A 57,671-nucleotide genomic window follows, 5' to 3' on the forward strand; every position below is an offset into this window, starting at 1 on the left:
TTTTAAGTTCTCGATTGAGATTAAATAGAATAAGTGATTAAAAAGTGGCGCTAATGTAGGACAAAATATCAGCTGAGACGAATGAAATTAATTAGGGGTTTATGAGGTGGCACCCCTAAAAAAACTAATGAATCCATGACTCAGTAAAGGGATAAATTACAAATGTTGTATTACTACAGAGAATGAAAATACTAAATGATATTAGTAATAATTTTGTAAAGAAAACGTTGTTGAATTCACCTGTTTTTAGGCAGTAATATACTACTAGTAGCACGAACATCGCGATTAACATGCATTTTAAAAAAATGGTGATGTAAATTTGTTACATTTTGATACAAACGTTCTATTATTTTGAATGCTGAAAAAAATTATCTTCTAGGTTTGAATCCCATTTTTATCTTATATAAACAATGCTTTACGTTGTTTTTTTAAAGTTAATGAAATGTAGTCTTTGAATTAATTTTTCATAACTGATCTGAGTCAATGTTTTCGGTTTGTGAACGTCTATACTGCACCCATGAAAGCTTTTTAATAAGTATGTAGAAAATAAGATTTAAGTTTTCAGCCTTATCTTCCTTCAGCAGCCTTAATAAAGAGTTTTTAATAATTTTTTAATTTTAGGAGATTCATTATGCCTGTAACTAATTTGGCGGAACTTGATGCTCTCGTTGCTCGTGTTAAAGCGGCTCAAGCAGAATTTGCTACTTACTCTCAAGAGCAAGTAGACAAAATATTCCGTGCAGCATCTCTTGCTGCAAACCAAGCTCGTATTCCTCTAGCACAACAAGCTGTTGCGGAATCTGGCATGGGTATTGTGGAAGATAAGGTAATCAAAAACCACTTCGCATCTGAGTACATCTACAACAAATACAAAGATGAGAAAACATGTGGGATTCTTGAAGAAGATGACAACATGGGAACTATGACTATTGCTGAGCCTGTAGGTATTATCTGTGGTATTGTTCCAACAACTAACCCTACTTCAACTGCGATCTTTAAGTCATTAATCTCACTTAAAACTCGTAACGGTATTATTTTCTCGCCACACCCACGTGCGAAAAACTCTACAAATGATGCTGCTAAACTGGTTTTAGAAGCTGCTATTGCAGCGGGTGCTCCAAAAGACATTATTGGTTGGATTGATCAACCTTCAGTTGAACTATCAAATGCCTTAATGAAACATGACGATATCGCTCTTATCCTTGCTACTGGTGGCCCAGGCATGGTTAAAGCTGCATACTCATCAGGTAAGCCAGCTATTGGTGTTGGTGCGGGTAACGTACCTGTTGTGATTGATGAAACTGCAGACGTAAAACGTGCAGTAGCATCAGTTCTTATGTCTAAAACATTTGATAACGGTGTTGTATGTGCTTCAGAGCAGGCTGTTATCGTTGTTAAAGATGTTTACCAAGAAGTAAAAGAACGTTTCGCTTCACACAAAGGCTATGTTCTAAGCAAAGCTGAAGCAGATAAAGTACGCAAAGTTCTATTGATTGATGGCGCTCTAAACGCAAAAATCGTTGGTCAACCTGCAGTTGCTATTGCAGAAATGGCAGGCGTTACTGTTCCTGCAGACACTAAAGTTCTAATTGGTGAAGGTCTAAACGGAAAAGTTCACACTGACGATGCTTTCGCTCACGAAAAACTTTCTCCAACTTTAGGTATGTTCTGTGCAGATGATTTTGAAGATGCAGTAGAGCAGGCTGTTCACATGGTTGAGATCGGTGGTATCGGTCATACTTCAGGTCTATACACTAACCAAGATGTGAATGCAGATCGTATTCGCTACTTTGGTGACAAACTAAAAACAGCTCGTATTCTAATCAATATCCCAACAACTCACGGTGGTATTGGTGACCTATATAACTTCAACGTTGCACCTTCTCTAACATTAGGTTGTGGCTCTTGGGGTGGTAACTCAATTTCTGAGAACGTAGGACCTAAACACCTAATCAACAAGAAAATTGTTGCTAAGAGAGCTGAGAACATGTTGTGGCATAAACTTCCAAAATCAATCTACTTCCGCCGTGGTAGCTTGCCAGTTGCTCTAGGCGATTTAGCTGGTAAAAAACGTGCATTCCTAGTGACTGACCGTTTCCTATTTAACAATGGTTATGCAGAAGATATTGAACGCTTGCTTAAAGAGCAGGGTATCGAAGTTCAGACTTTCTTCGAAGTAGAAGCTGACCCAACATTATCAATCGTTAAACGTGGTGCAGCTCAAATGCAAGCATTCCAGCCTGATGTTATCCTTGCTCTAGGTGGTGGTTCACCAATGGATGCAGCGAAAATCATGTGGGTAATGTACGAGCACCCAGAAACTCACTTTGAAGAACTAGCAATGCGCTTTATGGATATCCGTAAACGTATTTACAAGTTCCCTAAAATGGGTGAAAAAGCAGAATTAGTATGTATTACTACTACTTCTGGTACTGGTTCTGAAGTGACTCCATTCGCGGTTGTGACTGATGACGAAACTGGTGCGAAATATCCTCTAGCGGATTACGAGCTAACTCCAAATATGGCTATCATCGATGCTAACCTAGTGATGAATATGCCTAAGTCTCTAACTGCGTTCGGTGGTTATGATGCGGTTACTCACGCTGTAGAAGCTTATGTGTCAGTTCTAGCGAACGAATACTCAGATGGTCAAGCTTTACAAGCGCTTAAAATTCTAAAAGCGTACTTACCATCAAGCTATGTAAATGGTGCTAAAGACCCAATCGCTCGTGAAAAAGTTCACAATGCTGCGACTATCGCTGGTATTGCGTTTGCGAACTCTTTCTTGGGTGTATGTCACTCAATCGCACACAAAATCGGTAATGCTTTCCACATTCCTCACGGTTTAGCGAATGCTCTATTACTGACTAATGTTATCCGCTATAACGCGAATGATAACCCAACTAAACAAACTGCATTCTCTCAGTATGACCGTCCTCAAGCTCGTCGTCGTTATGCTGAAATTGCAGAATCACTAGGACTAGCAAAACCAACTGACCGTACATCTCAAAAAATTGAGAATCTGTTGAACTGGTTGGAAGCGCTAAAAGTTGAGTTAGATATTCCTCTATCAATTCGTGATGCAGGCGTAGCTGAAGCTGACTTCCTAGCGAAGATTGACCAAATTGCAGTAGATGCGTTTGATGACCAATGTACTGGTGCAAACCCACGTTACCCACTAATCAGCGAAATAAAAGAAGTTCTGTTAGCTTCTTACTACGGTAAACCTTTCGTTGAAGGTGAAAACGTTGAAGGTACAACTGTTATCAAGAAAAAAGCGGATCAGGAAGCGGATAAAGTCGTTACTCCTAAAGCAAAAAAAGCAAAAGCTGATGCTTAATTTGACTCCATTAAGTTAATGCTTAGTGATAAGCCCCAACGAAAGTTGGGGCTTTTTTATTTCTTTTAATTCGAGTTAGGTTTAATCTGGTTTAACATTAGGTTATCCATAACTTATTGATTTTGTTTTATTGTCATCTTGATGTCGGGGTGGTGTCGTGTTCTCTGGTGGTGTTTTTAAGTAAGTTTGAACAATACACAGTAAAAAGGAGTGGTTGTGATGATAAGAAAATTTAGACTGCAAAGAGGTTGGTCTCAGGAACAGTTAGCGGAGTTTTCCGGACTGAGTATTCGGACAATCCAACGATTGGAAAGAGGACAAACTGCGAGTCTTGAATCTTTGAAATCGCTTGCCGCTGCATTTGATGTTCAACTATCAGACTTACAGGGTACAGAAACTATGAACGTGAATGAAAAAGAGCTAGCACAAGAAAACGCAGCCATCGAAAAGGTGAGAGAAATAAAAAGCTTTTATACCAACCTACTAACGTATGTTGTAGTTATCGCAATGCTGTTTATTATCAACATAGCGACTGATCCTGATTATTTATGGGCCTTTTGGCCAGCACTAGGTTGGGGCATTGGTATTATTTCGCATGCGTTAAGTACGTTTGAGGTTTTCAATTTGTTTAGTGCCAATTGGGAACGAAAACAGGTAGAAAAACGCTTAGGAAGAAAGCTATAAAAAAAGCCGCCAGAGCGGCTTTTTCATAGACATAGATTGATAATTTAGCCTGCTAAGGCATCGGTTGCGACTTTATAAATAGGATCTTCGTCTGCATTCACTTCTATCAAGCTGCCAGCTTTCTTGAGTAAGGCATGGCAGTCTGTACTTAGATGGCGTAAGTGTAACGTTTTGCCTAGCGCAGCATAGCGCTCAGCCAACGTTTCAATCGCATCAATTGCTGAGTGATCAGCCACTCGTGATAGCCCAAAGTCGATAATGACATCATTTGGATCGTTTTCGGCATCAAACAACTCCAAAAAGTGACTGGTTGAGCCAAAGAAAACAGGACCACGAACTAGATAGACCTTCTGACCATTTTCTGTGGTTTCGGTTTTTGCTGAAATATGCTTAGCATGATCCCACGCAAACATAAGCGCTGAAGCAATAACGCCAACAAACACGGCAATCGCCAAATCAGTAAAGACGGTAACGATAGTAACCAACAGAATGACAAAGAAGTCTTTACGAGGTACTTTTCTTGCGAGTTTGAACGTCGCCCATTCGAATGTTCCTATTACCACCATAAACATAACGCCGACTAGGGCTGCTAAAGGAATCATCTCAATCAAGGAGGACGTGAATAGTATGAATACCAACAGCATCACAGCAGCTACAACGCCAGACAAACGTCCTCTACCGCCTGAGTTTACATTAATCATCGATTGGCCAATCATGGCACAGCCGCCCATAGCTCCAAACATAGAACATGTGATATTGGCAAGGCCCTGACCCATACACTCTCGGTTTGATTGACCACGAGAGTTAGTCATTTCGTCAAGAACGGTCAATGTTAATAGTGACTCGATAAGACCAATTGCGGCAAGAATGACTGCGTAAGGCAGGATTATTTTTAATGTTTCTAGGTTAAAAGGCACGCTAGGAATAGAGAATGTAGGTAAATCACCCGCGAGTGTCGCGGAATCGTTGCCTGCCATTGTACGTAGGAAGTCTACAACTGTGCGTGTATCTAGATTGAATACTTGGACAATTAGGGTAACAGTTACTATCGCCGCAAGAGAAGAGGGAACAGCTTTAGTAAACTTAGGTAGAAAGTGGATAATTGCCATCGTCAGGGCGACTAAGCCAAGCATTAAGAACATTTCGCCCTTTGGTAACCAGGCAAGCGTACCTTCAAGTGTTGGCGCTTTAAACTGCCCCAACTGAGCAAGGAAGATAACGATAGCTAAGCCATTCACAAACCCAATCATTACAGGGTGCGGAACCATACGGATAAATTTACCTAGCTTGAACACACCTGCTAATATCTGAAAAATACCGGCAAAGAAGATCGTTGCAAACAGGTATTCAACACCATGAGTAGCAACAAGACTGACCATTACAACGGCCATTGCGCCAGTTGCGCCGGATATCATCCCTGGTCGACCACCAAATAGAGAAGTGATTAAACCAACGATAAAGGCTGCGTATAGGCCCACCATGGGATCTACACCAGCTACGAAGGCAAAGGCGACCGCTTCCGGAACCAGTGCTAAGGCAACAGTGAGTCCTGATAGGACATCATTCTTCACAGACATTTTTGAGTTTTCGATCATGACTATAATAAGCTCAAGTATTGGGGATTAATTTGAATTGAAAGCAGAACAATACTGGCTACAGGCAAAAATGGTTTAAGTAAAAGGTGTAGTGTATTGGTCGATTTTCAGTCAGAAACGCGAATGCTACCGAATTCCGTGATGAAGTTCAACTAAACAAAAAAATAGCCCCTATTTTAGGGGCTATTAAATTTAGGCTAACTAATTGAATTAAAACAAGCTTGGTTTAGTCATTTGAGCCTGAGCTTGACTTGTGGCTGCTTGCCCTCCCGCACTACGACCTTCATATCGAACGTCTTTCTGTGGTGCGGCGTTGATAATAATCTCTTTGACTTCATCAACAGCAGGTGCTTTCGTCATTGGTGAGGTAGCATGGCCTTTAGCAGTAATAGGTGTTTCAGCGTCTTTGCTATCTAATGGTGCTGTGCTGTCCATCTGATCTGCTTCGTCAGTAACGACAACAGCTTCTTCCACAACAGGAGTTGTTGGTACGGCCTCTATTGCTTCTTCAACTTTTGGCTGTTCTTTTGGAGCATTTGCTACTTCTACTGTAGTCTCAACTACAACTGCTTGACTAGGGATAATTATTTTACCCATTGCCATCTCAGGGCGTGAAACACCACCAACTGCAGGAGATAGTGATACTACCTCAGTCGCATTGACCTCAGGTTTAATCTCAGGCTTAGGCTGCTCGTTGTACTTTTTAGGTAAATCATAACGAGGCATTACTTTACCCATAGCCATCTCAGGAGAAGCTACCCCTCCTTTTCTTAAACGGAATGGGTTAGGTCTACGATCACGTCCACGTCTACGTCTTTGTCCATTGGCTCTCAAGTGGCGTGGTGAGCGGCGAGAACGACGTTGTTGAGGCTTATCTTCAGAAGCCTTATCATCCTGCTCATTACCACTTTCAACGTTTACTTGAGCCGGAGATGGATTATCAACTGACTGAGACGGAGTGATAACGTTTTGTTTAAAATCGTTATTCTCAGTAATATTCTCTTCCGCAACTGAGTCGGTTTCAAGTGCATCATCGTGATTCACTCGAACCTGCTTAGTTAGCTTTCTACGCTCGCGACGTTGCTTAACAGTCTTAGTACGTTGATTTGTTTCTGTAGACTGTTCTGTTGCTGACGATTGCTCTTCTCTTGCTTCTGTCGCTAACTTCTGTCCTTGTTCTGCAAGCTCATTGTTACGAGGGTTATCATTTTTATTACGACGGTCCTGTCTATTGTTCTTGCGTTGTTTAGGTTTACGCTCTTCCTGAGATTTATTTGCTGTATTAGCGTTATTAAGCTCTTTGTCGGAAGGTGCAGGGGCTTTCTCGGCAGGCTTAGTGTTACGACGGTTACTATTTTCGCCTGGTTTCCGCTTACGCTGATCTGGCTTTCCTTGACGACGTTTGTTATTACGCTGATTTGAGCGATTATCGTCTTGTTGTTTATTTTCTGTTTCCTGCTCTTTAGGCGCTTTGCTTGTATCGTCTGAAGAATCCGAGAAAATACTGCCTAGTGCTTTGAAGAAGCGAGAAACTAAACTAGGTTTGCTCTCTTCAACAGACTCAACTTTTTCCGCTTTTACTGGCGCTGGTTGAGGCGCTGATGTTGGTGATGAGAAGCCCTTAAGAACGGGTTCTTCAAGTCGACGAGGTTTGTAGTCTGCTTCTTTTTCTTCCAGCTCAGCTTCGCGCATTGCTTCTAGCTTTTTAGGAATCAAGTAAGACAACAAATCTTGCTCTTCACCTTCACGAATACGGATAACGTCGAAATGCGGAGTTTCCATATCTGAGTTTGGTACGATAGTGATCTTCACTTCCTGAATACGTTCAATATGATTAATTGAGCGTCTTTTTTCATTCAGTAGATAAGATGCTATTGGCACAGGTACAACTGCAAGGACTTGCGATGTGTTATCTTTTAATGCTTCTTCTTCAACTAGACGAAGAACAGACAATGCCAGAGATTCATTATCACGAACCACACCAGTACCAGAACAGCGTGGACAAATATGATGGCTTGCTTCTGCAAGAGATGGACTCAGACGTTGTCTGGACATCTCTAAAAGACCAAAGCGAGAAATACGGCCAATTTGTACTCGAGCTCTGTCAACACGAACGGCTTCACGAAGACGATTTTCCACTTCTCTCTGGTGACGCACAGGAGTCATATCGATGAAGTCGATAACAACCAAACCACCCAAGTCACGTAAACGCAATTGTCGGGCAATTTCATCGGCCGCTTCGAGGTTGGTGTTGAGTGCTGTTTCTTCTATATCTCCGCCTTTTGTTGCACGGGCAGAGTTAATATCAATTGAGGTTAGCGCTTCAGTAGGGTCTATAACAATAGAACCGCCTGATGGTAGTCTAACTTCACGTTGAAATGCTGACTCGATCTGACTTTCGATCTGATAGTGGCTAAACAGAGGAACTTCGCCATCGTATTTTTTGACACGAGAAACAAAGTCAGGACGAACAAGTTTGATGTGCTCTAAAGCACGTTCGTAGATAGTATTACTATCGATAAGAATTTCGCCAATATCGCGGCGTAGATAGTCACGAATGGCACGTACGATGACGTTACTTTCCTGGTGGATCAAGAAAGGTGCTGGGTTTGAATCAGAAGCTTGCTTGATAGCGCTCCAGTGGTTCAAAAGAACATTTAAGTCCCACTCAAGCTCTTCAGCACTTTTACCAACACCAGCTGTACGTACAATCAGTCCCATTCCCTGAGGGAGGACTAATGTACTCAAAGCCTCCTTTAATTCGGTTCTTTCATCACCTTCGATTCGGCGAGAAATACCGCCAGCACGAGGATTGTTTGGCATTAAAACAAGATAGCTTCCTGCCAATGAAATAAACGTTGTTAAAGCGGCACCTTTGCTGCCACGCTCTTCTTTTTCAACTTGGACAATAACCTCTTGACCTTCACTAAGAACTTCCTTGATGCTTGGACGTCCCTGATAAGTGTATCCGTCTGGAAAGTACTCTTTTGCTACTTCCTTTAGAGGTAGAAAACCATGTCTTTCTGCGCCGTAATCAACAAATGCTGCTTCCAAGCTTGGCTCAACTCTTGTGATTCGACCTTTATAAATATTGGCTTTCTTCGATTCATGCCCGGGGCTTTCGATATCTAGATCGAAAAGACGCTGGCCGTCGACCAACGCAACACGCATCTCTTCTTTTTGAGTTGCGTTTATTAACATTCTTTTCATTTAAAAGTCTCGTTATAGTTCTTTGCTTTTGTTTATTTTTCTTGTCGCTTATATTTTCATGGTGCCTGATCCCATGGCTTTATTTATGCAGCCTCCCGGCTGGAAGGGATGCTCTGAGGGCACGACAGTATTCACAGGTAGACTACAACCTGTGATCCGCTCTTAACGCGGTAATTACTCAACATGAAAGCATGAGTAGAGCAACAAGAAGGTGTGTGTCACTGTTATGTCTTACGCCATTTGCTGCATAACAATACGCCGTTCTACTCACAATTTGCTCAAAAACACAGCGGCTAAGATTAAATCGCCACCAATGCTATTACTGCAGATATGAACTATAGCAGTGGTGCTCAAATTCAGCAATCTGCTTTGCAAAAATATAGTGTTCATTGTCGTTGAATTGGAGGGATATTAACACCTAATTAATTGTTTTATTATCATTCATCGATTCCTTAGTTAAGTGCCAACTATAAAATATCAGCGAATATCTATCATTCAGTGACGGACAATGCGAAAATAGTGTTTTTAGTCAGTTGAACGATGTCTGATTTTTGACGTGTTAACGTGACAAACGTAATTCTTCCTAATTTATGTACACAATACCTCATGAGTGAAATAAAAACCCAAGTTCAGTTTGTTGAAATAGATGACGATATGGCCGGCCAGCGCATTGATAATTTTTTGCGTAATCGCCTGAAGTCGATTCCCAAAAGCGTTGTCTATCGTATCCTTCGTAAAGGTGAGGTACGAGTGAATAAAAAGAGGGTTAAAGCTGAATATAAAATAGCAGCCGGAGATGTCGTTCGTATTCCTCCAGTGACAATCGCAGAGTCTTCACAAAATGAGTCAGCCCCTGTAAGCGCTAAGCTTGCAAAGGTCGCAGAGTTACAGGACTGTATCCTGTTTGAAGATGATCATATGTTGGTGCTGAATAAGCCTTCAGGAACGGCGGTTCATGGCGGTAGCGGTCTTAAATTCGGTGCAATTGAAGGGTTAAGAGCGCTAAGACCGGAAGCGCGTTTCCTTGAATTAGTACATCGAATTGATAGAGACACATCCGGTATTCTTTTGATTGCAAAAAAGCGTTCTGCGTTACGCCATTTACAGGCTCAGTTTCGCGAAAAAACCGTACAGAAATACTACTTTGCGTTAGTGATGGGGAGCTGGAAGAAAAGTTGTGTCAAGATAAATGCGCCTCTGCAGAAAAACGAAGTGAACAGCATTGTTAGAGTGAACCCAAATGGAAAACCCTCTGAAACTCGTTTTAAAATAATGGAAGCGTTTGCTGATGCCACATTGATCCAAGCAAGTCCTATTACGGGTAGAACTCACCAAATACGGGTACATACCCAGTATGCTGGTCATCCAATCGCATGGGATGATCGCTATGGCGATCGACGGTTTGATGCCTACACTGCAAAGTTTGGCTTAAACAGACTTTTTCTTCACGCTGCACACATTCGATTCACCCATCCAGGCAGCGAAGAGTGGATGGAAATAGAAGCGCCAATGGATGATATCCTCGAATCAACGCTTCGAGGAATGAGAAAGTCCAAATCTTAATGTTTAAGATAAAACCTGAATACCCTCGTTGGCCAAAAAGTCGATTAATTTAATTAACGGCAATCCTATAAGGGTATTTGGGTCATCGCCTTCCATTCTCTTAAATAGCGAAACTCCCAGCCCTTCGCTTTTAAAACTTCCAGCACAAGAGAAAGGTTGTTCTTTATCGACGTAGGCTTCTATTTGTTGGGCTGAGAGAAGCCGAAAGTGGACAGTGTATGATTCTACCGAACTTTGGATATTACCTGTAACACTGTTATACAAAGCGAGTCCTGTAAGAAAAGTAATAGAACGACCATTCTGAGCATTGAGTTGCTCTATTGCCTTGTCGCGCGAGTGCGGTTTGCCTATGATTTTGCTATCGACCACACACACTTGATCCGATCCGATAATCAAACTTGGTGTATCGCTGTGACAGGATTTCGCTTTCGTGATCGCTAGGCGTTCAACCAGCGCGAGTGGCGATTCATTTGCTAAAGGTGTCTCATCACAATTCGGTGCTTCAGTAATAAAAGCGATGGAGAGCTTTTCCAATATCTCTCGGCGAAAAGGGGAGGTTGACGCGAGAACAAGTTGAGGATTTTTCATTTTTTCTTGAATAGTTGTAGCTAATTCCATTTAGGTTATACGATAATATTGTCAGCTTCATAGTTTTTAAGCCATGAAAGGAAAAAAGTTTAACTTTTTGTCCTTTTTCTTTGACTAAATTTGATTTGGAAGATAATATTCGCGCCCTATGCAAAAGGTAAAAATACCGCGGACGGTTGATCCGTTAAAAGCCGCTCAGAAAAAACTAGATTATGATGGTATCATCCAAATCAGTCTTTTTAAGCGTTTAATGGAATCAGTCGCAGGCGTTAAACGCGACGCAGAAGTCTCATTGTCATTTGAGATTGATGAACAAAAACTCATTGTTATCTCTGGTAAAGCTAACATTGAAGTGGATTTAGTCTGTCAGCGTTGTAATGAGGTGTTTGCACATACGTGTGAAGTTGACTTCACTTATACTCCTGTGGTGGGAAGTAATAGTGAAGAACAGATCCCAGAAGAGTACGATTTGGTAGATCGGAATGAGTATGGAGAAATCGACCTTATTCAACTTGTTGAAGATGAGTTCATCATAAACTTGCCTCAAGTAGCAATGCACGATGATGCGGATTGTAGCGTTAATTCGGATAATATGGTGTTTGGTGACCTTCCCGACGAAGTCGAGGAGACAAAGCCAAATCCATTTGATGTTTTAAAGAGCCTAAAGAATCAGTCAGATTCTTAAGCATTAACACATAAATAGGAGTAGGGTCCATGGCCGTACAACAAAACCGTAAAACACGTTCTAAGCGTGGTATGCGTCGTTCACATGATGCGCTAACAACTGCAGCTCTTTCTGTAGATGCGACTTCAGGTGAAACTCATCTACGTCACAACGTGACTGCTGACGGTTATTACCGTGGCAAAAAGGTTATCAACAAGTAAGGTTGACCTTTGCATAATTTAACCGTTGCACTTGATGCAATGGGCGGGGATTTTGGTCCTCGCGTCACAGTGCCTGCCGCCGTGCAGGCACTGTCGCATTTCCCAGAGCTTAAAGTGATTATCACCGGTGATCGGAACGATATCACCCAACAGTTGTCTTTATTAGGTTACTCTGACGATACTCGGTTGAGGATCGAACATAGTGATCAAGTTATCTCTAACTCCGAGAAACCCTCTTTGGCTATTCGTCATCGACTCAAGAGTTCGATGGGGATTGCGATTGATATGGTTGCAAGTGGAGAGGCCCAAGCTTGTGTTAGTGGGGGAAATACCGGTGCTTTAATGGCGTTGTCTTGTTTTCGTCTAAAATTATTACCAGGAATTGATCGCCCAGCGTTAGTCACTGCGTTGCCAACAATGTCTGGTCAGAAAACATGGATGCTTGACTTAGGTGCGAATGTTTCAAGTAATGCAGACTCATTGTTTCAGTTCGCCGTAATGGGTAGTGCTTTAGCGGAACAGCATATTGACCGCCAGCCTCGCATTGCCATACTTAATATTGGTGAAGAAGAAATTAAGGGTAACGATCAGGTAAAACGTTGCGCTGAGATGCTAAAACAGACATCATCGATTGATTTTATTGGAAATGTTGAAGGAAATCAGCTACTAAATGATGTGGCGGATGTCATTGTCTGCGATGGTTTTGTTGGCAATGTGTGTCTGAAGTCTTGCGAAGGGACCGCTCAGCTTTTTATTGATAAGCTAAAAGGAAAAATGTTTGGCTCATCACTAAAAGGTTGGATTGCAAAAAAACTATTTGCTGATCTGTTTACGGAATTAAAAACACTGAACCCCGACCAGTATAATGGCGCAAGTTTGTTAGGATTGCGCGGTATTGTTGTAAAAAGCCATGGAAGAGCTGATGTATCTGCTGTCGTCAATGCGATTGGAGAAGCGGTACATGAAATAAATAGACAAGTACCTAGTCGTATCAGCGATCGGTTAGAAGCGGTTTTACTCGAGAGGCATTATTAGTCTTCATGTTTAGCAAAATTTTAGGAACAGGCAGCTACCTGCCATCTCATGTGCGTACCAACGCTGATTTAGAGAAAATGGTAGAGACGAGTGATGAGTGGATTGTCACGAGGACTGGTATAAAAGAACGACGCATTGCTGCTGATGACGAGTCAGTTGCGACGATGGCATTCTATGCGGCTGAAAAAGCGCTCGAGATGTCTGGTATTGATGCATCTGATATCGACATGATTATTGTTGCTACCACTAGCGGTAGCCATACCTTCCCATCATCAGCTTGTCAGGTTCAGGCCAAGCTTGGTATCAAAGGGTGCCCTGCGTTTGATGTGGCAGCGGCATGTTCTGGATTTATGTTCGGTCTCTCTATTGCTGACCAGCATATCAAATCTGGCATGTGTAAAAATATCTTAGTTATCGGAGCGGATGCCCTGTCTCGGACCTGCGATCCTGAGGACCGTTCTACGATTATCCTATTTGGTGACGGCGCTGGCGCCGTAGTTGTGGGCGCAAGTGAAGAGCCTGGTATCCTGTCGACTCATATATACTCTGATGGCGAACATGGCCCACTACTTAGTTTGGAAGTACCTGAGAACGGTGACGCACCAGATAAGTGGCTTCATATGGCTGGAAATGAAGTATTCAAAGTTGCTGTCACCCAGTTAGCTCGCTTGGTAAAAGATACGCTTGCTGCGAATAATATGGATAAATCGGAGCTAGACTGGCTTGTGCCACATCAGGCAAACCTGCGCATTATATCCGCGACCGCAAAGAAGCTGTCTATGCCAATGGATCAAGTCGTGGTTACACTCGATCGTCACGGTAATACATCTGCTGCGTCAGTTCCAAGTGCACTAGACGAAGCGGTACGTGATGGCCGAGTTCAAAGAGGGCAGACTTTGCTACTTGAAGCGTTCGGTGGTGGATTCACTTGGGGTTCTGCTCTTATCAAATTTTAAAAACTAATTATATTGGCAGGGTGATTAGATAGGTTTACCTTGCATAGTTAATTTCTAAACTAGGAAAATTTATAATGAGCAAATTTGCTATTGTATTTCCAGGGCAAGGTTCTCAATCAGTGGGGATGCTTGCAGAACTGGGTGAACAGTTTAATACAGTAAAAGACACATTTGCAGAGGCATCAAGTGTCCTTGGCTATGATTTGTGGAACTTAGTTCAAAATGGTCCTGTTGAAGATTTGAATGAAACATTCCGTACTCAACCGGCCCTTTTGGCTGCTTCTGTCGCTATTTGGCGAGTATGGCAGGAACAAGGACTAGAACAACCTGCGGTTCTTGCGGGACACAGTCTGGGTGAATATTCAGCATTGGTTTGTGCTGGTGTTATTGATTTTAAACAGGCGATTAAACTCGTTGAGTTGCGTGGTCAGTTAATGCAAAAGGCAGTACCTGCAGGTACTGGTGCGATGTATGCAATTATCGGTCTGGATGATGCAGCTATTGCGGCCGCTTGTGAGCAAGCGGCTGAAGGTCAGGTTGTATCACCGGTAAACTTTAACTCTCCAGGACAAGTTGTGATTGCGGGAAACAAAGAGGCAGTTGAAAGAGCTGGTGCTTTGTGTAAAGAAGCGGGTGCTAAACGTGCGCTTCCATTACCTGTATCGGTACCTTCTCACTGTGCTCTCATGAAGCCAGCTGCAGATAAGTTAGCTGAAGCACTAAAAGAGATTGAATTCAATTCCCCAGCGATTCCCGTTATCAATAACGTAGATGTTATCGCTGAGACATCGCCTGAAAATATTAAAAATGCACTCGTTCGTCAGCTATATAGCCCAGTGCGTTGGACCGAAGGCGTGCAGAAAATGCATGAACAAGGCGTAGAAAAACTTATTGAAGTTGGACCAGGTAAAGTACTCACTGGCCTAGCAAAACGTATCGTAAAAGCACTTGATGCTGCTGCCGTAAATGATTCGGCATCATTTGAAGTAGTCAAGTCATAACAGGAAAGGGAAACATGAGTAATTTCATGAATCTAGAAGGTAAAGTTGCTTTAGTGACTGGCGCGAGTCGTGGTATTGGTCGAGCTATCGCTGAACTCTTGGTTGAGCGTGGTGCGAAAGTTATTGGTACTGCGACAAGTGAAAGTGGTGCTACTGCTATCAGTGAATATTTAGGCTCAAACGGTAAAGGTTTAGCGTTAAATGTCACTGATGTTGAATCTATTGATGCTGTACTTAAGTCAATTAATGACGAATTTGGTGCCATAGATATTTTGGTCAATAATGCTGGGATCACTCGTGATAACCTGCTAATGCGCATGAAAGACGATGAGTGGCTGGATATTCTAGATACTAATTTAACATCGATTTTCCGCCTATCTAAGGCCGTTCTGCGTGGTATGATGAAAAAACGTGCTGGTCGTATCATCAACATTGGTTCTGTTGTTGGTACTATGGGCAATGCAGGACAAGCAAATTACTCAGCAGCTAAGGCTGGAGTAATTGGTTTCACAAAATCAATGGCTCGTGAAGTTGCTTCACGCGGTGTCACAGTAAATACTGTTGCGCCTGGATTTATTGAAACTGATATGACAAAAGCACTGAATGATGACCAAAGAGCTGCTACACTTGCACAAGTTCCAGCTGGTCGCTTGGGTGATCCTCGCGAAATTGCATCAGCAGTCGCATTTTTAGCTTCTCCGGAAGCTGCATATATTACTGGTGAAACGTTACACGTCAACGGTGGTATGTACATGGTATAGTGTTTTTTTGAAAAGATTAAAAAATTTATGTTTTTAACCTTTTCGCTAAAAAAATCACTGAGTGCGCAACTTTTGTGCATGATTTAAGTCAATTATGGTCAGAATTTCGGTTAAAATCGTCAATTTTGTGGTTTGACCAGCGATGACCCTCTTGCAACTTTCCCTAGTTCTAATAAACTACGGAAACATCGCATAGAGCGAAATCTGTAAAGGAAAAGAAAAAATGAGCAACATCGAAGAACGCGTAAAGAAAATCATTGTTGAACAGCTAGGTGTAGACGAAGCTGAAGTTAAAAACGAAGCTTCTTTCGTTGAAGACCTAGGTGCTGATTCTCTAGACACTGTAGAGCTAGTTATGGCTCTTGAAGAAGAATTCGACACTGAGATTCCTGATGAAGAAGCAGAGAAGATCACTACTGTTCAAGCTGCGATCGACTACGTAAATAGCGCTCAGTAATCTATCTCTCCAGGCGGTCTTCTGACCGCCTGAGTTTTTACTTAATCATCATCTACCCCTCTCATAAGAATTGTACAATTCCGGAGAAATGATTGTGTCCAAGCGTCGTGTCGTTGTCACTGGCATGGGAATGTTGTCACCAGTTGGCAACACAGTAGAATCTTCGTGGAAAGCCCTGCTAGAAGGTCAAAGTGGTATCTGTAATATCGAACACTTTGATACCAGTAATTTTTCAACTCGTTTCGCAGGTTTAGTCAAAGACTTTAATTGCGAAGAGTACATGTCAAAAAAAGATGCTCGTAAAATGGATTTGTTTATCCAGTACGGTATCGCAGCTGGCATTCAAGCCCTAGATGATTCTGGTCTTGAGATTACAGAAGAAAATGCACCCCGAGTTGGTGTTGCAATAGGTTCTGGTATTGGTGGTCTGGATCTCATCGAGAAAGGTCATCAAGCATTAGTTGAGAAGGGTCCTCGCAAAGTTAGCCCATTCTTCGTTCCTTCAACTATCGTAAATATGGTTGCGGGTAACTTATCTATTATGCGTGGACTTCGTGGACCAAACATTGCTATTTCAACAGCGTGTACAACTGGTCTGCATAACATTGGTCATGCTGCGCGTATGATCGCCTATGGTGATGCCGATGCAATGGTTGCAGGTGGTGCAGAAAAAGCATCAACTCCATTGGGTATTGCTGGATTCGGTGCTGCCAAAGCGCTGTCGACTCGTAATGATGAACCTCAAAAAGCTTCTCGTCCTTGGGATAAAGACCGTGATGGTTTCGTTCTAGGTGATGGTGCAGGTGTGATCGTTCTTGAAGAGTACGAACATGCAAAAGCGCGTGGCGCAAAAATTTATGCTGAGCTTGTTGGTTTTGGAATGTCTGGCGATGCTTATCACATGACATCTCCAAGTGAAGATGGTTCTGGTGGCGCTCTAGCAATGGAAGCGGCTATGCGTGATGCTAAGGTTGAGGGTACTCAAATTGGCTATGTAAACGCTCACGGAACATCGACTCCAGCAGGTGATATCGCTGAACTAAAAGGTATTAAACGTGCCCTTGGTGAAGCTGGAGCGAAGCAAGTTCTGGTATCTTCGACTAAATCAATGACTGGTCACCTTCTTGGTGCTGCTGGTTCTGTTGAGGCGATTATCACGATAATGTCTTTGGTTGATCAAATGGTTCCACCAACGATAAACCTTGATAATCCTGAAGATGACATCGATGTTGATCTTGTTCCTCATACTGCACGTAAAGTGGAAGGTATGGAATATGCCATCTGTAACTCATTTGGGTTCGGTGGTACAAATGGTTCACTGATCTTCAAGAAAATATAGTTATCTGACAGAGTTGAGACTTGTCTATAAACGGCTTAGTGCGTAGCATTAAGCCGTTTCTTTTTACAGGTATACTGATATGTTTTGGATTAACGGACAATTAGCAGAATCTGTATCGACTTCAGATCGCTCTTTTCAATACGGTGATGGTTGTTTTTCGACAATCTTGACACGTAATGGATATCCGCAATTGTGGGATTACCACCTTAAGCGTTTACAGTCCTCATTAACTCGTTTAGCCATTACGCCACCAGACTGGAAGCAAGTCCTGACATGGATCAGCGATATTGCACTACCTGATGACAAGGCAGGAGTTAAACTGCATATCAGTCGGGGCAAAGGTGGCAGAGGCTACAGCCCTAAAGGTATATCGCAACCCTCAGTTACTCTAAGTCGTTTTCTCTATCCGGAACACTATGGAGATTGGCAGCAGAACGGCATTGATTTGATCGTCTGTGATACCCGTCTCGGTATTAACCCATTACTTGCCGGCATGAAACATAATAATCGCCTCGAGCAGGTTTTGATTAAAAATGAGTTAGAACAAAAGCAGGCGACAGATGGTGTTGTTTTGGATATCTCCGGTCATGTCATAGAAGCGTCTATGGCGAATATTTTCTGGGTCAGCGATGACACTCTTTATACCCCTCAATTACATCAGTCCGGTGTGGCTGGTGTTATGAGGCATAAAATTCTTGAGCTCTCGTCTCAGCATTCTTTACGTGTGGTTGAAAGCAGCTACGTTCTAGATGACTTATTCGCGGCGAAAGAAGTGTTTATCTGTAACGCCCTCCTTGGTATTGCACCTGTTAAAGCAATTGAAAATCAAAAGTTTACCATTGGTAAAACTACAAAATACTTACAAAAACGGGTTTTAACGTGATAAAGAAGTTATTTATTGTAGCATTCGTCGCTGTTGTCATCTTGGTGAGTGCTGGTAAAGCATTTTTAGATTCATCTGTAGAGCAGTTTGTAGGTCAGCCTCTAAAGATTAAAGAGAATCAATTAATCGATGTCAAAAGGGGCTCATCAATGCAGTCGGTGCTTTCCCAGTTAGAGAGTCACCAGTGGATAGAATCGTCATGGGTTGCGCGTTTTCTCCATCACGTTGAGCCATCATTATCCAGAATTAAAGCGGGTACTTATCAATTAGCCGCTGGGGAGTCACTTAAAGCGGCCCTCATCAAGATGGTCGATGGCCAGGAATATCAGTTTTCGATTACTTTTGTCGAAGGAAGTCGATTCTCTGAATGGCGTAAAGCTTTGTCTGACACCTCTGGAATTAAGCACACTCTCGGTAATATGAGTGAGGATGATATCGCCTCAGCTCTTGGAATAGAGCATAAAAAATTGGAAGGGCTGTTTTTAGCTGAAACTTACAATTTTACCTCTGGAACTAAAGATATTGATATTTTACGCAGAGCACATAAAAAGCTCGAGATCATATTAAATAAGGCTTGGGAGAACAGGCAGGAAGGACTCCCTTTGAAAACACCTTATGAAGCATTAACTCTTGCTTCTATCATTGAAAAAGAAACCGCGATAGAGAGTGAGAGAAGGCAGGTCGCCTCCGTTTTTGTTAATCGGTTGAAACGAGGGATGCGATTACAGACTGACCCTACCGTTATTTACGGCATGGGAGATAAATACGATGGCAATATAAGGAAGCGAGATTTATCGACAAGAACGCCTTACAATACTTATGTCATTAATGGCTTGCCACCCACGCCTATTGCAATGCCAGGAACAAAATCTATAGAGGCAGCTCTACAGCCGGATGATACGAAATACCTTTATTTTGTTGCGAGTGGTAAAGGGGGGCATGTGTTTTCGAAAACATTAGTAGAACACAATCGTGCAGTGCGGCGTTATCTTAAACAACTAAAACAGAATTGATACGTAATGAAAGCAAAATTTATTGTCGTTGAAGGACTTGAGGGAGCAGGAAAAAGCACTGCTATTCAGACCGTTGTAAATGTGCTCAAACAGCATGGCATAAAAGACTTAGAGCAGACTAGGGAACCTGGTGGAACGGTACTTGCGGAAAAAATGCGAGAGTTGGTTAAACATGAGCATGAAGGCGAGATTCTTCAGGACACAACAGAGTTACTTCTTATGTATGCTGCTAGAGTACAGTTAGTTGAGACCATAATCAAACCTGCTTTGCAAAATGGCCACTGGGTTGTCGGAGATAGACATGATATGTCATCACAGGCTTACCAAGGTGGTGGTCGAGGTATTGATGCTCATGTAATGCATGCACTGCGAGATATTACACTAAAGGGATTTAAACCTGATTTTACGTTGTACATGGATATTGATCCTAAAATCGGTTTAGAACGAGCAAGAGGCCGTGGAGAATTAGATCGTATTGAAAAGATGGACTTAAGTTTTTTCGAGAGGACAAGAGATGCTTATCTTGCTATCGCCAAGAAAGATGAAAGTGTTGCGATTATCAATGCACAACAACCATTAGAGAACGTAACGAGAGATATCATAGCGGCTCTGACTCACTGGTTGAGCAATCAGCCATAAGGAATACGTCAATGTTACCTTGGTTATTACCTGCGTGGAATCAGTGGCTTAATACGCTAAACAATGATCATCTGTCCTCTTCAACCCTGCTAGTGACTGATAAAGGCTGTGGCGCAGATGTGTTAGTTGAACAAATGGCAAAGGGTCTACTGTGTAAAAATGGCCATGAAGCTTGTGGGTTTTGTCATAGCTGTCAGTTATTTGATGCACAATCGCATCCTGATTATCATGTCATAAAGCCAGAAAAAGTCGGTAAATTGATTACTGTCGATCAGATCAGGGCGGCGAATAAAGTTGCAGTTGAATCATCGCAGCTTGGCGGATTACGTGTCATTTTAGTTTCTCTTGCTGAGCAGCTGAATGAGTCAGCCGCAAACGCTTTATTAAAAACATTGGAAGAGCCAGCGGAAAAATGCTGTTTTATCCTAGTCAGTGAGCAATCGAATCGTGTATTACCGACTATTCGCAGTCGATGTCGCAAAGTCACGGTTACAAATCCTGTTAGAGAAGCCTCTTTAATTTGGTTGTCTGAGAAAGGCTATCCTGATATGCCAGGCTACGTCATAAAAATCAATAATTACTCACCTTTGGACGCTTTGGCGTTTATGCAGCAGGATGAATTGGGTTCTTTTACTTCTCTTGAACAGAGTTTTTGTTCGTTTATTAGCCAGCCAGTTGCTCAGTTATTACCGCTAGTAAACACGATTAAATCTGACGCTATCAAACACTTAACTTGGCTATGGTATTGCTTGAGTGATTCATTAAAAATCCACCAGAACGTGAATATGCCTGACTATACTCCCAGTAGTCAGGAAATTGCCGATAAAGTGTCTTATGCTTTAGTGCATAAACAACTAAAGGCGTTAGTTGAGCTCATTAATCAGCTAACAACGCAGTCCGGATTAAACGATGAATTATTAGTTACCAATTGGTTATTAGATTTTATTGAGGATCCATGTTTATAGACTCCCATTGTCATCTAGACAAATTAGATTATACAGAATTACACAACAGCGTTGCTGATGTAATTCAAAAAGCACGAGACGTGAATGTCGAGCATATTCTATCTGTTGGCGTCACCTTAGATGCTTTTCCTTCAATGATGAAGTTGATTGAACCTTTCGACAATGTTTCTGCTTCATGTGGTATCCATCCACTTGATGTTGAGAGCGCTTTTGCTCTTGATACGTTTCGCCAATATTGTAACTTGCCCAAGGTAGTCGCTGTTGGTGAGACCGGACTTGATTACCATTATCAACCAGAAACCGCTGAATTACAGAGACTACGCTTTGATCAGCAGGTTTCAGTCGCAGTCGATGTTGATAAGCCACTTATCATTCATACCAGAAATGCTCGACAAGACACTCTCGATATCCTGCGTAATGGCCACGCAGAAAAGTGTGGGGGCGTTATCCACTGTTTTACGGAGGATATGACGTTTGCTGAAGCTGCAATGGATTTAGGATTTTATATATCGATCTCTGGAATAGTCACATTTAAACAGGCAACTGAGTTAAAAGAAGTCGTTAAGCAACTGCCGTTAGATAGATTACTGATCGAGACGGATTCACCTTATCTTGCTCCAGTCCCTCACAGAGGCAAACAGAACCAACCGGGATACGTTGTCGAAGTTGCTGCATATATTGCGCAGTTGAAAGGCATCTCTATTCAGCAAGTTGCAGAACAAACAACTAAAAATTTCCGTAAGCTTTTTTTAAAAGAAAAAATATGATCTCTTTTCCTGACATGGATTTTACGTAAGTAAGTTTGTTTGCAAGAGAATGTATTTTGTTAATTTTCTTTTATTTCAATTGGTTATTGGATGAAAGTGGTCTTTGTTAACAAAAATAAAAAAAATATTACATTACTAACATACCTTGGGTTTTATTTTTAAAGAAAAATTAGATTTGTTTTGGGAAAATAAAATAAAAATCAGAGTGTTATGTTTTGTTTGGGCGCTTTTTATCCCCTTTTTCTACTGTGATCTAGATTTAATTTTAGAACTAAAATTTTAATCGCTATAGAAATCTTGAGGGGGGTCAATATATATTTAGAGCCGAAAAATATAATGCCACTTATGGTATTAACCATTTCACGCTAAGTATGACGCTGTGGGGGTGAGCTACTTAGTGCATATAAATAGTAATAATAAAACTTAATCAGGAGCATATAATGAAAGGCTTTTTTAGTAAGCTATCTCAATCAATTATGTTACCTATAGCATTGCTACCTGCTGCAGGTATCATGCTAGGGATCGGCGGTAGTTTTACCAACCCGACAATGGTAACGGCATACGATATTGGTATTCTACAAGACGGCACAGTTCTCAACAGTTTCCTACAAATTATGACTGCTGCAGGTGGTATTGTATTTGCTAACTTGCCAGTTATGTTCGCACTAGCTGTTGCAGTTGGTTTCGCTCGTACTGAAAAAGGTGCAGCGGCTCTAGCAGCTCTTATCTCATTCCTTGTAATGAACGTAGCTATCGCAAAGACGCTACAGGTTGCAGGTATGATTGATGGCGGTACAGTTGTGCTGATGGGCGAACACTACAACGGTGTTTTAGCGAATACTCTAGGTATTACTAATACATTAAGTATGGGTGTGTTTGGTGGTCTCATTGCTGGTGCATTCACTGTAATTCTGCACAACAAATACCATGATGCGAAACTACCTGACTACCTTGGTTTCTTCGGTGGTGCTCGTTTTGTGCCTATCATCAGTGCATTTGCTGCGTTGTTCTACGGTATTGTATTAACCTTTATCTGGCCTTTCTTTGGTGCAGGCTTCGGTGCTATCGGTCACGCTCTTGGTGAATTGACTGCAAGCGGCCACGGTTATGTTGCTTCATTCCTATTTGGTATTATTGAACGTTCACTAATCCCTGTAGGTCTACACCACGTATTCTACCTACCATTGTGGCAGACAGAAATTGGTGGAACGGCAACTATCGCTGGTGAAGTCGTTAAAGGTACACAGAACATCTTCTTTGCTTCTCTAGCAAGCGGTGATTTCTCACACTTTACTTCAACTAACTTCATGACTGGTAAGTTCTCATTCATGATGTTCGGTCTACCTGCTGCTGCGTACGCTATGTACACTCTTGCAGACAAAGAAAATAAAGCGGCTGCTGGTGGTCTGTTATTCTCTGTTGCTCTAACTGCGTTCTTGACAGGTATTACTGAGCCAATTGAATTTACATTCCTATTCCTAGCTCCAGCTCTTTACTACTTCATTCACGTTCCATTGGCTGGTATCTGTTTCATGCTAATGGATATGTTGGGTGTTAAAGTTGGTATGACTTTCTCTGGTGGCTTCATCGATTACTCTCTATTCGGTATTTTGCCGGGTGTGACTGGCGTTGATAACCATTGGTATTACATCATTGCTGTAGGTGTGGTATACGCATTCCTATACTTCTTCCTATTCCGTTGGTACATCGTTAAGTTCGACATTAAAACTCCAGGCCGTAAAGGTAGTGACGTTGCTGTTGTAACTAAGAAAGATTACCATGCAGCAAAAGCAGCTGGCGCAGCTGGTGACAATGCTATTGTTGACCAAATGATTGAAGCACTTGGTGGTGCAGATAACTTGGTGGACGTTGATGCATGTATCACTCGTCTACGTATTACTGTTAAAGATGGTGCCTTGGTTAAAGACAATAACTACTGGACTCAACAACTTGGCGCTAAAGGTCTGGTTAAAGTTGGTGATACTGGTATCCAGGCTATCTACGGTGCACAAGCTGCAACTTACAAAGCACAGATTAACTCACGTCTGGGCCGATAATGGACTTTAAGTTCAAATACCGACGCGCGGGGACATTTATTATTGACCTCGCTGTTGTAAAGATCTTTGCCGAACTCGGCTCAGGTCTTTACCTCGGAGTCATTGCTTATCTTGGCAAGGGCTCCGGAGTTTCTGTATCACTAACGGATTCAGTAGCGTTACCCGTGTTACTGGCTATCTATGTCATGTTACTTTTGGTTTTCATCGGGGTCTATCTCGGTTATCACTGGTTGTGCTTAAAGTTATTAGGTACATCGTTATCCAGATATTTGCTGGGTGTGAAAGTCGTGTCTGATAAAGGAGCGCCTTTATCTCATTCGGCTTACCTAAAAAGGGAATTTGATAAAGTAGTGTGGTGTATTGCGACATTGGGTATATACGCGCTTTACAGTGCGGCTCAATATATGACGTTTTCTCATCCACCGTTACATGATAAGAAAAACCATACTCAGGTAGTTGAATCTTAGACGAATTAGAAACGACAAAATCCCTTCCTTAAGAAGGGATTTTTTGTATCTATATGTCAATTCTTTATTAATATTTCTGTTGATATATTTGAATTAGCTTAACTCCTCACTGACATCCCTGACAGTCCTCTCCCTTAATCTAATCCGCAGAAAGTAAATAAAAACTAGGGAGTGCAAATCCATGAAAATAATTAAAATGGCAGCAGTGGGTGCATGTCTATTATCTGCTTCAGTATTCGCTGAGTCTTCAAATAATATTGATCTCGCAGGTAATAAAGTTGCGGTAGGTATTGGTGCAGACCAAGGTTTAAGTGCAGTTTTTGAATTGAATGACCAATACCGAGTAACGGCAGGTAATGATGGACTTGCGTTTGATTATCTATTTCAGCGTGGCACGTTCAGTAACCCTGATATCCCTGTTGACTGGTATGTAGGTGCTGGTGGTTGGACTGAATGGGATAACGATGACTATGGTGCTCGTTTACCTGTCGGTATCAATTGGAATTACCAGAAGATAAACGTGTATGGTCAGGTTTCACCTCAGTTTGATTTTGGTGATGATGACGAGCTTGAGATCGGTGCTGCTGTTGGTGTCACCTACAGCTTCTAATCCTTATGATTACTGTCCGTAATCGCAAAAAGGCCCGCATGTTGCGGGCCTTTTTGCTAGTTATAAGTTGGTCTACTTCTTGTTCATTGCTATTTTCATACAGACAATAGCACCACCCCAAGTAATACCAAGACCCAAAACCATCATAATAATTGAGCTTGTATCCATATTATGCCTCTTTACGTGTTCTTAGGTTAATGACGATACCGTTAATAAGAAGTAGTGCAATCAGAACCCATCCAAGAGTCAGATCATAGCCACCGTAACCTTCAGTTAGCAGGGTATGTACTTTTGTCGCCAGGATAATGGCGAGAATGACTGGAGTAACAAAGCGCAGGCAAATGTCGAACCATACACCAACAGAAAAGTCAGAAATACTATTCACATACTTACGTACATCCGAAATTTTAAATAACCATGTCATCAATACAATTTCGATGAAACAGCCGCTCATAATACCAATGTTGTTCGTAAAGTGGTCCACGAGATCAAGTAATAACAGTCCACCGTTGGTTGCGAATGCCATTGAAATGATGAATCCCAAGCCTAATACGATATTCGCTGTCTTCTTACGACTCCATTTCAACTTATCCATAACCGCAGATACAACGGCTTCTAAAATTGAAATGAGTGAGCTTAACCCTGCAACAACAAGAGCAAAGAATAAGATTGGGCCAAGAATATAAGGTGCAGGAAGTAAATTGATGGCTTCTGGCAGAGTAACGAAAGCAAGTCCGACACCAGCAGAAACAACATCAGTGATCGCTTTATCTTGAGTTTGAGCCATATAACCCAAAACCGAGAATATCATGATACCTGCTAATATAGAGAAACCACAGTTAATCAGCACTGTCATGAACGCATTATTCGTGATATCTGACTTTTCAGGTAGGTAGCTTGAATAAGCGAGCATAATGGCGAAACCAATACTTAACGTAAAGAAGATCTGCCCATAAGCTGCTGCCCAAACTTTTACATCCCAGATCTTGCTAAAGTCTGGTTTGAACATATAGCTCACACCATCCAGAGCACCAGGTAGCACAATCATGCGACCAATCAGGATTAGGACCATAACGAATAGTACTGGCATCATGATTTTAGATGCACGTTCGATACCCGCTTTTACACCACCTACAATTGCCGCGTAAGTAATGACCCAAGCGATAGCGATAGTCAGTGCGATATGCCACTGGATGCCGCCAAGGTTAGTCGGTGAGTTATCGCCTAAGCCAAGATAATCACTAAAGAAGAACGTATTGGTCTCTGTTCCCCAGCTTTGGCTGAAAGACATGCCGAAGTAGGATATTGCCCAGCCAATAACTGCAACATAGTAAACGCCAATTGTCGCAGCAACACCAACTTGGAACCAACCTAGCCATTCAAATTTTTTGTGAATCTTTGCCAATGTTTTAGGCGCCGATCCACGGTATTTCTGCCCCATACTGAATTCTAAAATCATGAATGGGATACCGGCAGTGATCATGGCAAAAAGGTAAGGGATGAAAAATGCGCCGCCGCCATTTTCGTATGCCATATAAGGGAAACGCCAAATGTTTCCAAGGCCAATTGCGGAACCTACAGCAGCCAGTATAAAACCAGCTCGAGATCCCCATTGTTCTCGCTTCATGTGTTACTCCTTCGATAAAACTGAGCAATGCTTGTCCTGAATTAGTCAAATGTATGTACTACAATTAATAAGCTTTAGAGAGCGCCTGCGCTTACTTAGCTCACTATGAGTTTTTTTAGTTTTCTATACTGCTAAATCAGACAAAGCTCAGAATATTGTTCTTTGTGTTTTGATGTGTGTTTGCGCTAGCTGATAGGTTCGCCTGCGCTTAGGGTCCGAGACTACATATTTCTCATTTGAAAGGCAATAGATTGTAAACTTTACTGTTGATAGTTATATTGGTTTAATTGTCTAAATTTAATTTAATTTTTGGTGTTATAAATTATATTTTCCTTTTAATATTGCTTTATGACCTAATTTTTGTCTTTTAATGTAGTTATATATTTTGTCCATATGGTTAGATTTAATCTCTGCATTAATGATTTCGATTAGTATTTCTGTTGGTTTGGTAATATGACTTTGATTGATTAAAAATCGATATAAATAGGAATAAGTCAGTTAGCAGATTATGCTGATAATACTTTTATTCTACAGAGTAAGTTAAGTCCATATCCTTACTGTGATCAAGTATTCATATTTGTTTTATGTCTTATCTATTTTATTGCGCATCTAAGTTTTTGCCATGTATGTTGTTAGTAACTATTAGACGTGAGGATAGTACTATGGAACTTGATCTAAAACTGGCTATATCCATTACTGTTATTGTTTTCGCCGTGCTGATTGCCTGTGGAGTGATAGCAATAGCTTCATAGAAACCGTGGATGCGAGCGTTTGATGATTATTAATCGTGGTATCGTTGATAACCTCGCAGTGACGCTTAACTTAAACAAATTATCTAAATTTGTTGGCGGAAAAAATGCGCTTGTTGTTCAAGGTGGTGGGCAAAGAGGTATTTTTACCGCTGGCGTCTTGGATGCGTTCATCTTATCCAATATCGACCCCTTTGATGCTTTTTATGGGACATCAGCAGGTGCGTTGAACCTATGTCCCTTTGTTTGTCGCCAGCCTCTTTTGGGGAAAGCATTCATCAGTGAATTAACGACCGATCCTCGTTTCTTTAGTCTATTTCGCTATATTCGACACAATGAGCCGCTAAACGTTTCCTGGGCCTTGGATAAGATTTGCAGTTACCCATATCATCTTGATATTGATTTGGGGAAGAAAGTACTCGGGCAGCGTCAGTGCATGGCTGCAGTTACACGAGCAGGTACATTGCAGGATGAGTATCTACCCATTTTTTCTAAGCAATGGAAAGAGATATTAAGGGGGAGCTGCGCGATTCCACAGTTGTGTGGGGATAGTGTCGCTATCGGAGAACAGCGTTACTTTGATGGTGGGATTTCAGCCTCAGTCCCTGCCCAAGAGGCGTGGCGAAATGGGGCAAGGTTGATTGTTGTTATTAGAACTGAGGTTGCCAGTGAGTTGCCAGTATTAGCTTCTGCACTGCCTGTCAATGCGATTCCAGTGACAACCGAAGACCCGGGACAATGGGGACAAACGATAGAAAAATGGTTCCGGGACTTGAATGTGTTCTCTCGTTACAAAAATGATAAAGCCGATCGTAAGGAACAAGCCAAAGACCTGCTTAATGGTGGTCGCTGGTTATTTGGAACGGATTATATTTATCGTATTGCTTATTTACTCGGAACCCAGTTTGACTCTACATTAAAAGATATGCTTCTCAGGCATTATCAATCCTATGCTGAAACGATGAAATTCCTCGCTCAGCCTCCAGACGACTGTTTTATTGTTGAAATCGCACCAGCTCAGCCGTTACGTTCGAATTCGCTAATGACTAAGAAAGAGGTTTTACTGGAAGATTATCAAATAGGATTGGACGCTGGGTATCACTTTGTTGAGTTGTTGCGTGAGGTTGACCGCAGAACAGGCCAACCTTTTATTTATTCCAAGTATGGGCATCAGCGTTAGTATACAGGAATGATTCTCAGGCAATTTGTCGAGCCTTCTACGTTGAGAATATCTCCTTGTGTAATGATAACGATATCGCCAAAATCTAAGAAATGTTGCTCTTTTAGGCTTTCCAATGCCTCAAGTGCCATATCATATCCAGACGTCTCTTTGCTGTGAAAATACACCGGGATGACACCTCGGTATAACGCACACCGATTCAGCGTTCTTTCATTGTCAGATAAAGCGAATATAGGGAGTTCAGAATTTAGCCTGGATGTCATCTGGGCGGTTCGTCCTCCCTGAGTTAAACAGACCATTGCTTTTATGCCTTCCATATTGTTCGCGGCAAATATGGTAGAGAGCGCGATGGTCTCCTGTGCGGTTATACACAGCTTATCGAATCGATAAGTTTGCTGGCGCACTTCGGACATCTTTTCTGCACCAATACAAACTTCTGCCATGGCTTTGACTGTTTCGACCGGATATTTACCCGCAGCAGTTTCACCGGATAACATAACGGCGTCAGTGCCATCAATAACCGCGTTGGCCACGTCCATCACTTCAGCACGAGTGGGCATTGGACTTTCAATCATTGATTCCATCATCTGAGTGGCGGTGATGACGACACGGTTAAGTTCTCTGGAGCGTTTAATCAGTTTTTTCTGCACACCGACTAACTCAGGATCACCGATCTCAACACCGAGGTCGCCGCGAGCAACCATAATGACATCGGATGCCATGATAATATCGTCGATATTTTTGTCATCCAAGACTGTTTCTGCACGCTCAACCTTTGCCACTAGCTTCGTTTCCAGTCCCGCATCTCGGGCTAACTGGCGAGCATATTTAATGTCCTCTCCAGTTCTTGGGAAGGACACGGCCAGATAATCTACTTTTATTTCCGCTGCAAGTAAGATGTCTTGTTTGTCTTTTTCGGTAAGGGCCTGAGCCGATAGGCCACCTCCTTTTTTATTGATGCCTTTATTGTTGGATAGTTTTCCACCTACAGTGACACGGGTATGAATTTTACTACCGTCAACCATAATTACCTGAAGCTGAATTCTGCCATCATCGAGTAGCAGTACATCGTTTGTTTTTACATCGTTTGGCAGTGCTTTGTAGTCTATTCCAACACTTTCCTGATTGCCTTCGCCAGGAGATAGTTGGGCATCAAGCGTAAACTTATCACCTACATTAAGAAAAATGTGTCCATCTCTGAAAGTGGACACTCGTATTTTGGGTCCCTGTAAATCGCCTAATATTGCAACCTGGCGACCTTGCAGTGCTGCAATTTCTCGAACTTTTCTTGCGCGTATCTTATGGTCATCTGCGCTGCCATGGGAGAAGTTGAGTCGTACAACATTAGCTCCGGCTTGAATGATCTGTGATAGGTTATCACCGATGTCGGTTGATGGTCCTAATGTGGTAACGATTTTGGTTCGACGTTTTGTTAGTACCATTATCCATCCCCAATAGTGGTTTTATGAATCGATATCTGGTAAGTATATGCAATATCTCTGGAACTGCTTATTTTCAATAGAGGATGAGTGCTTTTTCATCAGAGGCTTAGCTGGAAAAAGGACCGAAATACAGTAACTTTTGATAAGGGACGCAATTAATCCAATTTGTGCGTGATGTTTGTCACGCTCATTCACTAAAGCGCTTCACAATTTCTTTGCAAAGTAAAAAAATTACAGAGTTGCAGTTTTGAGGAGAAAAAGATGTATACGGCTCATCCGGGCCACGTTGACCATATTAAGCAGGTTAACGCTGGGCGGGTTTATCAATTGATCGATCAGTATGGACCGATATCCAGAATCGATTTATCTAAGTTGAGTGACTTAGCTCCTGCTAGTATCACCAAGATTACCCGCGAACTCATTGCTGCTCACCTTATTCACGAAACCACTGTTCAAGAAGCGCTCAGTCGTGGTCGTCCTGCCGTTGGTCTGCAAACCCGTAATGAAGGATGGCAATTTTTATCTATTCGTTTGGGACGAGGGTATATGGCTCTCGCACTACATGAATTGGGTGGTGATGTTCTTATTGATTCGAAAATTGAAATTCATGAGATTGATCAGGAGGACTTAATTGCCCGTATCCTCCATGAAATCAATGAGTTTTTTCTTACCTATGCTAATCATCTCGAAAGACTAACCAGTATTGCTGTCACTTTGCCTGGCTCGGTCAACAGTGAAAGTGGTGTTGTGATGAAAATGCCATTTTATCAGGTTAAAGATCTCGCTATTGGCGCCGAAATATATAAAGCGACCGGTGTTCCTGTGTTTGTTGCAAACGATACTCGTGCCTGGGCACTGTCAGAAAAGTTATTTGGACATGCTCAGAATAGTGATAATTCCGTTCTGGTTTCTATCCATAATGGCTTATCCGCCGGTGTGATGGTGAGCGGCAAAGTTCTACAGGGCCGGTTTGGTAATATTGGCGATATGGGACACATTCAGGTTGAGCCAAATGGTAAAACCTGTGTCTGCGGTAAGAAAGGGTGTTTTGACACAGTAGCTAGCTCTCAGGCTGTTAGGGACGAGGTTAAATCCCGTATTGCAACCGGTGAGGTTTCTGTTCTGTCGGATATGGAAGACATTACGCTAGAAGCGATTTGTCATGCTGCAGCACAAGGCGATGTGTTGTGCTGTGATGTGATGAAAAAACTGGGTGTCTATCTGGGCAAGGCGATTTCAATACTGATTAATATGTTCCATCCAGACAAAATACTCATTGGTGGTGTTATTAATCAGGCCAAAGAGTCTTTCTACCCGGGAATGATGCAGTGTATTTCTGAGTTATGTCTGGAAGATGATATATGTTCTCTTGATATTGTCGAGTCGCGTTTTTACAAGCAATCAACTATGCCGGGAGCTGCATTAATTAAACAAGCTCTATATGACGGCTCGTTATTGATGAAAGTGACCGAAGGTTAATCAGTTACATTGTAAAAGAGTGATGAAAGTTTCTGTCTTCGCCTAGATTTATCGTGGGAAATGGTCCAAAGTTTAGTAGATAGCCTCTCTTATAAAGATTATAGAAGTGAGAAATGTCTTTTAGATCAATACTTAATTGGTTTTTATTGATAAACTAAACGTTAAGTCAATGAATAAATATGGGTAACCGATTTTGTATAGGTTACAGGTTGTTTAGTCTTCAAGCCCATGGAAGAATCTATGTCCAGTGTATTAAATACGGTTGACCAGCGTACCAACTTAGTCGGTGAGAATCGTCTTGAACTGTTAATGTTTAGTCTTAACAGTCGACAGATTTTTGCCATAAATGTGTTTAAAGTAAAAGAAGTTATTAAGGTGCCTGTACTCACTAAATTACCGGGCTCTCATCACCATATTATCGGTGTTGCTTCTTTACGTGGTGAATCCGTTCCTGTCATCGATCTTAGAGCCGCTATCGGCTTCCCACATTCGGAATATGGCAATACTGAACAAAACCTAATTGTGACTGAATACAATCGTTCTATTCAGGGATTTCTAGTCGGTCAAGTTAAGCATATTGTTAATACTACATGGACTGAAATTCAGCCACCGCCTCGTACAGCAGGTCGTTCTAACTATCTTACAGCTATTACTCAGATCAAGGAGCAGGGGCAACAACATATCGTTGAAATTATCGACGTTGAAAAAGTGTTGGCAGAAATTATCGATTACGATGTCACAATTTCCGAAGAGGTATTGGATAATGAGCTCGTACCTGAAATGAATGGTCGGAGAGTGCTTATTGTTGATGACTCTTCAACGGCGAGAAATCAGGTTCGTGACACACTTTCTCAGCTTGGATTAGAAATCATTGAATGTCGTGACGGCAAAGAAGCATTGGACTTATTGAAAGGGTGGTGTGATGCCGGTAAGACAGTCACTGATGAGATTCTTCTGATGATCACCGATGCGGAAATGCCAGAAATGGATGGCTATCGTCTTACTTATGAGGTTCGTCAGGATGAAAGGATGAAAGATCTTTTCATCACTCTAAATACTTCTTTAAGTGGTAGTTTCAACGAATCCATGGTGAAAAAAGTAGGTTGTGATCGGTTTATTTCTAAGTTCCAGCCTGATTTATTGGTTGAAGTTGCTCAGGATCGTTTGAGAGAAGTACTCGGAACCGATTAATGAAAGTCTCTTGAATGTGTGACAAGTTGGTCGAGTTTATTGGTGAGATCAATAAGCCGACCAGCTACAACGTGAATTACATCCCCCTCTCTCTCCATAATCCCTTTCACCATGAGTATCTTTGCTGTTAAAAAAGCATTCTTTTGCGCCCGAGCGGTCGCTTGCCAGACAACGACATTCGTATTACCACTATCATCTTCGAGAGTCAGAAAGGTTACGCCTGCAGCCGTACCGGGTGACTGACGTCCAGTAACGACTCCGACAACCGTAACTAAGGAACGGTCTGATTTTTGTGTCAGAGCGCTAGCCCGGATAAATTTTCCTAAGTGTCCGGCTTTCTCCAGTAACGTTATAGGGTGATGATCCAGAGAAAGCCCTATAGCGGAATAGTCCTCGATTAGTGAGTCAATATCATTTGGCGCGGTTATTGGCGAATAGTCTGTGGCTTGCTCTTCAGCAAATAGTGGTGTCTCGGTGATGGTATCCATTAGTTCCCAACGAGTTTGGTAGCGGTTTTGTGTCAAGCTAGCCATAGTATTGGCTGACGCTAGTGCCTGCATATCACTGCTGGTTAACTTGATGGCCTTGATTTGGTTGATTGAAGTAAAGCCGTTAAGGGGGCGTGAATAGAGTAATTGTTCAATTCCTTTGACACTTAAATTACGAACTAACCTGAGTCCGAGACGAATCGCCAGATGGCGACCATGTGTCACGACTTGATGATCATAAATAGAGGCATTGATACAAACAGGTAAAATGGTGATGTTATGTCTTCTGGCATCCTGAATGATTTGTGACGGACTATAAAAGCCCATCGGAAGACTATTGAGCAAAGCACTATAGAAGCATTCAGGATAGTAGTATTTTAGCCATGCAGAACAATAAGCTAAGACAGCAAACGACGCTGAGTGACTTTCAGGAAAACCGTATCCAGCAAAGCCACAGATTTGTTCGAAGAGTGTTTCTGCAAAGTTGTGTGAATAGCCATTCTTTTGCATACCACCGATCAATTGTGCTTTGAACTTCATTAACTGACCATTTTTTTTCCATGATGCCATTGCTCTGCGCAGTTGATCGGCTTGGCCTCCAGAAAACCCCGCTGCAACCATGGCTAATTTAATGACTTGCTCCTGAAATATGGGTACACCCATGGTACGTTCTAGTACTTCTTTGACTTCATCTGATGGGTATTCAACTGACTCGATCCCATTACGGCGTTTTAGAAAGGGATGAACCATATCGCCCTGAATCGGACCAGGACGCACAATCGCAATCTGAATGACTAAGTCATAGTAACAGCGAGGCTTTAAGCGAGGAAGCATATTCATTTGCGCGCGTGATTCAATTTGGAATACACCAATCGTATCCGCATTTTGAATCATCTCGTAAACGTTGGCATCGTCCCGTCGCCGGGTGATATCGGCTATTGTGAGTGTCTGGCGATAGTGTGTTTGAATTAATGTAAAGCATTTACGAATGGCAGAAAGCATGCCTAGTGCCAGAACATCCACTTTTAATAATCCTAAACTTTCCAAGTCGTCTTTATCCCACTGGATCACCGTTCGTTCTGCCATGGCGGCATTTTCCACAGGAACCATTTCGTATAGTGGTCCTGACGAAATAACGAAGCCTCCCACATGCTGGGATAGATGACGAGGAAAGCCAATCATCTCCTGAACTAAAGAGATAAATTGCTGACCTTTCAAAGATTCGGGTTTTAAGCCCAGTTGGATCAACTGAGCTTCCCATCCTTGTTCTTTATCTCTACGGTTGACGTTTTTGATAAAATAATCAAGCTGATTTTCTTCTAATCCGAGTGCTTTACCCACATCTCGAATAGCACTTTTGAAGCGATAAGAAATCACAGTAGCCGCTAAGGCAGCTCTTTCGCGACCATATTTCTGATATAAGTACTGGATCACTTCTTCTCGCCGTTCATGCTCGAAGTCGACGTCGATATCTGGTGGCTCATCTCGTTCTTTACTGATAAAACGTTCAAATAGTACTGATATCTGTGTTGGGTCGACAGCCGTAATTTCTAAGCAGTAGCATACGATGGAATTTGCTGCTGATCCGCGTCCTTGATAGAGAATACCGCGGTGTTTAGCGAACATAACCAGATCGTGAATGGTCAGGAAATAGTAGGAGTAGTCGAGTTCTTCAATGAGTACCAACTCTTTTTCTATTGTCTGTTCGATTATTGGCGAAAGACTACCACTAGGGAAGCGTATTGCTTTTCCTTTTTCAACCAGTTGACGTAAATACTGAATTGGTGTCAGACTCTGAGGGACAAGCTCTGTGGGATATTCATAACGTAGTGAAGCCAAGTTGAACTCACATAAAGCGGCAATTACGATACTTTCATCAAGCCATTCACGTTTAAATAATTTGCCTAGTTTTTGAAGCTGTCTCAGGCTACGCTCTGTATTCATTAGTAAGTGGGCGCTGACTTTTTCTACTGCACTATTTAACCTGATAGCGGTGAGTATATGTTGGAGATTAAGTCGTTCAGGAATATGCATAAGAACCCCGCCACAGGCTGTAATAGGGATCTTCAGTTCTACTGCCAGTGACTCAATGTATTGCTGTTGTTCCTGATCATCCGCCATCAGATGGCGTTGTATGCCAATCCAAAGACGATGCTGATGATATTGACGAAGCCAATATCCTATCTCGGTTGTCTGTCCGCTATGTTTAGGAAGCCAGATAACAAGACATTCCTTGACTGACATTAGGTCCCATTCAGAGAGTAAATACTTACCTTTTTCACAGCGTCGACGAGCGTTAGTGATAATTCGGCATAACTCAGCATAGGCTTTACGATTTGGACAAAGGAGCACCAACTGTGTCCCCTGATACTGAAAATAACTGCCTACAATAAGCTTTATCTCTAACTGATGCTGTTTTATGACTGAGTAAGCGCGTACTACCCCAGCTACAGAGCACTCGTCTGTGATGGCTAGGGCCTGATAGCCAAGAGCACATGCTTGAGCAATAAGCTCCTCAGGGTGTGAGGCGCCAGTTAAGAAGGTAAAGTTACTTTGGCAGAAAAGTTCTGCATACTGAAGACGACTCATTAACTAAACCGTCCATGAACAAACCAGTTTTGATGGTTATCGCGGAATACCCATAGCCATTCGCCCTCAACACTATGAGCAATAAAGTAATCGCGAACGATTGGGTTACCATCCCACCAGCCAGTGGCTATTCTCTCTGGCCCTTTTATTAACGAGACTTTTTGTGTTAATGGTCGTGGTTCTAAGTGCAAAAAGCTTGGCCGAATCAGGGCTTTTCTGATTGTTTTTTCTGGTTTGTGGAGCGTCGGCGTATACAGTGAAGAGAGTTCTGGTCTTGGATCATCCGTTAATTGTATTGTACGAACCGCCTCTGTACCTAACTTCGCCTCTAACATGGAGACTAGCTCAAGTGGGGCTAACTGGCCTTGCTCACCTGAAAAAAGATCCTTGGTGTTGTCCTGTCGCGACTCACTACGAACCGCTAATAAACTGAATTGCTGTATGGGGCCTAATAGCTCAAGAGACTCTAAGCGTAATTGAATTAAGTTAAACCATTTCGATGCCAGATATTCACCATGAGCCGCTAATACAGACAATGAGGTATAGTGATAATCACTGTTCTGATTAAACAACTTCTGCTTGAGGACCAGCTGTATTTCAAAAATGGTTTGATTTCTTAACAAGGCAAAGTGTTCTAATCGTTTTAATTGTTGTAATAATGGTTTCTCTAGCCAGCCAATATTATTAATTTCATATAACAGTTCCGTTTCCGTTTGGAATTGCTCTTTAGGAGTAAAGAATGAAAGAGGGTGCTTAAATTGCCCTAGCAACCGACCGACGTAGTTGACGAGCTCGATATTAAAACGTCGGGCTAATTCCGACATAGGTAAGCTAAGTAAATCAGCCAGTGTTTTAATCCCAACGCGATTCAGCATTTCAACCTGACGATGAGCTAAGTCAGTGTGATGTAGTGCAATCGGTTTGATCTCTGCAAGTAGGCGCTCTTTCTCTGCTTCTAATCCATTATGACTTTGACGAGCGAGCAGGCGAGCACTTAATGGTGAAAAGCCTGTGGAGTATGTAAAGCGAACTTTCCACATCGTCATATGATTGTTGAGTACCTGCCAGTAGTTGGAAATATCATGATACAGTCTTAGCATGTTGCTAATTTTTATCAGAATTCCATTTGGTGGGAACAGTACAATATCTGAGCAGATAAGGTATAACCACTGGGCTATTTCATTGAGTATTTTCGTTTCTGATTCTAATTGGTATGGAACTACCGTGAGTTTGTGACTCATTGCTGAAGCACTACTCAAATTCATTCCAATTTTTATTCCTTGAGAGTTTGCCGCTAGGTTGGTCTGTACAATGCGACTTTTCGCACTATCAACAATAGCAGCAGGCTCCGAGTCATCACTAATGTATTGACTGTCTATTTGTAGACAGGGAAAGTGTAAATATAACCACAGCATCCTATTATCCCTGTTGGCGTACCGGGAAAGGAATAATATGCTCATCACGATAATGCGATATTTCTGTAAGATGAGGCCAGCGGGCTGACAAATCCAGACGAAATGGATTGGAATCCCAGCCTCCTTTCTTCTTAATAATCTGAACGATTAAACCAGCTTTAGTCGGTTTGATCTGAAGAGAAACGGAAACGGGTAACGAAAATTGGGTCTGCTTGTCCTGGCGGAATAAAATATTACGACAGCTACCTGTATGACTGGCAACTTCTAAACGTCGAGCATAAGACACCTCTAAGGTATTACACCACAGGAAAACATCACGGCAAGCGCCACTTTTCAGACATTGTTCTGCTGCCCACAAGGCTTGTTTGTCATTGTCAGGCTGAATAATCAGAACTTGTCTCAGATCGATTCCTTCAGTAACTAAAAATTGAGCATGAACTTGCCCTGGTGGCTGAATAAAAACGATGAGACGTGATTGTTCATAGCCTTCTTCCTGTTGCGTGAGCATAGGTATCCACATTCTTAGCTCGCCAATACCGTCACGAGTGCATTTCACTTCAATCGTGCCGTTTATGGGTAACCCACCTTCTAGCATTTTATCAAAGTTTGTAAATCCAGTCGGCCAAGTGTGGGCAAATTCGTACGAATGTATGCCTTGCCAAAGCCACTCTTTTTGCTTGAGGTCATCAATCAGGCTATTCATAACACGTCCAAAATATACTGTACATAAATACAGTATATTTTGGACGTGACGGGATGCAAGAAAAATTTAGATTGTCGGTAGAAACAAAAAGCCCCCGATTTGATGTAGGTGTCAAAACGAGGGGACAAAAAGAAAAGGGGAATAATGGTAACTTATTGTTGTGTCGAAATAATATGAGCAATACCTTCTGCGGTTAAGGCATGATCTTCATGAGAAGGCAGACCAGAAACAACAACGGCTCCGATGATACCACTATTTTTTAGTGTAATAGGGAAGGCACCACCATGGTCGCAAAACTCCATCTCATCAATCTGAGGTTGTGCATTAAAATCAATACCATCAAGTGCATTTTTTACTGATAAGTAATGAGTACTATGACCAAAACGTAAAACACTTTTCCGTTTACGGCGGATCCAGATAAGATTTTCTTCTGTACTACCAGGTAGGGCACATGTAAATAGAACCTGGCTGAAGGCATATACCTCAATTGCAATAGGCAGTTTTCTGTCTTTAGATAACTGGACTAGATACGAACCAAGAGCCCATGCGGTATCAAAGTTAAAATAGGAAAATTGCAGTTCCTGTTCCTGGCTTAGGATATGATCCAATTCATTTGTCATTGATGTATTCTCCCTGTTTTGGATAGTGCGCTGCTCCCGGGAGCAGCGCGTTAGAGTCAAAGAGTAGAATACTTTTAAAATATTTAAACTGACCAATACGTCACTTTGATTGTTTTATTTTATTTATGGGTGTTTGGTCTCAAACACCCATTCTATCTGTGATTGAATGGCATCAAATCATTAGCCTATTTAAGCTTAAATTGACCCACAATAGAGGTAAGTTTTTCGTTTATAAGAGAGATATCGTTGGCTTGTTCCGAGACTAAATTGCCATTTTTGCTCAGCTTTGCAACGATGTCGTTAATCGCAGACATATTGTGGTTTACTTCTTCAGTCACACTACTTTGCTCTTCTGCAGCGGTTGCAATTTGGATACTAAGGTCTTTAATATTGTTCACCTGATGGATAAGTTCGTTCAGAGTCGTATTGACTTCCTCCGTTCCATCAAACGTTTCCTGACTGGTTTTTTGTGTGCTTTCCATTAATGTAATGACATTGGCATTACCTGAGAGAAGCCGCCCGATGGCTTGCTCAATTTCTTCCGTGCTTGATTGTGTTCTACTGGCTAATGCCCTTACCTCATCGGCTACGACAGCAAATCCACGACCTTGATCTCCTGCACGAGCCGCTTCTATTGCTGCGTTAAGTGCTAGGAGGTTTGTTTGTTCGGCGATATCACCAATGACTTTGAGTATATTACTGATATTGGATGTTTCTTCGCTCATCTTCTGCATACTGTGAGATGTATTTCCGACATCAGAGACCAGTCGCGAAACTTTCTGCTTCGCACTATTTAAAACATTGATAGAGGTTCCACCTATTTCTGAAACGTCTTGCGTCGCTCTGGATGAATCACTAGCGTTTTGAGCGACAGAATTAGCTGTTGCGCTCATTTCTTCAATAGCGGTAACAATCTGCTCAGTTTCTTGTTGATGTCGATTCAATACCTGAGCATTTTCTTTCGATGTCTGTTTAAGGTTGGAAACATTACTTTTTAGAACAATGGCGACATCATCGACTTGTAACATCAGTTTTTGTAACTGTTCTATAAAGCGGTTTACGCCTTCGGAGATCTGACCTAAGTCATCATTGCTTTGAACATCAAGCCGTTGAGTTAAGTCGCCATTACCACCGGAGAGACCTGAGATGGTTTTTTTCAATGCGAGGATAGGGCGATATAAAATATTTAAAATAATAATTGTAATCACTGCGCTGAGAACCACATAAACGATAGTTAGAATAATGGTCTGATTTTTTATCTCATCCAGAGCTTTGAATACGATACTTTTATCCAGTCCAACGAGTAGATACCAATTTCGGTCACCGTATTTGATTTGTTCAGAAAACATCACTTTATCTGTGTTAGCGAGGTGGTAATCAGTGATAGCCGATTCATGCATTTTTATCTTTTGAGTCAAGGTATTTAAAGCAGGTATTGAGGTCAGTTTTGTGCCGACCTTAACTGTGGTAGACGTGCTGGCAAGTACGGTATCGTCTTGATTCATAATCACCGCCACCGCGCCATCAAGATCAAATGATTGCACGGCTTTTTTTAAGATAGTCAAAGGAATATCAGCCAAAACCACACCATTACTATCCACTTTCTGACCAATACTCACCATGAGCTCTTTTGTCGTAGCATCTTCGTAAGGCTCGGTATATATGAGGCCACTAGTCGCTATAGCTTGTGAGTACCATGGACGCTTAGTTGGGTCATAACTAGGTGGGTTCTTGTGATTTTCCCATCCGGGGAGGTCTGCAGAGCAGTAGGCATCACCATTGGAAAAACCAATTGTCAGATTAGCAATATCACCGGCATTTGCAGCGATTCTCATTCGCTCTGCGTGATGTTCTGTATAACCATATTTTTGATAGTCTTGAGCGACTTTACTGACAGCTTGAGACTTTGTATTAATAAAGTTTACGAGTCTATCGGATTCGAGTTGTACCCTATCTTGCATACCTTGATAAAGAGTTTGTTTAAAAACGGTGCTGATAGCCTGATAGTTGAAGTAGCTGGATGTCCCGACAGAAAGGGCGGTGATACACACCATTGAGAAAAGGAGTGTTTTCTTAAAGCCGAATTGTTTCATGAATACCCTCAGTTTACCTGATTAGCCAACGTATTATTTGTATTATTAGAGAGTAGACATAAACGTGTTGTTTTACGTAATTACATTCATATTAAATTCGAAGAGTAGTAAAGAAGAAATGACATAAATATGCCATTTCTGATTGTGATTGGATTACCGTTTAGGTTGGGCATCAATACATTGCCCATGGGTTTCTTTTCCTTCAGGTGCCATGAGGTAGAGATACAGTGGCATAATATCGAGCGGTGTTTTTAATGTTTCAGGGGCTTCTGCCGGAAATGCTTGAGCTCTCATCCCTGTGCGTGTCGCACCAGGATTGATGGCATTCACTCGAATCTGGGTATCTTTAAGCTCATCAGCCAGAACCTGCATCATCCCTTCGGTAGCGAACTTGGATATAGAATAACTGCCCCACAATGCTCGCCCAATATGACCTACAGTTGATGAAGTAAAGACGACTCGGGCATCCTGAGATGCTTTCAATAACGGTAAAATAGCTTGAGTTAGCATAAGTTGTGAGCGGACATTAACCTGCATTACATCATCAAAAACGTCAATATCAATATGCTCTAACGGCGTCAGTGTTCCTAGTAGTCCGGCGTTATGTAATACACCATCTAGGCGACCAAACTGTTCGCGAATAACATTCGCCATATCCTGATAATGGGTTGCTTTGGCCCCAATCATATCGAGTGGGATTATGGCCGGTTGTGGTCCTCCTTGAGCTTCAATGAGATCATATGTTTGTTCGAGCTTCGCAACGGTTCTGCCTAACAAAATGACAGTCGCCCCGTATTGCGCGTAACTCAGCGCGGCTTGTCTACCAATCCCATCGCCTGCGCCAGTGACAAGAATCACTTTATTTTTAAGTGCTTCTTTATCAATCGAATAGTCCACAGATAATCTCCTTCTGTTATGATTTGCGTAATAACACAGGTACAATACACCAAATCACAAATAAGAGGATTAATGCATTGGAATTTTTATCGGAATATGGCTTGTTTTTAGCCAAAATCGTGACATTTATAGCTGCGATAATTGCATTGCTTGTGATTGTAAAAGCGGTGAACAGCAAAGGTCCAAAAGGCGAACTAGAAGTTACAGACCTTACTGAAAAACATAAAGAAACCGTAAAGCATCTAGAAGCTCACATTCATGATGATGCTTATATTAAAGCTCAGCACAAGTTAGAAAAGAAACAGGCAAAAGCGAAAGCCAAATCGACCGAAAAGGCAGCTAAAAAAGCGGCAAAAGCGGGTACGTTAGAAGCCAAACGGGAACCGCATCTGTTTGTGATTGAATTCCACGGCAGTATTGATGCAAAAGAAGTCAGCTCTTTACGAGAAGAAGTCACAGCGATTCTTGCTGTAGCTAAAGACGGCGATGAAGTATTACTAAAGCTTGAGACTGGTGGCGGCATGGTTCACGGTTATGGTTTGGCTGCGTCTCAGTTAGATAGAATTAAATCTGCGGGGCTACCTCTGACGATTTCCGTAGACAAAGTGGCGGCAAGTGGCGGTTATATGATGGCTTGTATCGCGGATAAAATAGTGTCTGCGCCTTTTGCTATCGTTGGATCAATTGGTGTTATTGCTCAGCTACCTAACTTTAATAAGTTATTGAAAAAATGCGATATTGAGTATGAACAATTAACGGCGGGTGAGTTTAAACGTACCTTAACCGTTTTTGGTGAAAATACCGATAAAGCACGAGAAAAATTCAAGCAAGAACTGGAAGAGACGCACGGTTTATTTAAAGATTTTATTCGTGACCATCGTCCTGATCTTGATGTGGATAGTGTGGCGACTGGTGAACATTGGTTTGGTACACAGGCAAAAGACTTAGGATTGGTTGATGAAATTAAAACCTCCGATGATCTTATTGTTGAGGCCTGCAAAAGCAAAACTGTTTTGGCCATTCAGTATGTTCAGAAGAAAAAATTAACGGATAAACTGGCTGGTGTTGCTGGTGAAGCGGCAGAGAACATCTTTATGCGCCTGCTGAGTAAAGGCCAACGTCCATTTATGTGATAATTTTAGTGTCAGAAGAACACGTTATTTCTTCTGACACTTAATTACGCATCAGCATATTTCCCTCAAAAGATATGTAGCACAAGTATTTCCCACTTATTTTGTATTTCATTCAAATTTTAGATTAAATTTTATTCATTATCAGGCGCTAAACTACTGTGGAGAATTTAATTTAACAGGATGTTATATGAATAAGTTAAGTCTAAAACAGATATTATTGATTTCTGTTTTATCTTTAGTTGGTATTTCCGTTGCGATTTCCAGCTATCTTTCTTACCTCAAACAAGAGCAGAATCTTGCTCAAGCCATCTCTAGCTCCAGTGCTGAATTAGCAATGAATCATGCGAAAGCATTAGAACAGTTCATTAGCGAAAAAGTCGATGGATTAAAAAGCATTGGTCAGCTGTATAAAGATCATCCTCTACCCGGAAATAGTGATCAAGACTACATTGAGCTAGCAAAAGTCTTTGCTAATAGTATGAATACGGGCAGTTCGTTTATTGGTTTTGAAAAAAATGGCGATGCTTTCTGGAGCCTTGAAACAGCAACATGGCCAAATCATAAATTTAACGGGGATGTACGGACAAAAAGTTACTATAAAGATGGTCGTAAAGCTGAAGTACCATCCATGACAGAGCCTTATCCCGATTCATCAGATGCGAGTATTTACTGGATAAGTATGGTACAGAAAATCCAGCAGGGGATGATTGGTGTCGACATGAAATTAGGTTTCCTTAACAGTCTCGTTAAGGATGCGGCAGGGACACAGGGTAACGTTGCACTTATCCTCAACAAAGACACCACAGTATTAGCCTCTTCAGATGTAGATAATATTAAAGTAAGCATTAAAGCGAACAGTCTTGATTGGTTTAAAGCCGTTGCTGAGAATGTGGTGAATCAGGCTTCCCTGACACAGGAATACCAGCATGGGCAAAAGAAAATTGCGTTCTCACACCAAATTAAGGTTGCGGACAAAACGTGGTATTTTGTACTTATTCTAGATAAGGCAGAGGCTTTTCATGCTCTTGCTGAGGCAAGGAATGCATCAATTATTACGACGATCATCGTGACGCTAATCAGTTTAATTATCGCTTATTTTGTTATTCAGTTGGCTTACAGACCTATTCTATCGTTAAAGGCAATGATCAGCAGTTTGGCTAGTGGGGAAGGCGATCTTACGCAACGTCTTGAAGTTAAATCCAAAGATGACCTTGGTCAGATAGCTGATAACGTGAATAAATTTATTAGTAATCTGCAAGAGATGATGGTTGAGATTAAGAGCTCATCGGTTGTCCTTCACGATAATATTAGCCAAATGAAAGTCTTTTCTGAAAATAATGCCAAAATTCTTGATAACCATGTGATTGAAACTGAGCAGGTTGTAACGGCAATAGAAGAGATGAATGCGACGTCTTCCTCAATGGCGACAGACATAGCCAATGCCGCCAGCCTTGCACAGCAAACGAACGATAAAAGTGATATTTCGCGTAACATTGTGGCTAAGTCAAAACAGAATATTAGCGAGTTAATTGAAGGGGTTGAGGTTTCCGCTAAACATGTTCAGAACATGAGTTCTGAGACGGAAAATATTAATACCATATTGAGTGTGATTGGTGACATTGCCGAGCAGACAAATTTACTAGCTTTGAATGCTGCGATAGAGGCCGCTCGTGCAGGAGATCAAGGTCGGGGGTTTGCTGTTGTTGCTGATGAAGTGCGTAACTTAGCGACAAGAACCAAGACGAGTACGGAGCAGATAGAAGAAGCATTAACCCGATTACTGAAAGGGAGTCAGGAAATCGTTTCTGCGATGGAAGATACCAAGGCGAAATGTTGGGAAACATCCAGTGAGTCCGACAATGTGGTTGAAAGTCTTAGTGAGATTACCAACGCTATCATTCAGATTAATGAACTCAGCACTCAGATTGCAACTGCAGCAGAAGAACAAAGCAGTGTTACTCATGATGTGAGCCGAAATATGAACTCATTGAGTGAGATTGTGAATGACCTTGCTGAAAACGGTGAACAGTCATTATCACGTATGACGGACATTACTCAGGTTGATCATCAGTTAAGCCAGATCGTGGGACGTTTTAAACTGTAACCTGTCATTGATATTGGAGCGTATCAATATGAATGATGCGCTCTATTTTTATAGGATGAATAGAGCCAAACAATAAAGGAAAATACCAGACCACTTATCAGTCCCGCTAGATGAGCTTGAATCGCGACACGCGCGCCAATCAGTTCCTGAGTGTAGGCCGAAGGTCCAAATGTTTGTTCCCATACGACTTTTCCAATCACACCAATAACCAATAACCAACTTCCCTTTCGACCATTAAGAGCCTCATTAAACGCAAAGTAAGCAAATATCCCGTGTAATGCACCTGATAGTCCGACATAGTTATCTAACGAACTGCAGAGCAGGCTTAATCCTACTGTAAAGCTGGTTAATAGAGTGACTTTCAGATAGAGAGAACCTCTGGGGCGAAAAATATAGGCGATAATCCAAAGGGCAAGAATATTCATCGCGAAATGATCAAAGTTGGTATGGGCAAAATTTCCTGATAGGATTCGCCACCATTGAAAATGTTCGATCGCATATCGATTCCAGCTAAACAATCGTGCCACTGGCTCGAATAGTGCGGCAATACTCGGTATGCTTAATAAAATTAGAGAGAAATAAAGGTTCACATGGCTTCTCGTTATTGTTCTCGATGTGGTAAGGCATTAAAAGCCTGTATTTGTCAGCATATCACAGCACTGCATTCTGATGTGGAACTGATCATATTACAACATCCATCCGAGGAACATCGCCCGATGGGGACGGCCAGAATTTTAAGTTTGTCTCTCAATCGTTGTCACCATATTATCGGTGAAGACTTTTCCAATAATGAAGAACTTAATCAGTTGCTTAGCGACACTGAGTATCAGCATTACGTTCTTTATCCCTGCGATGAGGCAATCGAGGTGAGTCAAATACCAAGTGCCACTCATTCGAGTAAAAAAATTCGGGTTATCCTACTTGATGGCACGTGGAAAAAAGCCTTTAAAATCTGGCAACTATCGACAAACCTATCATCTCTCCCTGTTCTGGCGCTACCTGATGATCTGATCGGTAATTACCGTATTCGAAAAGCGCCAAGTGAGAACAGTTTATCGACCGTGGAAGCGGGTTTTCATATACTGACAATACTGCAACCCGAGCAGGACTTTTCACCATTATTAAATACGTTTAATGAGATGATCGAGTTTCAGATTCGTCAGATGCCTGCGGGCGTTTATGAACGTAACTATAAATCTTAATAGTTATGTGCGGAGAATAACTCCTGATGAAGACGCTGAGCATAGGCATCCGTCATTGCGGCAATGTAGTCACAGATGACCCTCATCCCCTGATGAGAATGCGCTTCTGCCTGACGCCATTTTTCCTGTGTGGATTCTGGTAGTAAGCGTTCTGGATCTGCACTCAACGCCTCAAATAAGTCCATAATAATTTGCTGCCCTTTGTATTCAAAGCGTTGGACTTTCGGTATATGAATCACAAATTGACTGACAAATTTCTTCAAAACTTCCAGTGTTTGCGTCATTGGAACCGTTAAGTAGGCATTATGTGCCAGTATAGGATTGGTAAAATGACCATCGACTGGCTGAATTTGAATACTGGTCAATAGTGCGTTAACCAGGCTACCTATCGCATCTTTACGCAGATAGTGCTTACCTGAGAAGAGCTTGTCAGTAATGAGGTTGATATTCTCGCTTAGCCATTCATCACCACAGCGACTGAGTTGTGGGTAGGCAGCCTGCATCCACTGTTCTCTGTTTACCATGCCCAGCACGATGGCATCTTCCAAATCATGAACACCATAAGCAATATCATCGGCCAGTTCCATAATGGAGGCATCGAGTGATTTGTATTTCGTTCTGGCGTGGCTATATTGAGATAAAATAGTATCTCTGTGCGTTTCTAGCTCTTGTTTATCATCATCGGATAGCGGAGATAAAACCCAGTCAAATACCTGACTGTCACAATCGTATATTCCTTTTGCAGGTGCCCATTCGCTGGCTTTTAGCTGGCGCTGATGTATCACTGGTTCGGGATCTTTTTCCGAGTGTAATTGGCTCAGCAGACTGGGATATTTGAGCAAGCCAAGTAATGTGCGGCGAGCCAGATTCATCCCATGATGTTCAGTATAGGGTTCCAGGCAGGTGACAATACGAAAGGTCTGCGCATTACCTTCAAATCCACCATGCTCACGCATCATATAGTTCAAGGCAATTTCTCCACCATGACCAAAAGGTGGATGACCAATATCATGAGCCAAACACAGTGCGTCTATCAAACTTTCGCATGGAAGAAGAGATTGATAATCGGGTTGCTTGATGCCTATCTGAGCAACAATTCCGGTTCCAATTTGCGATGCTTCGAGAGAGTGAGTAAGGCGCGTGCGGTGAAAGTCATTCAGATTAGTACCATGGACTTGAGTTTTCGCTTGAAGACGACGGAAGGCAGCCGAATGGAGAATACGTGCACGATCGCGCTGAAAAGGGCTACGATGGTCATTACGTCTGACTTTATTCTCATCATTAAACCGTTCTTGCCAACTCATATTGATCTGCATTTTAGTCACTCCCGTTACTTAGCTAATGTCATCTAACGTTAGTTCAAAACTCGGGGCGAACGTATCAATGAAATACAGCATTTCCGGTGATTCTCTTTCTTTTAGCGTAACCTCTAGCCGGCGTTTTGCCCGAGAATATTCGTGATTTCCGGCACTTAATTCCTCAAGGCATTTTAAATACGCACAGATACAATCAGCTTGTTTAACGATACTGGCATCTTCAGCGTGAGCAGCATCAGAAAGCAGGTAAGGCGCGAAGTCTTCATGAAACTCTTCGGGCAGCATAGACAGTAATTTCTTTTCCGCTGACGCCTCAATCTTTTTGTACTCTTTCGCAATATCGGGGTTGTAGTATTTTACGGGAGTTGGGAGATCTCCGGTCAGAACTTCACTACTGTCATGGTACATCGCCTTAATGGCAATTCTCTCTGGATTCACATTCCCGCCAAACTTTTTGTTCTTAATCACCGCAAGAGCATGGGCGACGAAAGCAACCTGCAGGCTGTGTTCAGAAATGTTTTCTGTTGAGACGGAGCGCATCAATGGCCAGCGCTGAATGAGCTTCATTCGGGCCAGATGGGCGAAAAAGTGACTTTGTTCCATACTTATAACCTTTTTTACTGCTTAAAAAACAATAGGCTCATTTCCAGTGTACAGAAGTGAGCCTATTGTGCATACCGAAACAGTAATAAATTACTTCTGTTTGTAGGTACTTAAGAAGCGTTCAAAGCGACTGATGGCTACCTCGAGTTCATCGACATAAGGTAGAGTAACAATACGAACGTGGTCGGGTTTTGGCCAGTTAAAGCCTGATCCCTGAACTAACAGTACTTTTTCCTGAATCAGGAAGTCGAGCACCATTTGCTGATCGTCTTTAATATTGTATTTCTTCGTGTCAATTTTAGGGAACAAGTACATCGCCCCTTTAGGTTTAACACAAGAAACGCCCGGGATCTGGTTAATCATCTCCCAAGCTTTATCGCGTTGCTCAAGCAGACGACCACCTGGCAGAATCAGTTCATTGATACTTTGATATCCGCCCAGCGCGGTTTGAATCGCGTGCTGCATTGGCACATTGGCACATAAACGCATTGACGCGAGAATATCGAGACCCGCGACGTAGCCGTCAGCAATGTGTTTCGGACCTGTGATAAACATCCAGCCGCCACGAAAGCCACAAACACGGTACGCTTTTGACAAACCGTTAAAGGTTACCATAAGAACGTCGTCAGCCAGTGTCGCAATTGAAGTATGCGTTGCACCGTCAAACAGAATCTTATCGTATATTTCATCAGCAAAGATGATCAGCTTATGTTTGCGGGCTATCTCAACCACTTCCAATAGGAAATCGCGAGAGTAAACCGCGCCCGTTGGGTTGTTCGGGTTAATAAGAACAATACCACGGGTTTTTGGGGTTATTTTCTTTTTAATATCGTCAAGATCAGGAAACCAATCTGATTCTTCGTCACACAGGTAATGAACTGCTTTACCACCGGAGAGTGCAACAGAGGCTGTCCAAAGAGGGTAGTCTGGTGCTGGCACTAACATCTCATCGCCATTATTAAGTAGAGCTTGCATCGACATAACAATCAGCTCAGAAGCGCCATTTCCGATATAAACATCTTCAACACTGAGGTTTCTCAGGCCTTTGCGTTGATAATATTGAACTACGGCTTTACGAGCTGAATAGATGCCTTTTGAATCACAATACCCTTGAGAGGTAGGTAAGTTACGAATAACGTCGACAAGAATCTCGTCCGGGGCGTCAAAACCAAATGGGGCTGGGTTACCGATATTTAGCTTCAGTATTTTATTGCCTTCTTCTTCCATGCGCTTAGCATGTTTAAGTACAGGCCCCCTAATGTCATAGCAGACATTATCGAGTTTGGACGACATCCCGATATTTTGCATTGTGAGATTCCTAGATATAGTTGAGTTTCTTTATTAAGTTACACTAAATTGATGTTTAAAAGAATATAAATCTAGGAACTGACCAATTTTAAACTAGAGGTTTCTCACCATGTGATTTAAAATCCACACTGTTAACCTTGATTTGCGATAATTCTCTCAATAGAGTAGCCAATTATTGCTTACAAAACCTTTAAACCTGAGGTTGCTTTGTCTGATTTTTATCACGCGATACATACACTAATTCAATCGGTTGAATTGGCTGAATCTGGGGTTACCCGTTGTACCCTCACTTTAGAAAATGCTCCTCATTTTGGATTGATTGACTGGCTTGATGCACAGCCCGTTTTCCCAAAGTTTTATTGGCAATCAAGAGATATGAGAGAAGAGGTAGTTGCTCTTGGACAACTGCATGCCTTTCTTGATCCTGCTCCTGCTTATCACATTTTGTCTGAAGGACAACGAGTGTGGGGCGGGCGTTCTTTTGATGGCAAAACAGAAAAAAATCCCCGTTGTATGTCATCGTTCTTTTTCTTGCCGCAAGTCGAGCTGATTAGACAACAGGATTCATGGTGTTTAGCTGCAAATATTACCAGTGATAAAACTCGCACCTTAAATGGCCTTAAAGCATTAAAAGCATCGGTTCAGTCATTGATGGGAATTGAGTCACATATCCGCTCATTACATCACTGTCCGCAAGAACAGGGGTGGGATACGCTCATTCAGCAAGCACTGCATGAGATAGAAACGACGCAAGTTAAAAAAATTGTTCTGGCACGTGAAACAACACTGACACTAGAAGAGCCAATTAAGCCAGCACAATTACTCAAGGTCAGTGCTGAGAATAATCACAATAGCTACCATTTTATGCTGGTGCTGGATAACAAACACAGCTTTCTGGGCTCAACCCCAGAACGTCTGTATCAGCGAGTGGGTAAAACTCTGATCACCGAAGCACTCGCGGGTACTATAGGGCGGGGTGATACTGCGGGTGAAGATATGGAGTTGGCGAACTGGCTGAAAAGCGATGCTAAGAATCTGCGCGAAAACCAGTATGTTGTTGACGATATTATTGAACGCCTGGAATCCTGTGCGGACGATATTCATGTTGAACGTGACGTTCAGGTAGTGAAGTTACGTAAGGTTCAGCACCTACGGCGAATTATTCAGGCTGAGTTGAAATCGGGTATCAATGGTGTTCAGTTATTAGGAGCATTGCAGCCTACCGCCGCGGTATCGGGATTACCGCGTAAAGAAGCCAAAGAGTTTATTGAACTGCATGAGCCTTTCGCTCGTGGTTGGTATGCCGGTTCTATTGGCTTTATTAGCCATGAAAAGGCAGAATTTTGTGTCGCTATTCGCAGCGCCTTAGTTCAGGATAATATCGTTAAACTTTATGCCGGTGCAGGTATTTTACCTGGCTCTGAGTCTGCCCCTGAATGGGCTGAATTAGATAGAAAAGTATCGACGTTATTGAGTCTTATCACTGATAAGTTTCCATTGGGAGTTGCATCGTGACTGAAGATAGAGCGGTGGTAAACCGACTATGGAGCCGGGTCATTCTTGAAGAGTTGAGTAGACTTGGTGTGGAGCAGGTTTGTGTTGCACCGGGCTCTCGTTCGACTCCGCTGATAGTGGAAGCCAGTGAAAATTCAAAACTGACACTGCATTCCCATTTTGATGAACGTGGTTTGGGTTTCCTAGCATTAGGTATGGCCAAGGCGAGTAAAAAACCGGTTGCTGTGATAGTAACATCGGGTACGGCTGTCGCTAATCTATTGCCAGCTATTGCTGAGTCTAGGTTAACCGGAGAAAAGCTGGTTGTGCTAACCGCCGACCGTCCTGTTGAACTGGTCGGTTGTGGAGCGAATCAAGCTATTGATCAGTTGGGTATCTTTTCCCACCATGTCACCCAGGCAATTAATTTACCTTCACCGACCACGGATATTCCTCTTAGCTGGTTATTAACAACAATTGATGATGCCATGTTTAAGCAAGACCAACTTGGTGGCACTATTCATATTAATTGTCCTTATCCAGAGCCGCTATATACCAATTATGTCCCTTGGAATGATCTTGGCTACTGTCAGACGTTGAAATATTGGCAACATTCTCAGCAGCCTTACAATACCAAGTTTCAAGCGAAAGCACACAGCTCCAGTGAACTCATCGATTTTATGGATGAGAAGGGTGTCATTATTATCGGTTCAGTCAGTCTCGCTGAAGCAAAAGAAGCGAAACGACTGGGTGATAAGCTTGGCTGGCCAGTGTTGAGTGATCCGCAATCAGGGATCAGTAGCGACTGGGCACATTTTGATATTTGGATGCAGAACGCCAAACTAGCTTCTGTCTTAAATGAATGCGAAGTCATTCTTCAGTTTGGTGGGCGTATTGTCTCTAAGAGGTTGAATGCTTGGTTGACCCAGCATATTCAAAAAACATCATGCCCTTATTTGTATCTTTCTGCATCCTGGTCACGCGACAATCAAAACCATCTGGCGCAGTTCCATTTTGTGACAGACATGATCGAATGGATAGAAGCCCAATCGCAAAAGTTACCTCATCACGGTAGCCGACACGCTGGGTGGGCAAATCAAATCAAAGATAGTTTGGTTACTCTGAATTCAACGGTTGAGACACTCTTAAAAGCTCAGCCGTTACTCACTGAACTGGCAATCGCAACTACGCTGAACGAAGTAGGTCATGGTTGTGATATTTTTGTCGGTAATAGTTTGATCGTACGCTTATTTGATATGTTCGCTCGCATTAATGCGCGCAATGTCTACTCAAATCGAGGCGCTTCAGGAATTGATGGTATTGTTGCAACGGCTGCGGGCGTACAAGCTGTTACTCAGCAGCCGATGATTCTATTTATGGGTGATACCTCACTCTTATACGATCTCAACTCACTGGCGTTATTGAAAAAAGTTAATCATCCTTTCGTTTTAGTCGTCACGAATAATGATGGTGGTGCGATTTTCGATTTATTGCCGGTACCAAAAGAGCAGAAGCAAAGTCTTTATCAAATGCCACATGGTTTTGATTTTCGATATGCTGCAATGCAGTTTGGTTTGGCGTATCAAAATCCAACCAGTGTCGATGAATACCGTCAGCTTATTAATTACCATATTGAATCTGGTTCTGGTGGATTGGTCGTTGAAGTGACGACAGACAATGGTCAGGCGGCGCAGCACATCAAATCTATAGTGGAGTCAATCAATGCTTTATAGTCATTATCAACCCGCAAAAACAGCAGGTTCCGATAAACCAACATTAGTTTTTTTACATGGGTTATTGGGTAGCGGGAATGACTGGAATGAAGTGATTGAGCATCTTGGTGATTACCCAACTTTAACGATTGATCTGTGTGGTCATGGTCGAAGCCGCTACAAACAGTGTCAGGGATTTGAGCATGTTAGTCGTTTAATCGAAGCATCAATAGCCGAAAGAGTGGGTACACAGACACCTGTTGTCTTGGTTGCATATTCACTCGGTGCTAGAATTGCGATGTATGCTATAGCTCGAAAAATATGGGCTACTATCAATGTTGCAGGTGTAATTATTGAGGGTGGCAATTTTGGTTTGCAAACCGATAAAGAAAAAACATCGCGATGGATACATGATGTGAGTTGGGCAAAACGATTCTGCTCAGAGCATATTGAACAAGTATTAGACGATTGGTATCACCAACCTGTATTTTCTTCGTTAAACCATGAGCAAAGACAAATCATGGTAGAGCTTCGAAGTGCTAATCTAGGCGTCACAGTAGCGGATATGTTACTCGCTACATCGCTTGCAAAGCAACCTTACCTGCTGGAAGAACTCAAGTCGAAATCGACACCTATGATCTATTTCTGTGGGGAAAAGGACTCGAAGTTCCGGACAATAGCATCAAACAGTGGTTTACACATTCAATTGATCGATGGCGCGGGGCATAACGCGCACAAGGAACAATCACAGCGCTTTGCAGAAAATATTGATAAATTTATTTGTAACACTTTAAAAGTGAACAGTTCGCAATAGGAACACGCATGACAATTACCGTAGGAATCACCGAAGAAGAACTATACGCACCGGTTGAATGGCAAGATTGTACTGGTGAATACGAAGATATCTATTTTCATAAATCGGCTGATGGTATTGCAAAAATTACCATTGCCCGCCCACAGGTCCGCAACGCATTTCGTCCTCAGACAGTGAAAGAGATGATTCAGGCTCTTGCTGACGCTCGATACGACTCTAACGTTGGCGTGATCATCCTTACCGGCCTTGGGGAAGATGCATTTTGCTCTGGTGGTGATCAAAAAATTCGTGGCGATTACGGCGGTTACAAAGATGAAGAAGGTACTCACCACCTGAACGTCTTGGACTTCCAGCGCCAGATTCGTACTTGTCCTAAGCCAGTTATTGCGTCTGTTGCGGGTTGGGCTGTTGGTGGTGGTCATGTATTACACATGATGTGTGACCTAACTATTGCGGCTGAAAATGCAAAATTTGGTCAGACTGGACCTAAAGTCGGGTCATTTGATGGGGGATGGGGTGCATCCTACATGGCTCGTATTGTTGGTCAGAAGAAAGCTCGCGAAATCTGGTTCCTATGCCGTTTCTACGATGCGCAGGAAGCGCTGGATATGGGATTGGTAAATACGGTTGTACCACTTGCGGAACTGGAGAAAGAAACCGTTCGCTGGTGTCGCGAAGTATTACAACACAGCCCGATGGCTTTACGTTGTCTTAAAGCGGCTCTAAATGCTGACTGTGATGGTCAGGCAGGTCTACAAGAACTGGCCGGTAACGCAACGATGCTTTTCTATATGACGGATGAAGGTCAAGAAGGGCGCAATGCATTTAACGAAAAACGCAGACCTGATTTCAATAAATATCCAAGAAACCCATAGATCTCTCCCTCGTAGGAGGCATTCTGGGATAGAATACCGATCATTCGCGTGGTTCCCACACTTGGTGGGCAGCACGCAATGATGTATGCCGATATAACGGCATAAAACAAACAAGAGGTTATCATTGCTATGCGCAGTGCAAAACTATATCGCTATCGCTTACCTATGGATAGTGGCGTTATCTTGCGTGAAGAAAAACTTTTCGAACGTGAAGGTTTTATTATCGAGATACGCGAAGGTGGTAGTGTAGGGCATGGTGAAGTCGCACCATTACCTGGGTTTAATCTAGAATCTGTTCAGGATGCAGGCGTGCAGATTCAGGAGCAATTAGCGCTCTGGATTCGAGGCGAAGAAATTGATTATAACGCATTGCATCCTTCTGTCGCGTTTGGAATTTCAGCTGCTGAATACGAATTAAAAGGATTAATTCCACAGGAAGGCAGCTATTTCGCAGCACCGTTATGCTCCGGTGATCCTGATTCTCTCGTCGAAAAGTTACAGCTTTTGCCTGGTAAAAAAGTCGCTAAAATCAAAGTAGGATTATACGAAGTAGTCCGTGATGGACTGATGGTTAGCTTCTTTTTAGAAACCATCCCGGATCTCTCTTTGCGCCTCGACGCAAATAGAGCGTGGAATCTTGAAAAGGCTAAGAAGTTTGCCAGTAAAATTTCTCCATCGTTACGTCAGCGCATCGCCTATATTGAAGAACCGTGTAAATCACCAAGTGATAGTATTACGTTCGCCATCGATACAGGTATAGCGGTTGGTTGGGATGAAACATTACAACAGTCATTACGTGATCCGGACTTCAAGCTGGAAGAGTTAACTGGGGTAAAAGCAATCATCATCAAACCAACAGTGATTGGGTCGATCCAACGCTGTGAGTATCTTATTGAAAAAGCGAAAAAACTGGGAATACAACCTGTTATCAGTTCTGCTCTGGAATCGAGTTTTGGTTTATGTCAGCTTGCTCGCTTATCAAAATGGCTGTTACCAGATGAAGTCCCTGGATTGGATACGATCAATTTATTCAAACAGCAATTAGAAGTCTCTTGGCCTGATTGTGATTTACCTGTTGTTGCTCTTGCTGATCAGGAAGTGATTTGGCAGTCATAGACACAGGGGTTTACTCTAAGTTGTGGCAGCATTGGAATAACGTATTGCCTTCCGATGCTGTTGCGCTTATCACACCAACACATCAATACACTTGGTCCTCTTTGACCAAGCAAATCGATAATTATGCCTCGTGTTTGAGCAGGCAAGGTGTCGTCAGCCGTAATACCATTACAGTCGTTGGTAAGAACTCGTCAGAGTCGGTCTTTATTTTTCTCGCAGCCCTTTCTCTCGGAGCCAGAGTGGCCTTTGTTGCACCTCAGCCCATTTCTCAGCTTTGCTTAAAACTCAATACGTTATATTCAGCAGATGAAACGAGTTTTCTTATTTCACTTATCGATACGATTGATAGCGATGAACTAGAAGCAATTGCCCCCAATGTACAACTTGTGGCTTTGGATTTTTCCCTGTCACAGTCGCGACCTGAGTTTCGTTATCAGCCCGATGAGATTGCGTCCTTTATCTTTACGTCTGGTTCCACAGGAACACCAAAGGCTGTCGCACATACATCATCACAGCATTTGTCATCTGCTGCTGGACTCCTTGACGTTTTTACCTATGTAGGTTCGGATTGCTGGCTACTGAGCCTGCCTGTATACCATGTCTCGGGACTGTCGATTCTTTATCGCTGGCTACTCTCTGGTGCAACGCTAAAAGTGGGAAGGGGAGATCTCGATACAGATATCGAGGGGGTAACACACGCATCACTGGTGGCGACTCAGCTCCAGCGTTTACTTGATTCGGGAAAGCCATTGAATTTAACGCATGTCTTACTTGGCGGGAGCGATATTCCGCACAAATTATCCGATGCAGCGGCAGCTCTGGGCATTGAGACCTGGGTTGGTTATGGTATGACGGAAGCTGCTTCTACAGTGACAGCTAAGCGTGTCGATGGACTGCAGGGAGTCGGAAGCGTATTAGCAAATAGAAAACTAACCATTGAAAACGGGCGGATTTTTATTGGTGGTGACACTCTAGGTTGTGGCTATTTTCGCCAGGGTGAGTTATTTGCGTTTACCAATGAACAGGGCTGGTTTGATAGTAAAGATCTTGGTGAGATAAAAAACGAACAGCTCGTGATATGTGGGCGTGTCGATAATCAATTTATCTCCGGAGGTGAAAATATCCATTGTGAAGAAATTGAAGCTGCACTCTTAAAGCATCCGTGCGTGCAGCAAGTGGTTGTCATTCCGGTTGTCGATAACGTCTTCGGTGCTCGCTCCGTTGCAGTGATCAAAACGAGCAAAGACTTAAGTTTGGAAGATTATCAGCAATGGCTCGTCGATAAACTCGAAAAGTTCAAATGGCCAATTGATTACCTACCACTTCCGCAACAGGCGTTGGGTTCTGGCATTAAAATATCACGCCCCGTCATCAAAGCTTGGTTAACAGAAGCGTATCCGCATTACACAGTAAAGTTATGAGTTAGTGCAAAAGGGAATTTCAATTTTTTATATCTAATATTCATAATGCTCTACATTACATAAGTATTGAGGTATATGAATATGATTAAGACATCGTTGTTCTTAGTTGTCGTTTTGCTTCAGTTGGTCATTGCTTTGACCACGACAGACATCACGCGCTCCCTAGCTGAATTATCTGCCTTTTTACTGATTGTTGCCGTTGTTTGGAATAAATCGTCTCACAATGGTTCAACCAACAACCACTCTAGTGCTGCATAATCCAGGTTAGTGACCCCACAGAAATCAATACCCACAACCCGATACCGAAAAATAATGGTTTTGGCCCAGCCGATTTTAGTTTGTTAAATGATAATCCACATCCAATAAGAAACAGACAGACAACTAATGCCTTTTTGGCAATTTGGAAAATGAGTTGATACCAATCCTGAAACTGAGGCAGTTGATCATGAACCAGAATGGCAAGGCAATAGAAGAAGATAAAATAGGGAATCACAATTTTCTTCGACTCATTTCTGAATAGCAGTGCGCTAATAAATGCAACCGGAATAATCCACAAAGCACGAGCCAGTTTGAGTGTTGTAGCCGTTTTGAGTGCTTCGACTCCGTAAGCTGAGGATGCACCAACAACCGATGATGTATCATGAATCGCGATGGCAGCCCATGTGCCAAATTGATATTGAGTCATATGCAATACATGGCCAATGAGAGGGAAGATGAATAGCGCCAAAGAGTTGAGTAGAAATACGGTCCCAAGAGCCAGTGCCATTTGGTCATCGTCTGCTTTGATTGCTGGTCCTACCGCAGCAATAGCACTCCCACCGCAAATCGCCGTTCCCGATGCAATTAAGTAGCCAGTTTTCTTCGTTAAACCAAGCCGTTCACTGATATAAAAGCCGATCAACAAAGTGCAGAGGATAGACGTTACGATAAGACCGAGGCCATGTGTGGTAACACTTAATGCTTCCTGCAGAGGAATACCAAATCCTAGACCGATAATTGAATAGGAAAGGAGCTTTTTAGTCATTTTTGAAATGGGCAAGCTTGAGGGAACCATGCCTAAGCTTGCAAGTAGAAAGCCGATAATAAGCGCTGTGGGAGAATTAACCCAAGGTGTGCAGCAAAAGAGTAACCCAATGATAAAAAAAGCGTACCGAAGACGATTCATAACAATTCACGCCCCTGTGATATCGAACAATGGGATGATTGTATCTGAATTCTAACGGTCAATAAGTCTTAATGTTTTAAACAAACGTTCAGTAAAACTGAACACAGTGTTACAGTGTTT

At 42.3% G+C, this 57,671-nt stretch carries 52 protein-coding genes (2 of these 52 cut by a window edge); 33 read left to right on the top strand and 19 right to left on the bottom strand.

Annotated features, from left to right (window positions below):
• Window position 1, bottom strand: a 1-nt sliver of a protein-coding gene (locus EES38_RS06325; RefSeq protein ID WP_124936324.1) for a YchE family NAAT transporter. It extends 638 nt beyond the left edge of the window; only 1 of the gene's 639 nt is visible here; the start codon is cut by the window's left edge — 1 of its three bases falls inside, at window position 1; its stop codon lies beyond the left edge, outside the window.
• A gap of 630 nt (window positions 2-631) precedes the next feature.
• Here EES38_RS06325 and adhE point away from each other — a divergent pair.
• Window positions 632-3,340, top strand: coding sequence for a bifunctional acetaldehyde-CoA/alcohol dehydrogenase (adhE, locus tag EES38_RS06330; RefSeq protein WP_124936325.1), 2,709 nt, complete (start codon window positions 632-634; stop codon window positions 3,338-3,340).
• 216 nt (window positions 3,341-3,556) lie between these two features.
• The gene (locus tag EES38_RS06335; protein WP_124936326.1) at window positions 3,557-4,024 is read left to right on the top strand and encodes a 2TM domain-containing protein; all 468 of its coding nucleotides are present in this window, start codon (window positions 3,557-3,559) and stop codon (window positions 4,022-4,024) included.
• Window positions 4,025-4,068: 44 nt separating this feature from the next.
• Here EES38_RS06335 and EES38_RS06340 read toward each other — a convergent pair whose 3' ends face one another.
• Window positions 4,069-5,619 (bottom strand): SulP family inorganic anion transporter, encoded by a 1,551-nt coding sequence (locus tag EES38_RS06340; RefSeq protein WP_124936327.1) that lies wholly within the window; start codon window positions 5,617-5,619, stop codon window positions 4,069-4,071.
• 210 nt (window positions 5,620-5,829) lie between these two features.
• Window positions 5,830-8,829 carry a ribonuclease E gene (gene rne / locus EES38_RS06345; RefSeq protein WP_124936328.1) on the bottom strand — a complete coding sequence of 1,000 codons (3,000 nt, stop codon included), beginning with the start codon at window positions 8,827-8,829 and terminating at the stop codon, window positions 5,830-5,832.
• A gap of 606 nt (window positions 8,830-9,435) precedes the next feature.
• Here rne and rluC point away from each other — a divergent pair.
• Window positions 9,436-10,392, top strand: a complete 957-nt coding sequence (gene rluC, locus EES38_RS06350) for a 23S rRNA pseudouridine(955/2504/2580) synthase RluC (protein ID WP_124936329.1) — start codon at window positions 9,436-9,438, stop codon at window positions 10,390-10,392.
• Window positions 10,393-10,395: 3 nt separating this feature from the next.
• Here rluC and EES38_RS06355 read toward each other — a convergent pair whose 3' ends face one another.
• On the bottom strand, window positions 10,396-10,980 hold the full coding sequence (locus tag EES38_RS06355) for a Maf family protein (RefSeq protein WP_124936330.1): 585 nt from the start codon (window positions 10,978-10,980) through the stop codon (window positions 10,396-10,398).
• Between the two features lie 148 nt (window positions 10,981-11,128).
• Between EES38_RS06355 and yceD the strand changes: the two genes are divergently transcribed.
• The 16 genes from yceD to EES38_RS06435 all read left to right on the top strand — a co-directional run bounded on the left by yceD (window position 11,129) and on the right by EES38_RS06435 (window position 24,815).
• The gene (gene yceD, locus EES38_RS06360) at window positions 11,129-11,665 is read left to right on the top strand and encodes a 23S rRNA accumulation protein YceD (RefSeq protein ID WP_124936331.1); all 537 of its coding nucleotides are present in this window, start codon (window positions 11,129-11,131) and stop codon (window positions 11,663-11,665) included.
• 29 nt (window positions 11,666-11,694) lie between these two features.
• A complete protein-coding gene (rpmF, locus tag EES38_RS06365; protein WP_021019534.1) occupies window positions 11,695-11,865 on the top strand; it encodes a 50S ribosomal protein L32 in 171 nt (56 codons plus the stop codon).
• 9 nt (window positions 11,866-11,874) lie between these two features.
• Entirely contained in the window at window positions 11,875-12,900 is a 1,026-nt protein-coding gene (plsX, locus tag EES38_RS06370) for a phosphate acyltransferase PlsX (protein ID WP_124936332.1), read from the top strand.
• A gap of 5 nt (window positions 12,901-12,905) precedes the next feature.
• Entirely contained in the window at window positions 12,906-13,856 is a 951-nt protein-coding gene (locus EES38_RS06375) for a beta-ketoacyl-ACP synthase III (protein ID WP_124936333.1), read from the top strand.
• A gap of 74 nt (window positions 13,857-13,930) precedes the next feature.
• Window positions 13,931-14,857, top strand: coding sequence for an ACP S-malonyltransferase (gene fabD, locus EES38_RS06380; RefSeq protein WP_124936334.1), 927 nt, complete (start codon window positions 13,931-13,933; stop codon window positions 14,855-14,857).
• Window positions 14,858-14,883: 26 nt separating this feature from the next.
• Window positions 14,884-15,618: a 3-oxoacyl-ACP reductase FabG gene (fabG, locus tag EES38_RS06385; protein WP_124936568.1), complete on the top strand. Its 735-nt coding sequence runs from the start codon at window positions 14,884-14,886 to the stop codon at window positions 15,616-15,618.
• Between the two features lie 223 nt (window positions 15,619-15,841).
• The gene (gene acpP / locus EES38_RS06390) at window positions 15,842-16,075 is read left to right on the top strand and encodes an acyl carrier protein (RefSeq protein WP_014204679.1); all 234 of its coding nucleotides are present in this window, start codon (window positions 15,842-15,844) and stop codon (window positions 16,073-16,075) included.
• A gap of 94 nt (window positions 16,076-16,169) precedes the next feature.
• Window positions 16,170-17,414, top strand: coding sequence for a beta-ketoacyl-ACP synthase II (fabF, locus tag EES38_RS06395; RefSeq protein WP_124936335.1), 1,245 nt, complete (start codon window positions 16,170-16,172; stop codon window positions 17,412-17,414).
• A gap of 79 nt (window positions 17,415-17,493) precedes the next feature.
• On the top strand, window positions 17,494-18,297 hold the full coding sequence (gene pabC, locus EES38_RS06400) for an aminodeoxychorismate lyase (protein ID WP_124936336.1): 804 nt from the start codon (window positions 17,494-17,496) through the stop codon (window positions 18,295-18,297).
• Complete coding sequence (gene mltG / locus EES38_RS06405) at window positions 18,294-19,310, top strand: endolytic transglycosylase MltG (protein ID WP_124936337.1); 1,017 nt, start codon at window positions 18,294-18,296, stop codon at window positions 19,308-19,310. The genes pabC and mltG overlap by 4 nt, the downstream gene beginning before the upstream one ends.
• A gap of 6 nt (window positions 19,311-19,316) precedes the next feature.
• Window positions 19,317-19,949 (top strand): dTMP kinase, encoded by a 633-nt coding sequence (tmk, locus tag EES38_RS06410; protein ID WP_124936338.1) that lies wholly within the window; start codon window positions 19,317-19,319, stop codon window positions 19,947-19,949.
• 11 nt (window positions 19,950-19,960) lie between these two features.
• Entirely contained in the window at window positions 19,961-20,914 is a 954-nt protein-coding gene (holB, locus tag EES38_RS06415) for a DNA polymerase III subunit delta' (protein ID WP_124936339.1), read from the top strand.
• Window positions 20,905-21,681: a TatD family hydrolase gene (locus tag EES38_RS06420; protein ID WP_124936340.1), complete on the top strand. Its 777-nt coding sequence runs from the start codon at window positions 20,905-20,907 to the stop codon at window positions 21,679-21,681. The genes holB and EES38_RS06420 overlap by 10 nt, the downstream gene beginning before the upstream one ends.
• A gap of 440 nt (window positions 21,682-22,121) precedes the next feature.
• Window positions 22,122-23,738 carry a PTS transporter subunit EIIC gene (locus tag EES38_RS06425; protein ID WP_124936341.1) on the top strand — a complete coding sequence of 539 codons (1,617 nt, stop codon included), beginning with the start codon at window positions 22,122-22,124 and terminating at the stop codon, window positions 23,736-23,738.
• Window positions 23,738-24,205 (top strand): RDD family protein, encoded by a 468-nt coding sequence (locus EES38_RS06430; protein ID WP_124936342.1) that lies wholly within the window; start codon window positions 23,738-23,740, stop codon window positions 24,203-24,205. Before EES38_RS06425 ends, EES38_RS06430 begins: the two co-directional genes overlap by 1 nt.
• Before the next feature lie 181 nt (window positions 24,206-24,386).
• Entirely contained in the window at window positions 24,387-24,815 is a 429-nt protein-coding gene (locus EES38_RS06435; protein WP_124936343.1) for a hypothetical protein, read from the top strand.
• A 72-nt stretch (window positions 24,816-24,887) separates the two neighbouring features.
• Here EES38_RS06435 and EES38_RS06440 read toward each other — a convergent pair whose 3' ends face one another.
• Together EES38_RS06440 and EES38_RS06445 are read right to left on the bottom strand one after the other, a co-directional pair.
• Complete coding sequence (locus tag EES38_RS06440; RefSeq protein WP_124936344.1) at window positions 24,888-24,983, bottom strand: MetS family NSS transporter small subunit; 96 nt, start codon at window positions 24,981-24,983, stop codon at window positions 24,888-24,890.
• A 1-nt stretch (window position 24,984) separates the two neighbouring features.
• Complete coding sequence (locus EES38_RS06445) at window positions 24,985-26,442, bottom strand: sodium-dependent transporter (protein ID WP_124936345.1); 1,458 nt, start codon at window positions 26,440-26,442, stop codon at window positions 24,985-24,987.
• A gap of 662 nt (window positions 26,443-27,104) precedes the next feature.
• On the opposite strand from EES38_RS06445, the gene cydH reads away from it, so the two are divergent.
• Together cydH and EES38_RS06455 are read left to right on the top strand one after the other, a co-directional pair.
• Window positions 27,105-27,194, top strand: coding sequence for a cytochrome bd-I oxidase subunit CydH (cydH, locus tag EES38_RS06450; protein ID WP_124936346.1), 90 nt, complete (start codon window positions 27,105-27,107; stop codon window positions 27,192-27,194).
• Between the two features lie 22 nt (window positions 27,195-27,216).
• Window positions 27,217-28,371 (top strand): patatin-like phospholipase family protein, encoded by a 1,155-nt coding sequence (locus tag EES38_RS06455; protein WP_243694157.1) that lies wholly within the window; start codon window positions 27,217-27,219, stop codon window positions 28,369-28,371.
• Here EES38_RS06455 and pyk read toward each other — a convergent pair.
• Window positions 28,368-29,813: a pyruvate kinase gene (gene pyk, locus EES38_RS06460; RefSeq protein ID WP_124936347.1), complete on the bottom strand. Its 1,446-nt coding sequence runs from the start codon at window positions 29,811-29,813 to the stop codon at window positions 28,368-28,370. The genes EES38_RS06455 and pyk overlap by 4 nt on opposite strands.
• A gap of 261 nt (window positions 29,814-30,074) precedes the next feature.
• Here pyk and mlc point away from each other — a divergent pair, with 261 nt between their 5' ends.
• Both mlc and EES38_RS06470 read left to right on the top strand, forming a co-directional pair.
• Window positions 30,075-31,292, top strand: a complete 1,218-nt coding sequence (gene mlc, locus EES38_RS06465; RefSeq protein ID WP_124936348.1) for a sugar metabolism global transcriptional regulator Mlc — start codon at window positions 30,075-30,077, stop codon at window positions 31,290-31,292.
• Between the two features lie 240 nt (window positions 31,293-31,532).
• On the top strand, window positions 31,533-32,483 hold the full coding sequence (locus EES38_RS06470) for a chemotaxis protein CheV (RefSeq protein ID WP_124936349.1): 951 nt from the start codon (window positions 31,533-31,535) through the stop codon (window positions 32,481-32,483).
• On the opposite strand, the gene EES38_RS06475 is transcribed toward EES38_RS06470, so the two are convergent.
• The 6 genes from EES38_RS06475 to EES38_RS06500 form a co-directional block, all read right to left on the bottom strand.
• Window positions 32,480-35,560: an error-prone DNA polymerase gene (locus EES38_RS06475; protein WP_124936350.1), complete on the bottom strand. Its 3,081-nt coding sequence runs from the start codon at window positions 35,558-35,560 to the stop codon at window positions 32,480-32,482. The genes EES38_RS06470 and EES38_RS06475 overlap by 4 nt on opposite strands.
• Complete coding sequence (locus tag EES38_RS06480; protein WP_124936351.1) at window positions 35,560-36,975, bottom strand: Y-family DNA polymerase; 1,416 nt, start codon at window positions 36,973-36,975, stop codon at window positions 35,560-35,562. The genes EES38_RS06475 and EES38_RS06480 overlap by 1 nt, the downstream gene beginning before the upstream one ends.
• A 4-nt stretch (window positions 36,976-36,979) precedes the next feature.
• Window positions 36,980-37,678, bottom strand: a complete 699-nt coding sequence (imuA, locus tag EES38_RS06485; protein ID WP_124936352.1) for a translesion DNA synthesis-associated protein ImuA — start codon at window positions 37,676-37,678, stop codon at window positions 36,980-36,982.
• Between the two features lie 152 nt (window positions 37,679-37,830).
• A complete protein-coding gene (locus tag EES38_RS06490) occupies window positions 37,831-38,298 on the bottom strand; it encodes a heme-degrading domain-containing protein (protein WP_124936353.1) in 468 nt (155 codons plus the stop codon).
• Window positions 38,299-38,483: 185 nt separating this feature from the next.
• Window positions 38,484-40,391 carry a methyl-accepting chemotaxis protein gene (locus tag EES38_RS06495; RefSeq protein ID WP_124936354.1) on the bottom strand — a complete coding sequence of 636 codons (1,908 nt, stop codon included), beginning with the start codon at window positions 40,389-40,391 and terminating at the stop codon, window positions 38,484-38,486.
• Between the two features lie 153 nt (window positions 40,392-40,544).
• On the bottom strand, window positions 40,545-41,288 hold the full coding sequence (locus tag EES38_RS06500) for a YciK family oxidoreductase (RefSeq protein ID WP_124936355.1): 744 nt from the start codon (window positions 41,286-41,288) through the stop codon (window positions 40,545-40,547).
• Between the two features lie 77 nt (window positions 41,289-41,365).
• Here EES38_RS06500 and sohB point away from each other — a divergent pair, with 77 nt between their 5' ends.
• Together sohB and EES38_RS06510 are read left to right on the top strand one after the other, a co-directional pair.
• Window positions 41,366-42,421, top strand: a complete 1,056-nt coding sequence (gene sohB, locus EES38_RS06505) for a protease SohB (protein WP_124936356.1) — start codon at window positions 41,366-41,368, stop codon at window positions 42,419-42,421.
• A gap of 187 nt (window positions 42,422-42,608) precedes the next feature.
• Window positions 42,609-44,525 carry a methyl-accepting chemotaxis protein gene (locus EES38_RS06510; protein ID WP_124936357.1) on the top strand — a complete coding sequence of 639 codons (1,917 nt, stop codon included), beginning with the start codon at window positions 42,609-42,611 and terminating at the stop codon, window positions 44,523-44,525.
• A 23-nt stretch (window positions 44,526-44,548) separates the two neighbouring features.
• Here the strand turns inward: EES38_RS06510 and rrtA are convergent, their stop codons facing one another.
• On the bottom strand, window positions 44,549-45,115 hold the full coding sequence (rrtA, locus tag EES38_RS06515) for a rhombosortase (RefSeq protein ID WP_124936358.1): 567 nt from the start codon (window positions 45,113-45,115) through the stop codon (window positions 44,549-44,551).
• Between rrtA and EES38_RS06520 the strand changes: the two genes are divergently transcribed.
• A complete protein-coding gene (locus EES38_RS06520) occupies window positions 45,116-45,727 on the top strand; it encodes a tRNA-uridine aminocarboxypropyltransferase (RefSeq protein WP_124936359.1) in 612 nt (203 codons plus the stop codon). It begins immediately after the preceding gene.
• On the opposite strand, the gene EES38_RS06525 is transcribed toward EES38_RS06520, so the two are convergent.
• The 3 genes from EES38_RS06525 to EES38_RS06535 form a co-directional block, all read right to left on the bottom strand.
• Entirely contained in the window at window positions 45,724-47,043 is a 1,320-nt protein-coding gene (locus EES38_RS06525) for an anti-phage deoxyguanosine triphosphatase (RefSeq protein ID WP_124936360.1), read from the bottom strand. The genes EES38_RS06520 and EES38_RS06525 overlap by 4 nt on opposite strands.
• Window positions 47,044-47,061: 18 nt before the next feature.
• Complete coding sequence (gene yfbR, locus EES38_RS06530; RefSeq protein ID WP_124936361.1) at window positions 47,062-47,646, bottom strand: 5'-deoxynucleotidase; 585 nt, start codon at window positions 47,644-47,646, stop codon at window positions 47,062-47,064.
• 90 nt (window positions 47,647-47,736) lie between these two features.
• The gene (locus EES38_RS06535; RefSeq protein ID WP_124936362.1) at window positions 47,737-48,954 is read right to left on the bottom strand and encodes a pyridoxal phosphate-dependent aminotransferase; all 1,218 of its coding nucleotides are present in this window, start codon (window positions 48,952-48,954) and stop codon (window positions 47,737-47,739) included.
• A 207-nt stretch (window positions 48,955-49,161) separates the two neighbouring features.
• On the opposite strand from EES38_RS06535, the gene EES38_RS06540 reads away from it, so the two are divergent.
• From EES38_RS06540 to EES38_RS22120, 7 genes are all read left to right on the top strand, one after another.
• Entirely contained in the window at window positions 49,162-50,469 is a 1,308-nt protein-coding gene (locus EES38_RS06540; protein WP_124936363.1) for an isochorismate synthase, read from the top strand.
• Window positions 50,466-52,181, top strand: coding sequence for a 2-succinyl-5-enolpyruvyl-6-hydroxy-3-cyclohexene-1-carboxylic-acid synthase (menD, locus tag EES38_RS06545; protein WP_124936364.1), 1,716 nt, complete (start codon window positions 50,466-50,468; stop codon window positions 52,179-52,181). Before EES38_RS06540 ends, menD begins: the two co-directional genes overlap by 4 nt.
• Window positions 52,171-52,974, top strand: coding sequence for a 2-succinyl-6-hydroxy-2,4-cyclohexadiene-1-carboxylate synthase (menH, locus tag EES38_RS06550; RefSeq protein WP_124936365.1), 804 nt, complete (start codon window positions 52,171-52,173; stop codon window positions 52,972-52,974). Before menD ends, menH begins: the two co-directional genes overlap by 11 nt.
• An 8-nt stretch (window positions 52,975-52,982) precedes the next feature.
• On the top strand, window positions 52,983-53,849 hold the full coding sequence (gene menB / locus EES38_RS06555; protein ID WP_124936366.1) for a 1,4-dihydroxy-2-naphthoyl-CoA synthase: 867 nt from the start codon (window positions 52,983-52,985) through the stop codon (window positions 53,847-53,849).
• A 129-nt stretch (window positions 53,850-53,978) separates the two neighbouring features.
• The gene (gene menC, locus EES38_RS06560) at window positions 53,979-54,965 is read left to right on the top strand and encodes an o-succinylbenzoate synthase (protein ID WP_124936367.1); all 987 of its coding nucleotides are present in this window, start codon (window positions 53,979-53,981) and stop codon (window positions 54,963-54,965) included.
• On the top strand, window positions 54,962-56,386 hold the full coding sequence (gene menE, locus EES38_RS06565; RefSeq protein ID WP_439333243.1) for an o-succinylbenzoate--CoA ligase: 1,425 nt from the start codon (window positions 54,962-54,964) through the stop codon (window positions 56,384-56,386). The genes menC and menE overlap by 4 nt, the downstream gene beginning before the upstream one ends.
• Before the next feature lie 81 nt (window positions 56,387-56,467).
• The gene (locus EES38_RS22120; protein WP_166434205.1) at window positions 56,468-56,644 is read left to right on the top strand and encodes a hypothetical protein; all 177 of its coding nucleotides are present in this window, start codon (window positions 56,468-56,470) and stop codon (window positions 56,642-56,644) included.
• Here the strand turns inward: EES38_RS22120 and EES38_RS06570 are convergent.
• Together EES38_RS06570 and EES38_RS06575 are read right to left on the bottom strand one after the other, a co-directional pair.
• Window positions 56,631-57,551, bottom strand: coding sequence for a YeiH family protein (locus tag EES38_RS06570; protein ID WP_124936369.1), 921 nt, complete (start codon window positions 57,549-57,551; stop codon window positions 56,631-56,633). The two genes, EES38_RS22120 and EES38_RS06570, sit on opposite strands and share 14 nt — an antisense overlap.
• A 109-nt stretch (window positions 57,552-57,660) precedes the next feature.
• Window positions 57,661-57,671, bottom strand: partial view of an MFS transporter gene (locus EES38_RS06575; RefSeq protein WP_124936370.1) — the 3' portion only. The gene runs 1,864 nt beyond the window's last position; 11 of the gene's 1,875 nt are visible here — the last part of the coding sequence; its start codon lies off the right edge, out of view; its stop codon occupies window positions 57,661-57,663.

It is taken from the genome of Vibrio viridaestus, from assembly GCF_003856525.1.
GTDB classification, from domain to species: Bacteria; Pseudomonadota; Gammaproteobacteria; order Enterobacterales; family Vibrionaceae; genus Vibrio; species Vibrio viridaestus.

Coding starts and splice junctions, on each gene's coding strand:
- EES38_RS06570 (WP_124936369.1), bottom strand. CDS start 57,551: ATGAATCGTCTTCGGTACGCTTTTTTTATCATTGGGTTACTCTTTTGC.
- EES38_RS06445 (WP_124936345.1), bottom strand. CDS start 26,442: ATGAAGCGAGAACAATGGGGATCTCGAGCTGGTTTTATACTGGCTGCT.
- cydH (WP_124936346.1), top strand. CDS start 27,105: ATGGAACTTGATCTAAAACTGGCTATATCCATTACTGTTATTGTTTTC.
- EES38_RS06435 (WP_124936343.1), top strand. CDS start 24,387: ATGAAAATAATTAAAATGGCAGCAGTGGGTGCATGTCTATTATCTGCT.
- menC (WP_124936367.1), top strand. CDS start 53,979: ATGCGCAGTGCAAAACTATATCGCTATCGCTTACCTATGGATAGTGGC.
- EES38_RS06525 (WP_124936360.1), bottom strand. CDS start 47,043: ATGCAGATCAATATGAGTTGGCAAGAACGGTTTAATGATGAGAATAAA.
- yceD (WP_124936331.1), top strand. CDS start 11,129: ATGCAAAAGGTAAAAATACCGCGGACGGTTGATCCGTTAAAAGCCGCT.
- EES38_RS06425 (WP_124936341.1), top strand. CDS start 22,122: ATGAAAGGCTTTTTTAGTAAGCTATCTCAATCAATTATGTTACCTATA.
- fabD (WP_124936334.1), top strand. CDS start 13,931: ATGAGCAAATTTGCTATTGTATTTCCAGGGCAAGGTTCTCAATCAGTG.
- EES38_RS06520 (WP_124936359.1), top strand. CDS start 45,116: ATGGCTTCTCGTTATTGTTCTCGATGTGGTAAGGCATTAAAAGCCTGT.
- rpmF (WP_021019534.1), top strand. CDS start 11,695: ATGGCCGTACAACAAAACCGTAAAACACGTTCTAAGCGTGGTATGCGT.
- EES38_RS06535 (WP_124936362.1), bottom strand. CDS start 48,954: ATGCAAAATATCGGGATGTCGTCCAAACTCGATAATGTCTGCTATGAC.
- EES38_RS06510 (WP_124936357.1), top strand. CDS start 42,609: ATGAATAAGTTAAGTCTAAAACAGATATTATTGATTTCTGTTTTATCT.
- tmk (WP_124936338.1), top strand. CDS start 19,317: ATGAAAGCAAAATTTATTGTCGTTGAAGGACTTGAGGGAGCAGGAAAA.
- adhE (WP_124936325.1), top strand. CDS start 632: ATGCCTGTAACTAATTTGGCGGAACTTGATGCTCTCGTTGCTCGTGTT.
- menB (WP_124936366.1), top strand. CDS start 52,983: ATGACAATTACCGTAGGAATCACCGAAGAAGAACTATACGCACCGGTT.
- menH (WP_124936365.1), top strand. CDS start 52,171: ATGCTTTATAGTCATTATCAACCCGCAAAAACAGCAGGTTCCGATAAA.
- acpP (WP_014204679.1), top strand. CDS start 15,842: ATGAGCAACATCGAAGAACGCGTAAAGAAAATCATTGTTGAACAGCTA.
- EES38_RS06340 (WP_124936327.1), bottom strand. CDS start 5,619: ATGATCGAAAACTCAAAAATGTCTGTGAAGAATGATGTCCTATCAGGA.
- pabC (WP_124936336.1), top strand. CDS start 17,494: ATGTTTTGGATTAACGGACAATTAGCAGAATCTGTATCGACTTCAGAT.
- EES38_RS22120 (WP_166434205.1), top strand. CDS start 56,468: ATGATTAAGACATCGTTGTTCTTAGTTGTCGTTTTGCTTCAGTTGGTC.
- EES38_RS06475 (WP_124936350.1), bottom strand. CDS start 35,560: ATGAGTCGTCTTCAGTATGCAGAACTTTTCTGCCAAAGTAACTTTACC.
- EES38_RS06455 (WP_243694157.1), top strand. CDS start 27,217: ATGATTATTAATCGTGGTATCGTTGATAACCTCGCAGTGACGCTTAAC.
- EES38_RS06480 (WP_124936351.1), bottom strand. CDS start 36,975: ATGCTGTGGTTATATTTACACTTTCCCTGTCTACAAATAGACAGTCAA.
- EES38_RS06495 (WP_124936354.1), bottom strand. CDS start 40,391: ATGAAACAATTCGGCTTTAAGAAAACACTCCTTTTCTCAATGGTGTGT.
- imuA (WP_124936352.1), bottom strand. CDS start 37,678: ATGAATAGCCTGATTGATGACCTCAAGCAAAAAGAGTGGCTTTGGCAA.
- EES38_RS06420 (WP_124936340.1), top strand. CDS start 20,905: ATGTTTATAGACTCCCATTGTCATCTAGACAAATTAGATTATACAGAA.
- EES38_RS06430 (WP_124936342.1), top strand. CDS start 23,738: ATGGACTTTAAGTTCAAATACCGACGCGCGGGGACATTTATTATTGAC.
- yfbR (WP_124936361.1), bottom strand. CDS start 47,646: ATGGAACAAAGTCACTTTTTCGCCCATCTGGCCCGAATGAAGCTCATT.
- holB (WP_124936339.1), top strand. CDS start 19,961: ATGTTACCTTGGTTATTACCTGCGTGGAATCAGTGGCTTAATACGCTA.
- EES38_RS06470 (WP_124936349.1), top strand. CDS start 31,533: ATGTCCAGTGTATTAAATACGGTTGACCAGCGTACCAACTTAGTCGGT.
- EES38_RS06355 (WP_124936330.1), bottom strand. CDS start 10,980: ATGAAAAATCCTCAACTTGTTCTCGCGTCAACCTCCCCTTTTCGCCGA.
- fabG (WP_124936568.1), top strand. CDS start 14,884: ATGAATCTAGAAGGTAAAGTTGCTTTAGTGACTGGCGCGAGTCGTGGT.
- EES38_RS06440 (WP_124936344.1), bottom strand. CDS start 24,983: ATGGATACAAGCTCAATTATTATGATGGTTTTGGGTCTTGGTATTACT.
- mlc (WP_124936348.1), top strand. CDS start 30,075: ATGTATACGGCTCATCCGGGCCACGTTGACCATATTAAGCAGGTTAAC.
- rluC (WP_124936329.1), top strand. CDS start 9,436: ATGAGTGAAATAAAAACCCAAGTTCAGTTTGTTGAAATAGATGACGAT.
- EES38_RS06375 (WP_124936333.1), top strand. CDS start 12,906: ATGTTTAGCAAAATTTTAGGAACAGGCAGCTACCTGCCATCTCATGTG.
- pyk (WP_124936347.1), bottom strand. CDS start 29,813: ATGGTACTAACAAAACGTCGAACCAAAATCGTTACCACATTAGGACCA.
- rne (WP_124936328.1), bottom strand. CDS start 8,829: ATGAAAAGAATGTTAATAAACGCAACTCAAAAAGAAGAGATGCGTGTT.
- EES38_RS06490 (WP_124936353.1), bottom strand. CDS start 38,298: ATGACAAATGAATTGGATCATATCCTAAGCCAGGAACAGGAACTGCAA.